The 47,681-nt window shown below is 59.9% G+C and carries 46 protein-coding genes and 1 pseudogene (1 of these 47 running past the window's edge); 33 read left to right on the forward strand and 14 right to left on the reverse strand.

Translation table 11 applies throughout. The features are described 5' to 3' along the window. Positions 1–1,446, forward strand: the 3' portion of a protein-coding gene (locus HNQ83_RS14195; protein WP_175389540.1) for a LuxR C-terminal-related transcriptional regulator. The gene continues 1,107 nt to the left of window position 1, outside the view; the window shows 1,446 of its 2,553 coding nt (coding positions 1,108–2,553); the start codon falls outside the window, past its left edge; it ends in the stop codon at positions 1,444–1,446. Positions 1,447–1,614: 168 nt separating this feature from the next. Here HNQ83_RS14195 and HNQ83_RS14200 read toward each other — a convergent pair whose 3' ends face one another. Beyond that, positions 1,615–2,418, reverse strand: a complete 804-nt coding sequence (locus tag HNQ83_RS14200) for an IclR family transcriptional regulator (RefSeq protein ID WP_175389541.1) — start codon at positions 2,416–2,418, stop codon at positions 1,615–1,617. A 168-nt stretch (positions 2,419–2,586) separates the two neighbouring features. Between HNQ83_RS14200 and hmgA the strand changes: the two genes are divergently transcribed. From hmgA to HNQ83_RS14220, 4 genes are all read left to right on the forward strand, one after another. Further along, positions 2,587–3,891, forward strand: coding sequence for a homogentisate 1,2-dioxygenase (gene hmgA / locus HNQ83_RS14205; RefSeq protein ID WP_175389542.1), 1,305 nt, complete (start codon positions 2,587–2,589; stop codon positions 3,889–3,891). A gap of 3 nt (positions 3,892–3,894) precedes the next feature. Further along, positions 3,895–5,199: a fumarylacetoacetase gene (fahA, locus tag HNQ83_RS14210; RefSeq protein WP_175389543.1), complete on the forward strand. Its 1,305-nt coding sequence runs from the start codon at positions 3,895–3,897 to the stop codon at positions 5,197–5,199. A 12-nt stretch (positions 5,200–5,211) separates the two neighbouring features. After that, complete coding sequence (gene maiA, locus HNQ83_RS14215) at positions 5,212–5,847, forward strand: maleylacetoacetate isomerase (RefSeq protein ID WP_175389544.1); 636 nt, start codon at positions 5,212–5,214, stop codon at positions 5,845–5,847. Positions 5,848–6,019: 172 nt separating this feature from the next. Continuing rightward, positions 6,020–7,399, forward strand: coding sequence for an aromatic acid/H+ symport family MFS transporter (locus HNQ83_RS14220; RefSeq protein WP_256668982.1), 1,380 nt, complete (start codon positions 6,020–6,022; stop codon positions 7,397–7,399). 56 nt (positions 7,400–7,455) lie between these two features. Here HNQ83_RS14220 and HNQ83_RS14225 read toward each other — a convergent pair whose 3' ends face one another. Beyond that, on the reverse strand, positions 7,456–8,259 hold the full coding sequence (locus HNQ83_RS14225) for a SirB1 family protein (RefSeq protein WP_175389545.1): 804 nt from the start codon (positions 8,257–8,259) through the stop codon (positions 7,456–7,458). A gap of 183 nt (positions 8,260–8,442) precedes the next feature. On the opposite strand from HNQ83_RS14225, the gene HNQ83_RS14230 reads away from it, so the two are divergent. Then, positions 8,443–9,462, forward strand: a complete 1,020-nt coding sequence (locus HNQ83_RS14230; RefSeq protein ID WP_175389546.1) for a Glu/Leu/Phe/Val dehydrogenase — start codon at positions 8,443–8,445, stop codon at positions 9,460–9,462. A 191-nt stretch (positions 9,463–9,653) separates the two neighbouring features. Here HNQ83_RS14230 and HNQ83_RS14235 read toward each other — a convergent pair. After that, positions 9,654–9,893, reverse strand: a pseudogene (locus tag HNQ83_RS14235) (YebG family protein); the annotation flags it as partial. 357 nt (positions 9,894–10,250) lie between these two features. On the opposite strand from HNQ83_RS14235, the gene HNQ83_RS14240 reads away from it, so the two are divergent. Then, positions 10,251–10,751, forward strand: a complete 501-nt coding sequence (locus HNQ83_RS14240) for a phosphate-starvation-inducible PsiE family protein (protein WP_175389548.1) — start codon at positions 10,251–10,253, stop codon at positions 10,749–10,751. Here HNQ83_RS14240 and HNQ83_RS14245 read toward each other — a convergent pair. After that, positions 10,748–11,065 carry a DUF3509 domain-containing protein gene (locus HNQ83_RS14245; protein ID WP_175389549.1) on the reverse strand — a complete coding sequence of 106 codons (318 nt, stop codon included), beginning with the start codon at positions 11,063–11,065 and terminating at the stop codon, positions 10,748–10,750. The two genes, HNQ83_RS14240 and HNQ83_RS14245, sit on opposite strands and share 4 nt — an antisense overlap. Before the next feature lie 313 nt (positions 11,066–11,378). After that, positions 11,379–12,755: an L-serine ammonia-lyase gene (locus tag HNQ83_RS14250; protein ID WP_175389550.1), complete on the reverse strand. Its 1,377-nt coding sequence runs from the start codon at positions 12,753–12,755 to the stop codon at positions 11,379–11,381. 135 nt (positions 12,756–12,890) lie between these two features. Here HNQ83_RS14250 and HNQ83_RS14255 point away from each other — a divergent pair, with 135 nt between their 5' ends. The 5 genes from HNQ83_RS14255 to HNQ83_RS14275 all read left to right on the forward strand — a co-directional run bounded on the left by HNQ83_RS14255 (position 12,891) and on the right by HNQ83_RS14275 (position 19,069). Further along, a complete protein-coding gene (locus tag HNQ83_RS14255; RefSeq protein WP_175389551.1) occupies positions 12,891–13,838 on the forward strand; it encodes a LysR substrate-binding domain-containing protein in 948 nt (315 codons plus the stop codon). Between the two features lie 214 nt (positions 13,839–14,052). Then, positions 14,053–14,463 (forward strand): HPF/RaiA family ribosome-associated protein, encoded by a 411-nt coding sequence (locus HNQ83_RS14260; RefSeq protein WP_137806263.1) that lies wholly within the window; start codon positions 14,053–14,055, stop codon positions 14,461–14,463. A gap of 402 nt (positions 14,464–14,865) precedes the next feature. Then, positions 14,866–15,438 (forward strand): RNA polymerase sigma factor, encoded by a 573-nt coding sequence (locus tag HNQ83_RS14265; RefSeq protein WP_175389552.1) that lies wholly within the window; start codon positions 14,866–14,868, stop codon positions 15,436–15,438. Then, positions 15,435–16,424, forward strand: coding sequence for a FecR domain-containing protein (locus HNQ83_RS14270; RefSeq protein WP_175389553.1), 990 nt, complete (start codon positions 15,435–15,437; stop codon positions 16,422–16,424). Before HNQ83_RS14265 ends, HNQ83_RS14270 begins: the two co-directional genes overlap by 4 nt. A 218-nt stretch (positions 16,425–16,642) precedes the next feature. Next, positions 16,643–19,069: a TonB-dependent receptor gene (locus HNQ83_RS14275; protein ID WP_175389554.1), complete on the forward strand. Its 2,427-nt coding sequence runs from the start codon at positions 16,643–16,645 to the stop codon at positions 19,067–19,069. Positions 19,070–19,186: 117 nt separating this feature from the next. Here HNQ83_RS14275 and HNQ83_RS14280 read toward each other — a convergent pair whose 3' ends face one another. Next, positions 19,187–20,062 (reverse strand): helix-turn-helix domain-containing protein, encoded by an 876-nt coding sequence (locus tag HNQ83_RS14280; protein WP_175389555.1) that lies wholly within the window; start codon positions 20,060–20,062, stop codon positions 19,187–19,189. Between the two features lie 138 nt (positions 20,063–20,200). On the opposite strand from HNQ83_RS14280, the gene HNQ83_RS14285 reads away from it, so the two are divergent. Continuing rightward, positions 20,201–21,103, forward strand: a complete 903-nt coding sequence (locus tag HNQ83_RS14285) for a DMT family transporter (protein WP_175389556.1) — start codon at positions 20,201–20,203, stop codon at positions 21,101–21,103. A 12-nt stretch (positions 21,104–21,115) separates the two neighbouring features. On the opposite strand, the gene HNQ83_RS14290 is transcribed toward HNQ83_RS14285, so the two are convergent. Further along, entirely contained in the window at positions 21,116–21,625 is a 510-nt protein-coding gene (locus HNQ83_RS14290) for a DUF2165 domain-containing protein (protein WP_175389557.1), read from the reverse strand. Between the two features lie 202 nt (positions 21,626–21,827). Continuing rightward, positions 21,828–22,802, reverse strand: coding sequence for a D-glycerate dehydrogenase (locus HNQ83_RS14295; RefSeq protein WP_175389558.1), 975 nt, complete (start codon positions 22,800–22,802; stop codon positions 21,828–21,830). A gap of 165 nt (positions 22,803–22,967) precedes the next feature. Here HNQ83_RS14295 and HNQ83_RS14300 point away from each other — a divergent pair, with 165 nt between their 5' ends. Further along, a complete protein-coding gene (locus tag HNQ83_RS14300) occupies positions 22,968–23,225 on the forward strand; it encodes a hypothetical protein (protein ID WP_175389559.1) in 258 nt (85 codons plus the stop codon). Positions 23,226–23,379: 154 nt separating this feature from the next. On the opposite strand, the gene HNQ83_RS14305 is transcribed toward HNQ83_RS14300, so the two are convergent. The 5 genes from HNQ83_RS14305 to norR form a co-directional block, all read right to left on the reverse strand. Continuing rightward, the gene (locus tag HNQ83_RS14305; protein WP_175389560.1) at positions 23,380–24,129 is read right to left on the reverse strand and encodes a YkgJ family cysteine cluster protein; all 750 of its coding nucleotides are present in this window, start codon (positions 24,127–24,129) and stop codon (positions 23,380–23,382) included. A gap of 83 nt (positions 24,130–24,212) precedes the next feature. Beyond that, positions 24,213–24,539 carry a hypothetical protein gene (locus HNQ83_RS14310; protein ID WP_175389561.1) on the reverse strand — a complete coding sequence of 109 codons (327 nt, stop codon included), beginning with the start codon at positions 24,537–24,539 and terminating at the stop codon, positions 24,213–24,215. A gap of 150 nt (positions 24,540–24,689) precedes the next feature. Further along, positions 24,690–25,148, reverse strand: a complete 459-nt coding sequence (locus HNQ83_RS14315) for an N-acetyltransferase (protein WP_175389582.1) — start codon at positions 25,146–25,148, stop codon at positions 24,690–24,692. A gap of 27 nt (positions 25,149–25,175) precedes the next feature. Then, entirely contained in the window at positions 25,176–26,078 is a 903-nt protein-coding gene (locus HNQ83_RS14320; protein ID WP_175389562.1) for a chemotaxis protein CheV, read from the reverse strand. 198 nt (positions 26,079–26,276) lie between these two features. Further along, a complete protein-coding gene (norR, locus tag HNQ83_RS14325; RefSeq protein ID WP_175389563.1) occupies positions 26,277–27,827 on the reverse strand; it encodes a nitric oxide reductase transcriptional regulator NorR in 1,551 nt (516 codons plus the stop codon). 155 nt (positions 27,828–27,982) lie between these two features. On the opposite strand from norR, the gene hmpA reads away from it, so the two are divergent. The 9 genes from hmpA (at position 27,983) to HNQ83_RS14370 (ending at position 36,433) form a co-directional block, all read left to right on the forward strand. Then, on the forward strand, positions 27,983–29,164 hold the full coding sequence (hmpA, locus tag HNQ83_RS14330; protein WP_175389564.1) for an NO-inducible flavohemoprotein: 1,182 nt from the start codon (positions 27,983–27,985) through the stop codon (positions 29,162–29,164). A gap of 290 nt (positions 29,165–29,454) precedes the next feature. Next, positions 29,455–29,964 (forward strand): disulfide bond formation protein B, encoded by a 510-nt coding sequence (locus HNQ83_RS14335; RefSeq protein WP_175389565.1) that lies wholly within the window; start codon positions 29,455–29,457, stop codon positions 29,962–29,964. 828 nt (positions 29,965–30,792) lie between these two features. Continuing rightward, entirely contained in the window at positions 30,793–31,728 is a 936-nt protein-coding gene (gene cyoA / locus HNQ83_RS14340; protein ID WP_150769483.1) for a ubiquinol oxidase subunit II, read from the forward strand. Positions 31,729–31,731: 3 nt separating this feature from the next. Further along, positions 31,732–33,762 carry a cytochrome o ubiquinol oxidase subunit I gene (gene cyoB, locus HNQ83_RS14345; RefSeq protein ID WP_175389566.1) on the forward strand — a complete coding sequence of 677 codons (2,031 nt, stop codon included), beginning with the start codon at positions 31,732–31,734 and terminating at the stop codon, positions 33,760–33,762. A 3-nt stretch (positions 33,763–33,765) separates the two neighbouring features. Then, on the forward strand, positions 33,766–34,386 hold the full coding sequence (locus tag HNQ83_RS14350) for a cytochrome o ubiquinol oxidase subunit III (protein ID WP_175389567.1): 621 nt from the start codon (positions 33,766–33,768) through the stop codon (positions 34,384–34,386). Next, positions 34,387–34,725 (forward strand): cytochrome o ubiquinol oxidase subunit IV, encoded by a 339-nt coding sequence (gene cyoD / locus HNQ83_RS14355; protein ID WP_096513371.1) that lies wholly within the window; start codon positions 34,387–34,389, stop codon positions 34,723–34,725. Positions 34,726–34,736: 11 nt separating this feature from the next. Beyond that, complete coding sequence (gene cyoE, locus HNQ83_RS14360) at positions 34,737–35,624, forward strand: heme o synthase (RefSeq protein WP_175389568.1); 888 nt, start codon at positions 34,737–34,739, stop codon at positions 35,622–35,624. Between the two features lie 153 nt (positions 35,625–35,777). Continuing rightward, on the forward strand, positions 35,778–36,122 hold the full coding sequence (locus tag HNQ83_RS14365; RefSeq protein WP_175389583.1) for a toxin: 345 nt from the start codon (positions 35,778–35,780) through the stop codon (positions 36,120–36,122). After that, complete coding sequence (locus tag HNQ83_RS14370) at positions 36,119–36,433, forward strand: DNA-binding transcriptional regulator (RefSeq protein WP_175389569.1); 315 nt, start codon at positions 36,119–36,121, stop codon at positions 36,431–36,433. Before HNQ83_RS14365 ends, HNQ83_RS14370 begins: the two co-directional genes overlap by 4 nt. A gap of 268 nt (positions 36,434–36,701) precedes the next feature. Here the strand turns inward: HNQ83_RS14370 and HNQ83_RS14375 are convergent, their stop codons facing one another. Beyond that, a complete protein-coding gene (locus HNQ83_RS14375; protein WP_175389570.1) occupies positions 36,702–38,114 on the reverse strand; it encodes a PLP-dependent aminotransferase family protein in 1,413 nt (470 codons plus the stop codon). A gap of 148 nt (positions 38,115–38,262) precedes the next feature. On the opposite strand from HNQ83_RS14375, the gene HNQ83_RS14380 reads away from it, so the two are divergent. The 10 genes from HNQ83_RS14380 to HNQ83_RS14425 all read left to right on the forward strand — a co-directional run bounded on the left by HNQ83_RS14380 (position 38,263) and on the right by HNQ83_RS14425 (position 47,593). Next, complete coding sequence (locus HNQ83_RS14380) at positions 38,263–39,363, forward strand: hypothetical protein (RefSeq protein ID WP_175389571.1); 1,101 nt, start codon at positions 38,263–38,265, stop codon at positions 39,361–39,363. 42 nt (positions 39,364–39,405) lie between these two features. Continuing rightward, entirely contained in the window at positions 39,406–40,698 is a 1,293-nt protein-coding gene (locus HNQ83_RS14385) for an acetyl-CoA carboxylase biotin carboxylase subunit family protein (protein WP_175389572.1), read from the forward strand. A gap of 49 nt (positions 40,699–40,747) precedes the next feature. Further along, positions 40,748–41,242 carry a RidA family protein gene (locus HNQ83_RS14390; protein ID WP_175389573.1) on the forward strand — a complete coding sequence of 165 codons (495 nt, stop codon included), beginning with the start codon at positions 40,748–40,750 and terminating at the stop codon, positions 41,240–41,242. 71 nt (positions 41,243–41,313) lie between these two features. Continuing rightward, entirely contained in the window at positions 41,314–41,781 is a 468-nt protein-coding gene (locus tag HNQ83_RS14395) for a cupin domain-containing protein (RefSeq protein WP_175389574.1), read from the forward strand. 263 nt (positions 41,782–42,044) lie between these two features. Continuing rightward, positions 42,045–42,689 carry a glutathione transferase gene (gene yfcF, locus HNQ83_RS14400; RefSeq protein WP_175389575.1) on the forward strand — a complete coding sequence of 215 codons (645 nt, stop codon included), beginning with the start codon at positions 42,045–42,047 and terminating at the stop codon, positions 42,687–42,689. Positions 42,690–42,719: 30 nt separating this feature from the next. After that, complete coding sequence (locus HNQ83_RS14405; protein ID WP_175389576.1) at positions 42,720–44,072, forward strand: KamA family radical SAM protein; 1,353 nt, start codon at positions 42,720–42,722, stop codon at positions 44,070–44,072. Positions 44,073–44,103: 31 nt separating this feature from the next. Beyond that, positions 44,104–44,976 (forward strand): branched-chain amino acid aminotransferase, encoded by an 873-nt coding sequence (locus tag HNQ83_RS14410; RefSeq protein WP_175389577.1) that lies wholly within the window; start codon positions 44,104–44,106, stop codon positions 44,974–44,976. Positions 44,977–44,997: 21 nt separating this feature from the next. Next, complete coding sequence (locus tag HNQ83_RS14415) at positions 44,998–45,756, forward strand: TauD/TfdA family dioxygenase (protein ID WP_175389578.1); 759 nt, start codon at positions 44,998–45,000, stop codon at positions 45,754–45,756. Positions 45,757–45,819: 63 nt separating this feature from the next. Next, positions 45,820–46,779: a diiron oxygenase gene (locus HNQ83_RS14420; protein WP_175389579.1), complete on the forward strand. Its 960-nt coding sequence runs from the start codon at positions 45,820–45,822 to the stop codon at positions 46,777–46,779. A 13-nt stretch (positions 46,780–46,792) separates the two neighbouring features. Then, positions 46,793–47,593, forward strand: coding sequence for an N-acyl homoserine lactonase family protein (locus HNQ83_RS14425; protein ID WP_175389580.1), 801 nt, complete (start codon positions 46,793–46,795; stop codon positions 47,591–47,593). Positions 47,594–47,681 lie beyond the last annotated feature (88 nt).

Raw genomic sequence — 47,681 nt, forward strand, 5'->3', positions numbered from 1 at the left:
TTGCTGAATCTGCATGAGCACCAGGGGCACGAACTGACCCTCGGTTCGCCGCAATTGGTCGGTCTGATCACCGCGGCACTGTTGTTTGCCGGACGCTTCGATCAGGCGGCACTGTGCATCGAGCAACTGGCGCGCTTCGCACCGCAACCAACGGAAGTTTTGCAACGGCAACTGCTGGCACGCTGGCAGGCGCAGCAGGGCTGGCTGCTGCATTTGCAGGGACGCATGGAGCCGGCTCGCGGGCACTTTGTCGATGCGCTGGCCGAGTTGGGCGCGGACGCCTGGCCGGCCCGCTTGCTGTGCCTGTCCGGGTTGACCCAACAGGCGCTGCTCAATGCCGAGCTCGATGCGGCGCAGGCCCTGAACCGTGAGGCGCTGTGCCTGGCGCGGTCGCAAGGTTCGTTGCTGTTCGAAGGTTTGCTCGAACTCGATCACGCGCAGTTGCTGGAACAGCGCGGCGCTCCCCGCCGCGCCGAGAGCCTGCTGGCCGATGTGCATGAATTGTTGTGTCGACAGGCCGATCGCCCGACGCCGCTGCTGGGACGGATTGCCCTGCGGCGTGGACGCCTGGCGCTCTGCCAGGGACAGGACGACGTGGCCGCCGAGTTTTTCCACAGCGGTCTCCAGGATTGTCTGCACAGTCAGGACAAACGGGCGTTGTATGGCTTTCTCGGGCAGGCCCAGGTGGCGGCCAATCAACGGGATTACGCCCACGCCTTTGATCGCTTGCGCGATGCCGAACGGTTGATGCAGCAACGGCAGATTCCCGACACGGTGTATCGCGGTGTTCTGCTGCAAATCAGCAGTCACTTCTGGCTGCAGCAAGGACGGCCGCAATTGGCCTTCGAAACCTTGACCCGCGTCGTGCGCCACTACCGCGGAACCCATGCTCGGCAGGCACCTCCGGCCACGGTGGAGCTGATTGCGCGGGTCGAGTATTTGCTGGTGCTCGCCGAAACCCATCTGCGCCAGGCCAGGCAACCGCTGGAGCGACTCAAGGCGTTGCTCGAACACGCGCAACAGCATGGAATGCTGACACTGGAAGCGGAATTGCAGCTGGCCATCTGCGAAGTAGCGGACCTGAGTGGCGAGGTTGACCAGGCGAAGTCAGCGTTGCAGGCAGGGCTGGAATTGGTGAGGCGCTGCCATTTGCAGCAGGCTTTGTGCGAACTGCGGCTGCGTCAACCGACCCTGCTCAGTCGTCTGGGCGTGGACGACGCAGAGCCTGCGGCGATCCTGGACGCCAGTCCGTTGAGCGGACGAGAGCTGGAGGTGCTCGGCCTGATTGCCCAGGGCAATTCCAATCAACAGATCGCCGAGCAGCTGTTTATCTCATTGCATACGGTGAAAACCCACGCGCGGCGCATTCACAGCAAGCTAGGCGTTGAACGTCGGACTCAAGCCGTGGCCACGGCGAAGAAGCTGGGTTTGATTGCACTAGGTTAGGGCCAAATGCCATTCAATCAGGCTTACAAGGTATCTGTGGCGAGGGGATTTATCCCCGCTGGACTGCGCAGCAGTCCCATCTTTTGGGGCCGTTTCGCAGCCCAGCGGGGATAAATGCCCTCGCCACAGGTACTCATCGCTAGTTCAATCTCTTCTTATCTGACTGGCTCAGGCAACAGGTTTGCTGTCCGGTTCAAAGCCCATTCGCCAACTGACCGCACGCGTGGCGGCCAGCAGGCGTTGGGCGGCCGGGCCGTTTTCATCGGCATGGAACAGTGACGTCGGGCCAACCACCGTCAGGACGGCCACCACACTCCCCATGGCGTTGAACACCGGTGCCGACAAGGCATCCACGCCAGGCATCAGCAAGCCGTGCACGTGGTGCAGGCCGCGTGCGCGGATCTGCTCGCACATGGCGGCATACACCTGATCGTCCGCCAGCGGGTGGGCCGCGTGAGCCTGCAGTTCCTGCTCGCGCAGTTCTACGGTTTCTCGCTTGGGCAGATAGGCACCGAACACCAGGCCAGTGGAAGAGCTGAGCAATGGCAACACCGAGCCCAATTGAGTCACGACCGTGACCGCACGTACCGCTGGCTCGATGTGCACCACGGTCGCGCCCTGGTTGCCCCACACCGCCAGAAAGCAGGTTTCGTTCAAGTCGTCGCGCAACTCGGCCAACGGCAGGGCAGCGACTTTCAGCACGTCCATACTGTTAAGTGCCGCCAGCCCTACGCGCAAGGCTTCACGGCCCAGCCCGTAATGGTTGGTCGCCGGATTCTGTTCGGCAAAGCCGCTGGCGATCAGCGCCTGCAGATAACGGTGCACCTTGCTGGCCGGCATCTGCACGTGTTCGGCCAGGCGCGAGAGCGACGTCGAGGGCGACAACTCGGCCAATGCCTTGAGGATGTCGGTACCCACCTCGGCGGAGCGGACTTTCTGTTTACCGTTGCTGTCGCTGGTGGGCTTTTCCATGGTGGCGCTGCTGTGATCCCGGAATGAATGGGCGTCTTTATAGCTTGACGGTCGACACCAATCAAATTACGTTATGCGTAATTGGATTACGATAAAAACAACCCCGGCGTGCCAGAACCTCTGCTTCAGAGCGACAGGCCACGGCCAAGTCCTTGTTCAGGAGGCTTCATGACCCTCGATTCAACGACGCCAGCGCTGGCCTATCAGTCAGGCTTCGGCAACGAATTCAGCAGCGAAGCGTTGCCCGGCGCACTGCCGGTCGGCCAGAACTCCCCGCAAAAAGCCCCTTACGGCCTCTACACCGAACTGTTTTCCGGCACTGCCTTCACCATGACCCGCAGTGAAGCGCGGCGCACCTGGATGTACCGTATCCAGCCGTCGGCCAATCATCCGCAGTTCGCCAAACTCGATCGGCAACTGGCTGGCGGGCCATTGGGTGAAGTGACCCCCAATCGCCTGCGTTGGAACGCCCTGGATATCCCTGCCGAGCCGACCGATTTCATCGACGGTCTGGTGAGCATGGCCGCCAACTCCGGCGCCGATAAACCGGCCGGAATCAGCCTCTACATCTACCGCGCCAACCGTTCCATGGAACGGGTGTTCTTCAATGCCGACGGCGAAATGCTGGTGGTGCCACAGCAGGGCCGTTTGCGGATTGCCACCGAACTCGGTGTACTGGAGCTGGAGCCGCTGGAAATCGCCGTCCTGCCACGGGGTTTGAAATTCCGCGTTGAACTGCTCGATCCGCAAGCTCGCGGCTACATTGCCGAGAACCATGGCGCACCCCTCCGCCTGCCGGACCTGGGGCCGATCGGCAGCAACGGCCTGGCCAACCCGCGTGATTTCCTGACGCCGGTTGCCCATTACGAACACATCGCGCAACCGACGACCCTGGTGCAGAAATTCCTCGGCCAATTGTGGGGTTGCGAACTCAAGCATTCGCCTCTGGATGTTGTGGCCTGGCACGGCAACAACGTGCCGTACAAATATGACCTGCGCCGTTTCAACACCATCGGCACGGTCAGCTTCGATCACCCGGACCCGTCGATCTTCACGGTGCTGACGTCGCCGACCAGCGTCCACGGTCTGGCCAACCTCGACTTCGTGATCTTCCCGCCACGCTGGATGGTGGCCGAGAACACCTTCCGTCCACCGTGGTTCCACCGCAACCTGATGAACGAATTCATGGGGCTGATCCAGGGTGAGTACGACGCCAAGGCTGAAGGCTTCGTCCCTGGCGGCGCGTCGCTGCACAGCTGCATGAGCGCCCACGGCCCGGATGGCGAGACCTGCACCAAGGCGATCAATGCCGATCTCAAACCGGGGAAAATCGACAACACCATGGCCTTCATGTTCGAGACCAGCCAAGTGCTGCGTCCGAGCCGTTTCGCCCTCGATTGCCCGCAATTGCAATCCAACTACGACGCATGCTGGGCCACGCTGCCCGCCACTTTCGACCCGACCCGGAGATAACCCATGACGCAGACTTCCATCACTCGCAGCTGGGTTGCTTCCGCCAACGGCCATGCTGATTTCCCGCTGCAAAACCTGCCGCTGGGCGTGTTCAGCGTGAAAGGTTCGGCGCCTCGCAGTGGCGTGGCCATCGGCGAACATATCTTTGATCTGGAGGCCGGACTCGATGCCGGTCTGTTCGACGGTGCCGCAAAAACCGCCGTCGAAGCGACCCGTGACGGTCAGTTGAATGCCTTCTTCGAACTGGGCCGTGAAGCGCGTGTGGCACTGCGCGAGCGTCTGCTGGAGCTGCTGAGCGAGGGCAGCACCCTGCACGGCAAGATCGAAGCCCAGGGCGCAAAACTGCTGCCACTGGCGGCGGATTGCGAGATGCACCTGCCGGCGAAAATCAACGACTACACCGACTTCTACGTGGGCATCGAACACGCGCAAAACGTCGGCAAACTGTTCCGCCCGGACAACCCGTTGCTGCCGAACTACAAGTACGTGCCGATCGGCTACCACGGCCGCGCCTCGACCATTCGTCCGTCCGGCACCGATGTGCGCCGCCCCAAAGGCCAGACCTTGCCGGCCGGGCAGACCGAGCCGACCTTTGGTCCGTGCGCGCGCCTGGACTATGAGCTGGAACTGGGCATCTGGATTGGCCAGGGCAACGACATGGGCGACTCGATTGCCATTGGTGACGCCGCCGATCACATCGCCGGTTTCTGCCTGCTCAACGACTGGTCGGCGCGCGACATCCAGGCGTGGGAATACCAGCCGCTGGGGCCGTTCCTGTCGAAGAGTTTCATCACCAGCATTTCGCCCTGGGTGGTGACTGCCGAAGCGCTTGAGCCGTTCCGTCGTGCCCAGCCGGCGCGCCCGGAAGGCGATCCGCAACCACTGCCGTATCTGTTCGATCAGCGCGATCAGGCCGCCGGTGCCTTCGACATTGAACTGGAAGTGCTGCTGCTGACCGAAGCCATGCGCGAGCAGAACCTGCCCGCCCATCGTCTGACCTTGAGCAACTCGAAACACATGTACTGGACCGTGGCGCAAATGGTCGCGCACCACAGCGTCAACGGTTGCCAATTGCAGGCCGGTGACCTGTTCGGTTCCGGTACCTTGTCGGGCCCTGAAAACGGTCAGTTCGGCAGCCTGCTGGAAATCACCGAAGGCGGTAAAAAACCAATCGAATTGGCGTCGGGCGAAGTGCGCAAGTTCCTGGAGGATGGCGACGAAATCATTCTGCGGGGCCGTTGCAGCCGTGAGGGTTTCGCTTCCATCGGTTTCGGCGAATGCCGTGGCAAAGTGCTTCCGGCGCGCTAAGGGGAACGGGTCATGGAGCTCTATACCTACTACCGGTCGACCTCGTCCTATCGGGTGCGCATCGCGCTGGCGCTGAAGGGGCTGGATTACCAGGCGCTGCCGATCAACCTGATCGCACCACCGGGTGGCGAGCATCGCCAGAGCGCGTATCTGGGCATCAACCCGCAAGGTCGCGTGCCGGCCTTGCGCACCGATGAAGGCGAGCTGCTGATCCAGTCACCGGCGATCATCGAGTACCTGGAAGAACGTTATCCACAGGTGCCGCTGCTGTCCAAGGAGCTCGCTGCCCGTGCCCATGAGCGCGGTGTGGCGGCGGTGATTGGTTGCGATGTGCACCCGCTGCACAACGTCAGCGTACTCAATCGGCTGCGGCAGTTGGGCCACGATGAAACCCAGGTGGTCGAATGGATCGGGCATTGGATCAGCCAGGGGCTGGCGACCGTGGAGCAACTGATCGGTGACGACGGTTACTGCTTCGGGCCGCACCCAGGGTTGGCGGATGTGTACCTGATCCCGCAGCTGTACGCGGCCGAGCGTTTCAACATTTCCCTTGATGCCTGGCCACGGATTCGTCGGGTGGCGGCACTGGCCGCTGCGCATCCGGCGTTCATCAAGGCGCATCCGGCTAACCAACCGGACACCCCTTAAAGCCTCACCCCCGACCCAACACTGTAGGAGCGAGCTTGCTCGCGATGGTCGTCAACGATAACGAGTGGTGTCTGGTGATACGCGTTTTCGTTAAGACCATCGCGAGCAAGCTCGCTCCTACAGGGGAATCGGGTCGTGTCAAAAACATAAAAAAGAAATCAGGAACCTTGCCATGCACAACCAGATTGCCAGTTTTCGCGAGGCACTCGATGCCCGTCCCGTGTCCCGTTATCAATGGCTGATCCTGTTGCTCCTGGCCCTGTTGCTGGTGACGGATGGCTACGATGCACAGGTGCTGGGTTATGTGGTGCCGGCCCTGGCACAGGATTGGGGGCTGGAAAAGGCGGCTTTCGGGCCGGTTTTCAGTGCCAACCTGCTGGGCTTGACGCTCGGCTCGCTGGCGGTGACGCCCCTGGCGGACCGCTTCGGTGTACGACGGATTCTGCTCGGCTGCGTGCTGATCTACGCCAGCCTCACGATTTTGATGATGTTCGCCGATTCCCTGAACACCCTGATGGCCGCACGTTTCATCTGCGGTATCGGCATGGGCGGGGCGATGCCCAGTGCCATGGCGCTGATGTCGGAATACTCGCCACCTCGCCTGCGTACGCTGATGGTCACGCTGGCCGCGTGCGGGTTTTCCTTTGGCGGCGCGGCGGGTGGTTTTGTCGCCGCCGGGTTCATCGACAGCTTCGGCTGGCAGTCCGTTTTCCTCGCCGGTGGCGTGACACCGCTGCTGCTGTTTCCGTTTCTGGTCTGGTTGCTGCCGGAGTCTCTTCCGCGTCTGCTGCGTGACGCACCGCCCTATGCCCGCTTGAACAAAGTCACTGCGCGCATGCTGCCAGATTGGCAGCCACCTGCTGCGTCCATCGAGCAAAACGAGCGGGAGCAGGGCAGCAAACTGACGGTGGTGGAGCTGTTCCGCAACGGTTATGCGCGACCGACGCTACTGATCTGGGCAACGTTTTTCGTCAGCCTGATCCTGCTGTATTTCATGATCAGCTGGCTGCCGTCGCTGTTGCTGGAAAGTGGCCTGAAACTCAGCGAGGCCAATCTTGTGACCTCGATGTTCCTGTTCGCCGGCACCGTCGGTGCGATTGGCATGGCCTGGATCGCCGACCGCCTGAAAAGCAAAGTGCGACTGCTGTCGTGTGTACTGGCGGGGGCGGCGGTTTGCACCATTTTGCTGGGCTTGAATCATGACAATCCGCGCTACCTGGTGGCCTCTGTATTCGCCGCCGGATTCTGCATCATTGGCGGGCAACTGACCCTCAACGCCTTCGCCAGTAACTTCTACCCGGCGCAGGTTCGCGCCACCGGCACCGGTTGGGCATTGGGTGTAGGGCGTTTCGGCTCGATCCTCGGACCGCTGTTTGGCAGCATGTTGTTGGCGATGCAGATTCCGGTGCAGCAGATTTTCTTCTTCTGTGCCGTACCGGCAGTGATCGCCGCGCTGCTGATCATGCAGGTGCGTTCGCCCTCTGACGCAACACCTGTCCCAGCCCTTACCCCTTGTGGGAGCGAGCCTGCTCGCGATGGTGGTCAACGATAACGCGCGCATTCTGAATGAGTGCGGTGTCCCTTGGTTCAACGCGAGCAAGAGCGGGATCAGTGGACGATGGAGTTGGGCGGCAAATGCCCCAGCCGCTCGGTCAGGCGAATTCGCTGGATCGGGTCATCGCTGAGCATCAGGGCATGTTCAAGGTCGAAACGCTCGGCGTTGGGGCAGTCCAGACGCTGGTAGAGGCTGGCGCGGGCCAGATAGTCCGCAGCGGTGCCGCTGCCCAATTCCAGCACGCGTTCGGCATCGATCAGGGCACCGATGTAATCGTCATTGGAAAGGTGCAACTGGCGCAGGTTGCGCGACAGGCGTTGCAGCATTTGCACGGGCTCGGCGGTGACCAGGTGTTCGGCGCTGAGCTTCATGTTCGGGCCGTATTGGCGTTGCAGCAGTTCCCGGCAATCGTTGGGGTAGAGGCGACGGCCGCCGCACGGATCGAGCAGGTGGTCTGCGCCCGGAACGCGCAGTAGAAAATGGCCGGGGAAGTTGACGCCGACCAAGGGGATTTCCAGGCCTCTGGCCAACTCCAGTGCAATCAAGCCCAAGGCGAGCGGTTGTCCACGCCGACGTTCCAATACTTGATTGATCAGTGCCACTTGTGGGCGCAAGGGCGTGAAGTCGTCCTGGGCGAACCCCAGGTCATTCATGCGCCGCAGCAGGGGTTGCGCCAGTTCACTCACCGGCAACATCGGCAAGCTGCCACTGATTCGCTGTTGCAGCGTCTTGAAATTCGCCAACAGCGTCTCGGGGTTCACCTCGCTGTCATGTTCGGCGGCAATCCATAGCGCCGCCTCGAACAGCGCGGGCGGTGAACGTTGCAGACAGGCGAAAAACGATTGGCGCGGGGTCATCAAAATCTCCGGTCAATGCCTCGTTTTAGCCCCGTCTTTGCCATTCGTCCAGTACTGGTCAGGGGGAGCCAAGGGTTATTTCCGAATACCTGAATGGCCGCTACGCTTATTCCGGCGCGCTTCTGCAATTTTTGTGCGCAAGCCTATACTGGCGACTACAAGAAGTGATTCGGGAGCCTTACGATGTTCGCTCTCATGCAAAGCACTCGCCTTGAATCGCTGCATCTGAGCGTCGACCCGGCCACCGGGTTGAAGGCGGTCATTGCCATCCATAACAGTCGCCTGGGGCCCGCCCTGGGCGGTTGTCGTTACCTTGCTTACCCCAGCGACGAATCCGCTGTCGAGGATGCCGTGCGCCTTGCCCAAGGCATGAGCTACAAGGCTGCCCTGGCCGGCCTGGCGCAAGGCGGCGGTGTGGCGGTGATCGTTCGCCCGGTTCACGTGGCTGATCGCGCCGCGCTGTTCGAAGCGTTCGGGCGATGCATCAATCAGCTCGACGGTCGCTATATCACGGCCATCGACAGCGGCACGTCAGTGGCAGACATGGATTGCATTGCCCAACAAACCCAACACGTCACCAGCACCACGTCGGCAGGCGACCCTGCACCCCACGCGGCAATGGGCGTGTTCACTGGCATTCGCGCTACCGCTATGGCGCGATTGGGCAGCGACAACCTCGAAGGTTTGCGCGTGGCCATTCAGGGCCTGGGCAACGTGGGCTTTGCCCTGGCGGAACAACTGCATGCCGCTGGCGCCGAACTGCTGGTCAGCGACATCGACCACGGGAAGGTGCAGCTGGCCATGGAGCAACTCGGCGCACACCCGATTGCCAACGACGCACTGCTCAGCACGCCTTGCGACATTCTGGCGCCGTGCGGTCTGGGTGGCGTGCTCAACAGTCATAGCGTGACGCAATTGCGCTGCTCGGCGGTGGCGGGGTCCGCGAACAACCAGCTGACCCATCTGGACGTCGCCGATCAGTTGGAACGGCGTGGCATCCTGTATGCGCCGGATTACGTGATCAATGCCGGCGGGCTGATCTACGTGTCACTCAAGCACCGGGGTGAAGAGCTGGCGACCATCACTGCGCACCTGTCGAAAATCAGTTCGCGCCTGACCGAAGTGTTTGCCCATGCCCAGGCGGAAAAACGCTCGCCGGCGCGGGTGGCGGATGAGTTGGCGGAAAAAGTCCTGTACCGCTGACGTGGCGGTTTTTCACCTGGCATGAAAAAGGCCCTGAGTCATTCGACTCAGGGCCTGTTCAATTCGGCTGTCACTTACTTTGCCGCTTTGGCGGCCTTGGCTGGCTTGGCCGGGGCAACCGGCTCAACGACCGCCTCTTCGACGGGAGCCGCCACTTCAACGGGTTGCGGAACCTCAACCGGCGCGCTCAGCAACTCGGACAAGGCGTCCGGCTGGCTCTTGAACGCCTTGGCGAACACATCGCGATTCTTCGCCATGTAGATCCCGGCTTCTTCCACTTGCTGTTCGGTCAGGGACGGAACGGCTTTTTGCAACACCTCAGCCAGCAACTCGGCCAGCTCGAGCATTTTGTCATGACGGTCAGCTTCGGCTTTATCCATGAACAAGCGCTCCAGATCTCGGCTGCTGCGGTATACCACTTCGACGGCCATTCACCACCTCACATGCCTTCACATTTGGTTGTCTGATTCGACTACTGTATTTATATACAGCGAAAAGCATAAGCGAATCGCTGGGGTTTGGGTAGTGGCTTTTTAATGTAGACCGGTTTTGGGGTTTGTCATTGGGATCGAGTTGCTCCCATCGCGGGCAAGCCAGCTCCCACAGGTCCTGCGATGGCCAGAAGAGGTGCGACCAAACGCCACGGGGCGCAATCTACAGCGGCTCGCCATGATGGCGTGGCCCTCTTTCTGCATAAACAGTTTCTGCATGGATCAGCCACTGCATGCAGAACAAACGTAAAGTCCAACCCGCATTATCCGGTCGAACCGACCTAAGGAAGCATCATCGTGAAAATCAACTGGGCCGAAAACCTGCGGCAGAACGTGCACCAGCTGGCGGAATCCCTGGGCAACCTGTTCGTCGAGACCTTTCACTACCTGGCGCTGTTCGCCATCGGTGCCGTGACTGCTTGGGCGGCGGTGATGGAATTTCTCGGGATGATCGAGCAAGGGCACATCAAGATCGATGACATCCTGCTGCTGTTCATCTACCTGGAACTGGGGGCGATGGTCGGGATTTACTTCAAGACCAACCACATGCCGGTGCGCTTCCTGATCTATGTGGCGATCACTGCGCTGACACGCCTGCTGATTTCCAACGTATCGCACCACAATCCGCCGGACCTGGGGATCATTTATCTGTGCGGCGGGATTCTGTTGTTGGCGTTCGCGATTCTGGTGGTGCGTTACGCCTCGTCGCAATTTCCATCGGTGAAAATTGAAAACCCGCATCGCAAAACCGGTGCGGGCTCCAGTGAACACCCGGAAGTCGAAAAGGGCGAAATCTAAAGCCCCAGGGTGGGGCGGTGGCGGCCCTTGGCCGTGGGCGGTGGCAGGTTACGCGGGCTGCCGTCGGTCATGGATTCAAGGATGGCCACCGCGCTGTGGCCCTGTTCGATGGCGATGCCGAACTGAATGCTTTGCACCAGGCGTTTGAGGCGCTCGGGGTCATTGCGTTGTTCGGCACTGATCATGCGCTTGGCGACGACTCGACCGCTGTTGGACAGGGTCAGCATGATGCTGCCATCGAGTCCCTGAATGCTCAGGTTGATTTGATAATCCGCTGCGAAAGCATCGGTAATGAGCTGAAAAGGGTTGTCCATGATGCGTCACCGCCTGATTGAACGTGCAGTTGTTGACCGGTCGTGATCGGGATTAGTTCGCAACACCAGACCATCGGCCATTCCATAGCCATTTCGCCATCAATGCTTGCAACAGGGATGTAGCAAGGGGCATGCCGGATAGATTGTCCGACAATCAGGCCCCTTGTAGGAGCGAGCTCTGCTCGCGATGGTCGTGAACAATAACGCTGGAAACCAGATGTCCCGCGTCGCCTGTGGCTTTTTCGCGAGCAGGCTCGCTCCTACAGTAAGTGCCCGTTTCAGGGCAATAAAGCGTGTCGTGCCTCCAAAGCGATCAGCACTCGACCCAGCTCACCGCCAGGCCACCCCGTGACGTCTCTTTGTACTTGTCATGCATATCGGCACCGGTATCGCGCATAGTGCGGATCACCCGGTCCAGGGAAATGAAGTGTTTGCCGTCGCCGCGCAGGGCCATTTGCGTGGCATTGATCGCTTTCACGGCAGCGATCGCGTTGCGCTCGATACACGGCACTTGCACCAGCCCGCCCACCGGGTCGCAAGTCAGGCCGAGGTTGTGTTCCAGGCCGATTTCCGCGGCGTTTTCCAGTTGTTCCGGCGTGGCACCCAGCACCTCCGCCAAACCCGCAGCGGCCATGGCGCAGGCCGAGCCGACTTCGCCCTGGCAGCCGACTTCGGCACCGGAGATCGAGGCGTTTTTCTTGCAGAGGATGCCGACGGCCGCTGCGCCCAGAAAGAACGCCACCACGTCGTCGTCCGAGGCGTCGGGATTGAACTTCATGTAGTAGTGCAGCACCGCCGGAATGATCCCCGCCGCGCCGTTGGTCGGTGCGGTGACCATGCGTCCGCCGGCGGCGTTTTCTTCGTTCACCGCGAGGGCAAACAGGTTGACCCATTCCATGGCCGACAAAGTCGAGGTGATCACATTCGGCTTGCCGATTTCCAACAGGTTGCGATGCAACTTCGCCGCGCGACGGGGAACATTCAGGCCGCCGGGCAGGATGCCTTCGTGGTGCAACCCTTGCTCGACGCACTCGCGCATCACTGACCAGATGTGCAGCAGGCCCTGGCGGATGTCTTCGTCACTGCGCCAGGCCCGTTCGTTGGCCATCATCAATTCGGAAACCCGCAAGCCGTGCTGTTCGCAGAGCTGAAGCAATTCGACAGCGCTGGAAAAGTCGTACGGCAGCACGACGTCGCTGGCGGGGGCCACGCCGGATTCGGCTTCGGCCGCTTCGATGATGAAACCGCCGCCGATCGAGTAGTACGTTTGTTCGAACAGTTCGCCGGTTTCGCCAAAGGCGGTCAGCGACATGGCGTTGGGGTGGTAGGGCAGGCTCTCGTCGAGCAGCAGGAGATCGCGTGACCAGTCAAAGGCAATGGTTGCCTGGCCGGCCAGAGACAGTTCGGCGGTTTCGCGCAGGGTGTGGATGCGGCTGTCGATGGTGGTGGGATCGATACGGTCCGGCCACTCGCCCATCAAACCCATGACACAGGCGCGATCGGTGGCGTGACCGACGCCTGTCGCCGACAGGGACCCATAGAGTCGGATTTCTACTCGCCGCACGTCGGATACAACACCCTGATTGACCAGGGCCTGGGCGAAGGTCGCCGCAGCACGCATCGGACCGACGGTATGGGAACTGGACGGACCGATGCCGACTTTGAAGAGATCGAAAACACTGATAGCCATGCTAAAGCCTATGCCTGCAATGGAGGATGAATCGCTGCCATTTTTGTAGGACAAGCGCACTTTCAGCGATACTGCCAACCTCGGTCCTACGTGACCAACGAAACTTCCTAAGACAGCCTTTAGCAGGACTAAACGATGAGTCGTCAATTGCATGCCCAGACTTATGTGTGGCTGCAGGTGTTTTCCTGTGCCGCCCGGCACTTGTCGTTCACCCGCTGCGCCGAGGAACTGCACATCACGCCGGGCGCGGTCAGCCAACAGATTCGCCAATTGGAAGATCGCCTGGGGTTTCGCCTGTTTCACCGGCGTGCCCGGGGCGTGGAACTGAGTGCCGAGGGCCAGCGCCTGGCCATCACCGTCAACGAGGCCTATGGCAGCATCGATGCGGAGTTGCGCAGGCTGGATGCCGGCATGATCAGCGGAACCCTGCGGGTGCGTTCGATTCCATCGTTCCTGAGCAAATGGCTGACGCCGCGCTTGCCGCGTCTGCAGCAGCGCTTTCCGGACATCCAGTTGCGCCTGGTGGCCGAGGACAGCAGCGTGCCGTTGCATGAGGGCGACTTCGACCTGGCCATCGACCTGAACGACGGCAGCTATCCCGGCCTGTTATCCACAGCCTTGCTCGATGAACAGATTTTTCCGGTCTGCGCGCCGGGCTTGTTGCGTGGTCGTCCGCCGCTGCATGGCCCGGCGGACCTGATGCATTTCCCCTTGCTGCACGACATCACCGCCTGGCGCGGCAGTTACGAGTATGCGGAATGGGAGTTCTACCTCAACGCCATCGGCTTCGAAGGGGCGGATGTGCGGCGTGGGCATACGTTCAATCGCAATCACCTGACCATCGAAGCGGCCATCGCCGGAATGGGCGTGGCCATTGCGCGGCGAACGCTGTTGAACGACGAGTTGGAGCGGGGGGCGCTGATCGTGCCGTTTGGCTTGGCGGTGCCCAATCACAAGCGCTACATGCTGCTCTATGCGCCGGGTGCGTTGAGCCATCCGGGCGTGCGCGCGGTGCATGACTGGCTGGTGGAGGAGGCGGGGATTTTTCGCGCTCTGCACCCGTTGGGAGAGCAGCAGATGTGAGAAATTGTGACAAAGGAACGGGTCGACCCAACTCCCGACCTTAACAGCGCTTTTACCGGTTGTCCGGCTTTTTTTACGATTACAAATTTATCTTTTTTCAGGGGTTGAATTGTTCAGCGTACAGACCGATTGTGTAACCAAGAGGTCACGGTGACGACGCCCAAGGGCTTAGCTGACCGGCCTCTCGCGAGCTAGCTGAAATAAGGGATGAACTATGCAAATCCAAGTCAATAGCGATAACCATATTCAAAGCAGTAAACGACTGGAGGAGTGGGTACGAACCACCATTGAGAGCACGCTCGAACGTTATGAGGAGGACTTGACCCGAGTCGAGGTTCACCTGCGGGACGAGAACGGCGACAAGCCCGGTCCCCACGATTTGCGCTGTCAGCTGGAAGCGCGGCCAAAAGGCCACCAACCGATTTCTGTCACCCATAAAGCCGCCAACCTGGAATTGGCGATCGACGGAGCCGCCGAGAAACTCGAACACGCCCTTGAACATCTGTTCGGCAAACTGCGTGGCAAACCACGCGCTGCCGTGGTGCCCTTCGAGCGCAGGCCTCACGCCGACAAGCTGCTGGAAGAAGAGTTTCTTGAAAACGAACAGGCTGCGCAAAACGCTTGAAGCCTGATTGACCCTCCCTATGAAAACGGGCCTGCAATGCAGGCCCGTTTTGTATCTGGTGTTCACCGTTCACCATGCTGAAGGCTTTTGTGGCGAGGGAGCTTGCTCCCGCTCGACTGCGAAGCAGTCGTAAAACCTGCCACCCGGATCGGACTGATATAGCTCATTGAAGGGTTTTGGGGGGCGCTACGCACCCCAGCGGGAGCAAGCTCCCTCGCCACAATTAATCTCTGGGCCGGCGATTAGAACGCCACCGGAGTCTGCCCGAAAATGGCAAGGCTCGGCTCAGGGGCGTCGGAGTGACAAGCAGGTCTCATCCGACAACTTTGCGTATGAGAATATTTATCATTAGTATTGCGCCTCGCTGGCCAACCCGATTGCCCTTAGCGCAGTACCGAACCGATGATCACGAGTCCTCCCGAACCCCAAGACCTTGCGCAGGATGAACCGCGGAGTGACCGTGCACATTTTCTCCAGGTGTTCCTCTCGCAACGCTCGCAAATGGAAGCGCTGGTGAATCGCCGCGTCGGTTGCCGGGCGACGGCGGCCGATCTGGTGCAGGACTTGTTCCTGCGTTTCTGGCGGCGGCCGCTGGTGCAGGTCGAGGAACTCAGCACCTACTTGTTGCGTTGCGCCGGCAACATCGCCATCGACCATTTGCGTAGCGAAGGTACGCGGGCGCGGGCGAGCGAAGGCTTGATGGCCGAACCGTCGGACAGCGTCGGTGGCGAGCCGCAAGCGGCGCTGGAGGCGGGTAACGATTTGCGGAATGTCGAAGTGGCGTTGCGCGCGTTGCCTGAGCGCACGCGGCAGATCTTCCTGCTCAACCGCATCCATGGCCGCAAATATGCCGAAATCGCCAAGGCTATGGGCTTGTCCCAAAGTGCCGTGGAAAAACATATGATGCGCGCGCTCGAGGCCTGCAAGGCCAGCCTGCGGGAACCGGAACCGCGTACGCCAGGGAAAGCACCGTGAATAACGTCCAAAGCGTCACTCCGACGCCCGCTCAGGAACAGGCCGCGCTGGCCTGGCTGAGCCTGCTGCATGACGAGCCGAGCAGTGGCGATCAGGCCACGTTCAGTCAGTGGCTGCAGGCTGACCCGGCGCACGCCGAGGCCTACGCTCGTGCGCAAGTGCTGTGGGAGTTGAGCGAAGTGCCGGCGCGCACCCTGGCCGATGAAGACGCACTGGCCCTGCAGCGTTACCTCAACGCCATGAATCATTCGCGTCGTAACAGCGTTCGGCGCTGGTCCGGTGCGCTGGCGATGGCCGCTTGCCTGTTGCTGATGATCAGCCTCGGCACCGGTTGGCAGCCGTTGCGCTGGTTGGAGGACCTGGGCGCTGACTATGTCTCGGCACCGGGGGAAATCCGCACCGTCACCCTGGTCGATCAGTCGCAAGTCACCCTTGATGCCGACAGTGCCATCGCGGTGGATTTCAGCCGTGGTGAACGGCATGTGCAGGTGCGTCGCGGTGCCGGTTTCTTCAGCGTGACTCACACCGGTGAGCCGTTCGTGGTCGACGCGGAAAAGGGCCAGGCGCGAGTGCTGGGTACGCAGTTCGAGGTGCGCCTGCAACCCCATGGCGCGCAGGTCACGGTGTTGTCCGGTCGCGTTGCCGTGACGGCGGATAAGGATGGCGCGCAGCAGATTCTCACCGCCGGCCAGCAAGTGGCCTATGGCGAAGGCACGGCGCAACCGTTGCACGCGGTGGACAGTGAGGCGCAACTGGCGTGGCGCCAGGGGTGGCTCAATTACTACAAGGCGACCTTGGCCGAGGTGGTACAGGACCTGACGCGGTATTACCCGGGGCGGATTGTGTTACTCAACGATGAACTGGCCCAGCGACGGGTCAGTGGCAGCTTCCCGAGCAAGGACCCGCAGGCGGTGTTGGGTTCGTTGCAGGGGGTGTTGGGGTTTGAGCAGCATCAGGTGTTGGGGCATCTGATTATTTTGCGTTGAAGCGGCCGGCCTCTTCGCGAGCAGGCTCGCTCCCACATTTTGGAATGCGTTTCCCTTGTGGGAGCGAGCCTGCTCGCGAAAGGGCCAGATCAGACACCCCATTCATCTGAGCAAAAATATTTTCAACTTTCTGCTGAGGTAAAACCGAACGCCATCCGTGTAGTGACTGAAACTGCGAGTCATTCGCATCAGTTGTGGTTCTACACAGGTCATGAGTCATGAAGTCCAGGGCAAAATCGGGTTCGGTCAAACAATGGTTGGGTGCTTCTGCGTTGAGTTTTTCGGCGCTGGCGTTGCTGCCGCTGAGCGTGGCGATGGCTGCGGATACCAGCGCCCAGCAAGGTGCGCAGTTCAGCTTTTCGATGGCCGCCAAACCGCTGCCCCAGGCCTTGAGCGAATTCAGTCGGGTGACGGGCATCAGTGTCGTCTACACCGATGAGGCGCCCTACGGTCTTAACGCGCCGGCCGTAAATGGCCAGATGAGCGCCGAACAGGCGCTGCAACGGTTGCTCAGCGGCTCGGGCTTCACCTTCCGCCGTACCGACGGCCACACCATGGCGCTGGAACCGCTGCCCACCGAAGGCGCCTTGAACCTGGGCGCGACCACCATTACCTCGGTGATGGATCAATCCACCAGCTACCAGCCACCGCCCACCAGTTCGGTCATGCGCACCTCGGCGCCGCTTCAGGAAATCCCGCAGACCGTCAACGTGGTGGCGGCGCAGGTCATTCGTGATCAGGCACCGCGCAATCTGGATGACGCCCTGGCCAACGTCAGCGGCATCACCCAGGGCAACACGCTGGGCAGTACCCAGGATTCGGTGATGACCCGCGGCTTTGGCGACAACCGCAACGGGTCGATCATGCGCGACGGCATGCCGATCGTGCAGGGTCGTGGCATGAACGCCACGGTGGACCGGGTCGAAGTGCTCAAGGGGCCGGCCTCGCTGCTCTACGGGATTCAGGACCCGGGCGGCGTGGTGAACATGGTCAGCAAAAAGCCCGAGCTTGAGCAGTACAACGCCTTGACCCTGCGCGGCTCGACCTATGGCGAAGGCAAGAACGGTAGCGGCGGCACCTTTGACAGCACCGGCGCCCTCGGCACTTCCGGGTTGGCCTATCGCATGGTGCTGGACCACGAAGACGAGGATTACTGGCGCAACTACGGCGTGCATCGCGAAACATTGGTCGCCCCCTCGCTGGCCTGGTTCGGCGAAAGCACCAAGCTGTTGTTCGCCTACGAACATCGTGAGTTCCTGACCCCGTTCGACCGTGGCACGGTGATCGACCCCCGTGACAACCATCCGCTGGACATCTCCCGGGAGCGTCGGCTCGACGAACCTTTCAACAACATGGAAGGGCGCTCGGACCTCTATCACTTCGAAGCCGATCACGAACTCAACGACAACTGGAACGCCCACTTCGGCTACAGCTGGAACCGCGAAACCTACGACGCCAGCCAGGTGCGCGTGACGGCCATCGACACCAACAAGGGCACACTGACCCGCAGCATGGACGGCACGCAGAATGCGATCAGTACCGACCGTTTCACCACGGCGAGCCTGGAAGGCAACGTCAACCTTCTGGGTATGCGTCACGATCTGGTGTTTGGCATCGATGACGAGTACCGCAAGATCTACCGTGAAGACCTGATCCGGCAGAAGAGCCTGACCACCTTCAGCTACCTCAATCCGGTGTATGGCCGTGAAGTCGAAGGCACCACCGTCAGCCCGGCCGACAGTGCGCAAACCGATAAACTGCGCAGCGACTCGATCTTCCTGCAAGACTCCATTCACCTCACCGACCAGTGGATTCTGGTGGCGGGCGGACGATTCCAGGAGTACGACCAGTACGCCGGCAAAGGCGTGCCGTTCCACGCCAACACCGACAGCAACGGGCAGAAATGGGTGCCGCGCGCGGGCCTGGTGTATCGCTACACCGATGCGCTGTCGTTCTACGGCAGCTATACCGAATCGTTCAAACCCAACTCGACCATCGCGCCTTTGAGCGGCAGCAGCGTCGTGCTCGACGGCAGCGTTGCGCCGGAAGAGGCCAAGTCCTGGGAAATCGGCGCCAAGCTCGATCTGCCGGGGCGCGTGACGGGCAACGTGGCCCTGTTCGACATCAAGAAACGCAACGTGCTGATCGCCAACTCCGAAGGCCCGGTAACGATCTACAGCGCCGCCGGTGAAGTGCGTTCCCGTGGTCTGGAGGTGGATGTGAGCGGTCAGCTCAGCGACCGCTGGAGCCTGATCGGCAGCTATGCCTACACCGATGCCGAGGTCACCGAAGACCCGGATTACAAAGGCAAGAAATTGCAGAACGTGGCGAAGAACAGTGGCTCGCTGTCGGCGGTGTATGACTTCGGCAGGATTATCGGCGGCGATCAGCTGCGGGTCGGTGCGGGAGCACGTTACGTCGGGGAGCGGGCGGGTAACGCGGTGAATGATTTCGAGTTGCCGAGCTACACCGTCGCCGATGCGTTCGCCACCTACGACACCCAGCTGGACGGGCAGAAGGTCAAGTTCCAGCTCAACGTGAAGAATCTGTTCGACCGCACGTACTACACCTCGGCGGCGAGTCGGTTCTTTGTGTCGATGGGGGATTCGCGGCAGGTGATCTTGTCGAGCACTTTGGAATTCTGACGGTATACCGCGTCATCGTTCTTCGCGAGCAGGCTCGCTCCCACAGTGGGATCGCGTAAACCTGTGGGAGCGAGCCTGCTCGCGAAGACGGCCTGACAGGCGCCGAAAAACTTGGGACTAGCGCAAAAACGCCTGCCGATACTCCCCCGGCGTCCCACCCAGGCTTTGCCGGAATCGATTGGTAAAATGACTGGCACTGGCAAACCCGCAAGCCAGTGCAATGTCCCCCAATGGCTGGGATGTCGAGCGCAGCAACTCCCGCGCCCGACTCAACCGCCGCGCCAGTACGTACTGATGCGGCGGCAAGCCGAAGCTTTCGCGGAACATCCGCGCGAAGTGGTATTCCGACAGCGCGCACAACGCCGCGAGTTGTCCCAGGCTGATGGCATCGGCCAAGTGACCGTCGATGTACTCCACCAGCAGCCGTCGTTGATGCGCCGCCAAACCACCCTTCAGACGCAGGCCCGGCCGATGGCTGACCTGACTGAGCAGGGCATGGCTGAGCAACTCGTGGGCCAGGCTGCTGGTGAGCAGGCGTTCACCCGGTTCGTCCCAGTTAAGGGCGATCAACTGGCGAAAACGCGACGCCTGCTGCGGGTCTTCCAGAAAGGTTCGCTCGCGCAGCTGCAATTCCCGAGGTTCGCGATCGAGCAACGTGACGCAGCCGAGGGCAAATTGTTCGGGGCTGAAATACAGGTGTGCCAGGCGAATGTCCCCGTTGATGACCCAGCCGGACTGATGATCGGCCGGCAGGATGCACAGCTTGTCCGGGCCGCCCTTGGTGCCGGGCTGGTCGCGACGAAAGGTGCCGGTGCCGCCGGCGATGTAGCACGACAACGTGTGGTGGCTCGGCGCTTCGTAGTCCTGGGCGTCGTGATGGTTGCTCCACAAGGCTGCAGAGAGGCCGTCACCGAGCTCGGCGCTGTGCTCCAGGCGAGCATTGGGCGAGCGGTTGAGGGCTTGAAAGACTTGTAGGGTTTCCAGTGCAGCCATGATCAGTTATCTCCAACGCCTTGCATCCTACTCCGTAGCGGTTCGCCTGCCAGCCAGCCCTGCGACAAAAGCGCAAGTTTATGCAAGTGCGCCAGGGCGCGGCGCAGGACACTGGGCCCCTATCGAGGAGCCTTTGCCATGAACCTTTCTTTGTATCTGTTGACTGTGCTGATCTGGGGCACCACCTGGATTGCCCTCAAGTGGCAACTGGGCGTGGTGGCGATTCCCGTGTCGATCGTCTATCGCTTCGGCCTCGCCGCGTTGGTGCTGTTTGCGATGTTGCTGCTCAGTCGCAAACTGCAAGTGATGAATCGGCGCGGGCATCTGATCTGCCTGGCACAGGGCTTGTGCCTGTTTTGCGTCAACTTCATGTGTTTCCTGACCGCCAGTCAGTGGATCCCCAGCGGCCTGGTTGCCGTGGTGTTTTCCACTGCCACGCTGTGGAACGCCCTCAATGCGCGGGTGTTCTTCGGTCAGAAAATCGCCCGCAATGTGCTGATGGGCGGCGCGCTGGGCCTGCTTGGCTTGGGCCTGCTGTTCTGGCCCGAGCTGGTTGGCCACACCGCCAGCCCGCAAACCTTGCTCGGCCTGGGCCTGGCGCTGTGCGGCACCTTGTGTTTCTCGGCGGGCAACATGCTGTCGAGCCTGCAACAGAAAGCCGGCCTCAAGCCACTGACGACCAATGCGTGGGGCATGGCTTATGGTGCCGCGATGTTAACGGTGTGGTGTCTGGTCAAGGGCATCCCGTTCGACATGGAATGGAATGCGCGCTACATCGGTTCGCTGCTTTACCTGGTGATTCCTGGCTCGGTGATCGGTTTCACCGCCTACCTGACACTGGTTGGTCGCATGGGGCCGGAACGCGCAGCCTATTGCACCGTGCTGTTTCCGGTGGTGGCGCTGAATGTCTCGGCATTTGCCGAAGGCTACCAATGGACCCCTCCGGCGCTGATGGGGTTGGTCATGGTCATGTTGGGTAACGTGCTGGTGTTTCGCAAACCCGGCTCAAGTGTGAAGCCGGTGGCGGGAAAGTTGGCATGAGGAAAGGACTGTTCAATTGTCCTTCGCCACTAAGAGATATATGAGGCCGAGGAACATGTATTCAATGTTGGTTCTTGCCCACTCAAATGCATTGCGTTGGGCGGAATACTCCATATCGAACCATTCGTTAAGGATGATGACATATAAGGTCTGGTATACGAAAAGTGCGGTGCTGAAACCAATAATGGCGAACTTCTTGGCTTCATGGAACTCACGGCGTGGTGCGGTGAGTTTCCGATAGAGCTGATAAGTCCCTACCAGGAAACTGAAGGTGAAAATGATCTCGAGCGTGATGATTGCCCAGTAAAAGCGGTGATGAAAAATCGTGGAAGTGATGGCCCGGTAACGCCGGGAATCGTTGCCGACGGTATCGCTCATGCTGAGTATTCGCCCGATGTAGTCGGAGTACGCCGCGTAGTCGGTGAAGTTGTTGACGAGTGTCATGAGCCCGAACAGTGCCGCCATCAAGACAATCAACACTTTGCTCCGCCTGATGACACCGGCGGTGGTGAAGTTATTCATGCAGATATTCTCCGAATGCACGATCGGTGCTTTTGTTTGTCGGAGTTTATAGGCGTTTGTTGTAAGCCAGCCGAAGACTGAGTTGCAAGTTATGTCTTTGTTAATGTTTAAACGAGGTTATTAGGGACTTGTTACTTGAGGCTGGTGGATATCGTCGAGGGGTATACAAGCGGCACGTCGTACAAGACGTGCCGCGCTTCAATCAACCCTTCCAGACTTGCGGGTTGATCAGGTCCTGCGGTCGCTCGCCCAGCAAGGCACTGCGCAAGTTGCTCAGGGCACGGTTGGCCATCGCGTCGCGGGTTTCCTGGGTGGCCGAGCCGATGTGCGGCAAGGTCACGGCGTTTTGCAGTTGGAACAGCGGCGATTCGGCCAGCGGTTCTTTCTCGTACACATCCAGCCCGGCACCGCGAATCTGCTTGTTTTGCAGCGCTTCGATCAGCGCCGGTTCGTCTACCACAGGGCCGCGCGAGATGTTAATGAGGATGGCGCTCGACTTCATCAGCCCCAGTTCGCGATGGCTGATCAGGTGTTTGGTCTTTTCGCTGAGTGGCACCACCAGGCACACGAAGTCGGCTTCGGCCAGCAGTTGATCCAGGCTGCGGTATTGCGCACCGAGCTCCTGTTCCAGCGCGGTCTTGCGACTGTTGCCGCTATAGATGACCGGCATGTTGAAGCCCAGGCGGCCACGACGGGCAATGGCGGCACCGATGTTGCCCATGCCCACGATGCCCAGGGTCTTGCCATGAACATCGCAACCGAACAGCGGCGCGCCGACAGTGGCTTGCCATTGACCGGCCTTGGTCCAGGCATCGAGTTCGGCCACGCGTCGGGCACTGCTCATCAACAGGGCGAAGGCCAGGTCGGCGGTACTTTCGGTGAGCACGTCCGGTGTGTTGGTCAGCATGATCCCGCGTTCGTTGAAGTACGCGACGTCATAGTTGTCGTAGCCCACCGAGACGCTTGAAACGACTTCCAGTTTGGCGGCGTTCTCCAGTTGTGCGCGACCGAGTTTTCGGCCGACGCCGATCAAGCCGTGGGCATGGGGCAGGGCTTCGTTGAACTGGGCATTGATGTCGCCGTTTTTCGGATTCGGCACGATGACGTCGAAATCCTGTTGCAGGCGTTCAACCATTTCAGGCGTGACACGGCTGAAGGCGAGGACGGTTTTTTTCATGGATGCTGGCTCGTCGGGCGGTGGACAATGCTGAGCACGCTAACATTCTTCCCGGGATTTGTGCGAGTCGCTTAACAGCAGCTTGCGGCGCTTCATCCAGTTATACTGCCGCCTTTCGCGGCTCGCTGACCGGGCCCGCCACATTACGCACCACCCGGAGCTTTCATGACTTCCCCGAAACAACCGCCGGTCGCCGACGTTTTGAGCGACGAGCAGGCAGCGCTGCCAGACAGTGTCGACTCCAGCACCGACGGCGAAACCAACGCCGCGATCCCGGCGTTCAAGTTCCCTTTCAAGCCGGGTGAGCTGGCCGCCGCCAAAGGCTCCAATCAGCCGTGGTACAAGAATGGCGCCAAGAACGGGCATACCAAGACGCCGGGCATGGCACCGCCGGGGACTCGGCGGTCGATGGGTAAGCGTTAAGCCTTTGATTCTGCGGTGATGGTGCTGCCGTCATCGCGGGCAAGCCCGCTCCCACAGTGGATCTGTGTTGCACATGGAATCTGTGTTCACTGAAGACCCCTGTGGGAGCGAGCCTGCTCGCGAAGAGGCCATCACAGGCAACACACCGCTTTGATCAAGCCGCCCGCAACGAAATAAACCCATAGTTCACAGGCGCCTCTGTCACCACCTGCGCGCCGGCCGCCACAACCTGACCGGCGACGTCCTCTCCCGACACATGAAACAGCCATTCGCTGCTCCACTGCGGCAATGTCTGCCCATTCAATTCATCGAAGATCGTGGCGAACTCATTCATGTCCGGCAGGTAGGCAGTAAACCCATCGCCCTTCAACGCCGTGGTCCGAATCCCCAACAGCGCACAAATCGCATCTTTCATCAGAATGTCGTCGCGATCCGCCTGACGGGAACGCTGGATCAATTCCGACAACTCACTATCAACCAGTGCACCGCCGACAATCAGATCAGGCCCTTTTTCCCACGACTCCGGCGGACATTCTTTCAAAGCGATGTTCAGGGGGATGTGCGGATTGATTTCCATCGGGTAGATGCGGCACACCAGCGGCCGGCGTTCGTAGATGCGACAGAGGTTGTTCTCGTCAAGATTCCGGCAAGCACCGGCATTGTAGGCGGCAAAGGTGATGGCGACGTAGGCTTCGGCATCGGCGCTGCGCACCACCGCCGAACGACGCTGGGCATGTTCACGTTGCTGTGCCGGCAGACCCAGGCCGTTGCTCAGGAAGGCCTCCACCAGCACGATCACCTGACCGCCGTCAGCGGCCCACATGCGGGCCTCGGGCAGGGTCAGGGAAACATGGTGATCATTGCAGCATTTGCCACAGCCTACGCAGGAAAACGTCGTATTCATTGTGCGGTCAGTCGCATCCGGGGGCATGAGTCGGCGACAGAATGCCGCCGCAAAGACCACCGTCGAAGCAAGTTATGCGCCACTCACTGCGCCTTGGCATCCGCTCGGATCGAGTCCCATTCGGTGACGAAGGCGGTTTTGCTCTTTTTGTTGTAGAGACACAGCTCGGTGCCTGGCGCGCCTTTCATGTGTTTTTGCGGGTACTGGCCTTGCAGCAGGAGAGCGGTGTAGCCGACACGGTCATCGAACTGCGCGGTATTACCGACCGGTTTGGCATTCTTCAGGCCGCTGGCCTTGGTGCAGCTGGCGAGCACGGTTTTGTCGTAGGCAGCCCAGGCGTCGGGGCTGGAGGCGTTGGCCTGGAAGGTGAGGGCGGTGAGGCAGAGGAGGGTCAGGGTCGCGACTTTCATGGTTCAGGGATCCTTGGGCGGTTGTTGGCCAAGGTGGGAGTATGCCTTATGGTTGGATGGCGTTTGTGTAGGCCTCTTCGCGAGCAGGCTCGCTCCCACAAGGGGGCTCGGTCCAAATGTGGGAGCGAGCCTGCTCGCGAAAGCGGTAGATCAGGCAGGCACCAATTCCCGGCGGACCGCATACATCCCGACACTCTCATACAACCGTCGCGCCCGCAGGTTGTCCTCCAATACCTTCAAATCCACAAAGCCTTCCCGACGTTGCTGAAACACTTTGAAAGCATGCATCAACAACGCACGGCCCAGGCCCTGATGTCGAGCCCGCGGGTGCACCACCAGGTTCTTGATATAGGCACTCGTCCAGCACTGACAAACAGCCACCACGCCTTCGGCATCCTGGAGAACGAAACACAGGTCGGGATCGTATTCAGGATCGGTCTCGAACTGCCGTTGCCACAGCGCCAACGCTGGTACACGTCCACCACCCTCGCGATAACCAAGCTCCATCAAATGATGCACGGACGCCGCGAGTTCCGGGTGGTAATGGGTCAATTGGATACCGGTTGGCCAGCCGATGGCCGGCACCCCCTGCGAGAGATCGCGCCGCATCAACCAGCAATAGTCTTCGGCCAAGACTCAATGACCCTGTTCGGCCACAGCCTTGGCCGCGTCGATCAGGCATTTGGTCAGTTCCGGCGAAGAGAACTTGGTCAGCACCCCGTTTGCACCGGCCAGACGGGCCTTCTCGCTGTTCATCGCGCTGTCCAGCGAGGTGTGCAGCAGCACATAGAGATGCGCGAAATCCGGGGTTTCGCGCAAGGTGCGGGTGAAGGCGTAGCCGTCCATCTCGGACATTTCGATGTCGGAGACGATGAGGTTGATCTGCTGGGCGGTGCCTTGCAGGTCCAGCAGGCAATCGATGGCTTCCTTGGCACTGCGCGCCGTGTGGCATTGCAGGCCGAGGTTGCGCAGGGTGTGCACCGATTGCTGCAAGGCCACCTGGCTGTCATCGACCACCAGAATTCGCGCGTTGCCCAGCACTTCAGCATCTTCCATGCTGAGTTCGGTCGGCGCCGTTTCAATTTGTACCGGGGCGATGCCGTGGATGACCTTTTCGATGTCCAGCACTTGCACCAAGGTGCCATCGACCGAGGTCACACCGGTGATGTACGCGCGCGCGCCGCCAGAGCCGAAGGGCGGCGGACGGATGTCGGTGGTCAGGCAGTGGACGATCTTGCTCACCGCCTGGACGTGCAAGCCCTGCTTGGAGCGACTGACGTCAGTGACGATCAGGCAGCCACCGTTCGGATCTTCCAGGGGGCGCTCGCCGATGGCGCGACTGAGATCGATCACCGACAGCGAGGCACCGCGCAAGGTGGCGATGCCTTTTACGTGGGGGTGCGACTCCGGCAGCCTGGTCAGCGGCGGGCAGGGAATGATTTCGCTGACCTTGAGCAGGTTGATCGCCATCAACTTGCCACTGCGCAAGGTGAACAGCAGAAGCGAAAGTGAATCTGCGCGGGCTTTGGTGGTGGACATAAGAACCTTCTTTGGAAAAAGGTGATGGGCAATCGCGTGGATCGCCAACAGCTATCGATGCCGGGTTATCGACTTGTTGGGGGCAGGCTTTAACTTATCGGTTAAACGGTAGTCCGCCTTCGCGAGCAGGCTCGCTCCCACAGGATTTGTGAACACTTCCAATCCATTGTGGGAGCGAGCCTGCTCGCGAAGGGGCCCTCACTTCATGCCCAGTCTCTTTGCCATTCTGCCCAGATTCGCCCGGTCCAATCCCAACTCCCGGGCCGCACTGGCCCAATTGTTGTGATGCCGTTCCAGGCACGCCCCAATCAACTGGCGCTGATAGTTCTCGGTGGCCTCGCGCAGATCCCCGGTCACCAGCGCCACGGCGGTGGCCGCGGGTTGCTCGGCGACGATGTCGACGCTGCCATTGGGCAGGTCCAGGTCGGCGGCGCTCAGGCTGAGAATTTTCGGCCGTTCCTTGCAATTGCCCAGCGCCTTCAATGCGCTGCGGCCGATCAAGTGTTCCAGCTCCCGCACGTTGCCGGGCCAGTCGTAGGCCAGCAACGCCACCTGGGCGTCGCTGCTCAGGCGCAGGCTGTTGAGGCCCATGCGCGAGCGATTCTGCTCCAGGAAGTAGCCGCTGAGCAGCAGTACATCGCGGCCACGGTCACGCAGCGCCGGGACTAATAAAGGATAAACACTGAGGCGGTGATAGAAGTCGGCGCGGTAACGGCCACTGCGGACCTCTTCCGCCAGATCGCGGTTGGTCGCCGCGATCAGCCGCACGTCAACCTGATGCTCCTTGTCCGAGCCCAGGCGTTGCAACTGACCGCTTTGCAGCACCCGCAGCAATTTGGCCTGCACCGTCAGTGACAGTTCGCCGACTTCATCGAGAAACAGCGTGCCGCCATTGGCCAGTTCAAACTTGCCGCGTCGATCATTGAGCGCTCCGGTGAAGGCGCCGCGCACATGGCCGAACAACTCGCTCTCCACCAGCGTGTCGGGCAACGCGGCGCAGTTGAGGCTGATGATCGGCTTGTCCGCCCGGGGCGAGGCGGCGTGGATGGCCTGGGCTACCAGCTCCTTGCCGACCCCGGTTTCCCCGGTGATCAGTACGGTCAGGTCGCTGCCGCCCACCAGATTGATTTCTTCCACCAGCCGTTTGTGCGCCTTGCTCTGGCCAATCATTTCGCGGCTTTGCTGGCCGCTGGCCTGGCGGTAGACCTCGGCGCGCTGGTGTTCGTCTTCGACGCGATTGTTCAGGCGTTCGATGCGCTCGGCGGCATTGACCGTCGCGGCGGCGAGGCTGGCGAAGGCTTCCAGGGCATCCAGTTCAATCGGCTCGAATCGCTGCGGATCGAGGGCGTCCAGGGTCAGCAAGCCCCATGGGCGCTCGTCGATGAACAGCGGGCAACCCATGCAATCGTGGACTTCCAGGTGGTCATCGAGGCCATCGACCAGACCGTCATAAGGGTCGGGCATGTCGCTGTCGGCGGCGAAACGGGTCGGGCCGTGGCTGCTGAGCAACGCTTCGAAACGGGGGTGTTCGCCGACCTTGAAACGTCGACCAAGGGTGTCGGTACTCAGGCCATCGACGGCCAGCGGCACCAGCCATTCGCCATCGAGGCGCAGCAGGGCGGCGGCATCGCAGGGCAGCAGGGCGCGCATGGCTTCAAGCAAGCGCCGATAACGCTCCCCTTCGGGGAGTTCGCGGGACAGGTCCGAGACCAGGGGCAGCAGGGCGGTAAGCAGGGATTTTGCAGTCATAGTGACTCCATGTAGTCGGTGTGACTATAAAGCAACCTGTGTCGATATGACTATCGTATTGTTAACTTGTTGATTTTAAACGAAATTAAACTTGGCACGGAACCTGATAAGTATAGGGCAATAGTTAAGAAACCCCGTTGCTCAGGAGTCACTTTATGCTTAGCGTCCAAGACCGTGCCATCGTCAAATCCACCGTGCCGCTGCTGGAAAGCGGTGGCGAAGCCCTGATCACTCATTTCTACCGGATGATGCTGTCCGAGTACCCGGAAGTCCGCCCGCTGTTCAACCAGGCCCACCAGGCCACCGGTGACCAGCCGCGTGCATTGGCCAACGGCGTGCTGATGTATGCGCGTCACATCGACCAGCTCGACCAGTTGGGCGACCTGGTGGCCAAGATCATCAACAAGCACGTGGCCCTGCAGATTCTGCCGGAACACTACCCGATTGTCGGCACCTGCCTGCTGCGTGCCATCGCCGAAGTATTGGGCGAAGAAATCGCCACCCCGGAAGTGATTGCGGCATGGGGCGCGGCTTACGGTCAACTGGCGGACATCCTGATCGGTGCCGAAACCAGCATCTACGACCAGAAGGAGCAGGCTCCCGGCGGCTGGCGCGGGGCGCGGGAATTCATCGTGGCGGCCAAAGTCGAGGAAAGCGCGGAAATCACCTCGTTCTACTTCGAACCGGTCGACAAAGGCCTGATTCTGGCGGCAGAGCCCGGTCAGTACATCGGCATGAAACTGATCCTCGATGGTGAGGAAATCCGTCGCAACTATTCGCTGTCGGCCCTGGCCAACAAAGGTCAGTACCGCATCAGCGTCAAGCGTGAAGAAGGCGGTCGTGCCTCCAACCACCTGCATGATCAACTGCACGTGGGTTCGAGCATCCAGCTGTTCCCGCCATCGGGCGAGTTCACCCTGACCGCCAGCGACAAACCGCTGGTGCTGATCAGCGGCGGCGTCGGCATCACCCCGACCCTGGCGATGCTCGAAGCGGCGCTGGAAACCAAGCGGCCAGTGCACTTCATCCACTGCGCGCGCAACGGCAGCGTCCATGCGTTCCGCGACTGGATCGACGGCTTGGCTGAGCGTCATCCGCAACTCAAGCGTTTCTACTGCTATGCCGAAGACGACGGTGTGAGCCCGGCGGCCCACAAGGTCGGCCTGTTGAGCCAGGAGCAATTGGGCGAATGGCTGCCTGCCGAGCGCGACGTGGATGCTTACTTCCTGGGGCCAAAAGGCTTCATGGCAGCGATCAAGCGTCACCTCAAGGCGCTGGGTGTGCCTGAAAAGCAAAGCCGTTACGAGTTCTTTGGGCCGGCTTCGGCGCTGGAGTAAACATCAGCGGCGACTCGGGAGACCGAGTCGCCCTCTTCGCGAGCAGGCTCGCTCCCACAAGGGATCTTCAGCGAACACAGGCGTTGTGCCTGGCGCAGATCCACTGTGGGAGCGAGCCTGCTCGCGAATGCCACACCACGGTTTAAATTCCTGAAAACCGCTCGAAAGTTAATCCCTTCTTAACCCGCCTATCGTCTATTCCCCACGACATCCCGCCAACACGGCCAGGCTCTCCAAGAGCAGACTCAGCGTGTAGACTGGCGGGCAATCGAATCTTGAAGGGAAACGCGATGAGCGAGGAAACAATGCGATTGGGGCGTGAGCGGCGCTATCTGGTGTTGCTGGGCATTATCTGCCTGGCACTGATCGGCGGCGCGCTGTACATGCAAATCGTCCTGGGCGAGGCGCCATGCCCGCTGTGTATCCTGCAACGTTATGCCCTGCTGTTGATCGCGATCTTCGCCTTTATCGGCGCGGCCACGCGCAGCCGTCGCAGCCTCACGGTGTTTGAGACCCTGGTGGTGATCTGCGCGCTGGCAGGCGTCGGGGTGGCGGGGCATCACGTCTATACGCAGTTCTATCCCGCCGTCAGTTGCGGCATCGATGTGTTGCAACCGATCGTCGATGGCTTGCCGCTGGCGAAGATCTTCCCGCTGGGCTTCCGGGTCGATGGTTTCTGCTCCACGCCATACCCGCCCATCCTCGGTTTGTCCCTGGCGCAGTGGGCGCTGCTTGCCTTTGTGCTGGTGGTGATACTGGTGCCGCTGCTCACAATACGTAACCGCAAAGCGCTGCGCTGAGATCCTCGGCAAACGCGCACAGGCAGCAAAAAACGCCCCGGTCCTCCAGCAGAGGACCGGGGCGTTTTGCATTTTCAGAGGCCAGGTAAAAAGTCCGTGATGTGCGGCAAAGAAGGGTGCGACAGGTGTGCGACATGTTGTCACATCTTGAGTGTCGCACCTTCTTTCACCGCCGCGGATTGGTACGTGATCGCGCAAGGAAATTGGCCTGATTTTCAGGCGGGCGATTTGACTGATGCCAGGCTGGAGCAGGCAGTTTTAACAGCGCCTGGCGATTTGCCAGAGCCCTTGTCACATGGGGGCTATAGCCAGGTTTGAGGCAGGTTGTCGGCTTGCGATGCTGTCTGAAATACGGATGAAAGACCTACTATTTTTGGTGTTTTTGTTGAGAATAAATCTCGATAAGATGCGCCACTTTTACAGGTTCCGCGAAGCATTGTTGCGGCTTGGGATATAAATTATTTCGGGATGAGACATGGTTTATAAAACGTTACATATCTACAATCGCCCGCACTGAAAATCCCGACGCTGCTCACCCTCGCTGAGGAGCATGAGCAGATGCAGGGTGTCGAGAAGCCAAGGTGGTTTCATGCGACTCCAGGTGTCGGTGCCTCCAACTATCCGCACCAAATGGAATTGGTCTGTAACAAGGCCTTTGACCACGAATTCGAATAAGAACTCAACGCTAGCTCAGGATTTGTCGAAACGCGTCTGACGCTCGACGGGCCAGCCCTTATTCAATCCAAGAAAAATGCCAACCCTTGGCAGGGTGAAGTGTTGGCGATCAAAACCCAACTGCATGGCGCAAGCTGCTTTAGAGGTCGTGAGATGATTAAAAACAGGTACCCCAGACTACTAGGCTTATTGCCGCTGATCGGCACGCTGTTGCTGTCAGGCTGCAACATGACCTTGCTCAATCCCAAGGGCCAGGTCGGCCTGGATGAGCGAAACCTGATCATCACCGCAACGCTGCTGATGCTGTTGGTCGTGATTCCGGTCATCGTGATGACCTTCCTGTTCGCCTGGAAATACCGCGCGTCCAACACCAGCGCTACCTACACGCCGAAGTGGAACCACTCCACCAAGATCGAGATCGCGGTGTGGGCTGTGCCAATCATGATCATCATTGCCCTGGGTTACGTGACCTACAAGTCGACCCACGCCCTGGACCCGTACAAGCCGCTGGAATCCGACGTCAAGCCGGTGACCATCGAAGTGGTCGCGCTGGACTGGAAGTGGCTGTTCATCTATCCGGAACAAGGCATTGCCACGGTCAACAAGATCGTGTTCCCGGCGCACACGCCGATCAACTTCCGCATTACCTCTGACGCGGTGATGAACTCGTTCTTCATCCCGGCGCTGGGTGGCCAGATCTACGCGATGGCGGGCATGCAGACCAAGCTGCACCTGATCGCCAACGAGAACGCTGAAATGGACGGTATCTCCGCCAACTACAGCGGTGCCGGCTTCACCGGTATGAAATTCAAAGCGACCGCAACGACCCAGGAAGAATTCGACGCCTGGGTAAGTGAAGTCAAAAAGGCACCTAAAAAGCTTGAACAGGCTGAATACGCAGCTCTTGCCAAGCAGAGCCAGAACAACCCAGTCGAGCTCTACTCCTCGGTTACACCGAACCTGTTCCAGACCATCGTCGACAAGTACGAAGGCATGAAACCAGGTCCGAAAGTGCACCACGAGAAGAAAGAGAAAGAAGTGGCCGCTACGGACATGAACTCGCATTCAGCTGCCGGGGCAGAGGAGTAAACGATGTTTGGTAAATTAAGTTGGGAAGCGGTCCCGTTCCACGAGCCGATCGTGATGGTGACCATCGCCATGATCGCGCTTGGTGGCGTGGCACTGTTCGCTGCAATCACCTACTTCAAGAAGTGGACGTACCTGTGGACCGAGTGGCTGACGTCGGTCGACCACAAGAAAATCGGCGTGATGTACATCATCGTCGCCATGGTCATGCTGCTGCGCGGTTTTGCCGACGCCATCATGATGCGTACCCAGCTGGCCATGGCCACCGAGGGTTCGCCTGGCTACCTGCCACCTGAACACTATGACCAGATCTTCACCGCTCACGGTGTGATCATGATCATCTTCATGGCGATGCCATTCTTCACCGGCCTGATGAACCTTGCAGTGCCGCTGCAGATCGGTGCGCGTGACGTTGCCTACCCGTTCCTGAACTCCCTGAGCTTCTGGCTGCTGGTTTCCGGCGTGGTGCTGATCAACCTGTCCCTGGGCGTCGGCGAATTCGCCAAGACCGGTTGGGTTGCCTATCCGCCGCTGTCGGGCCTGCAATACAGCCCGGGCGTGGGGATGGATTACTACATCTGGGCGCTACAGCTATCGGGTCTGGGGACAACGCTGACGGGGGTCAACTTCCTGGCCACCGTGCTGAAAATGCGTACCCCTGGCATGAAGCTGATGGACATGCCGATCTTCACCTGGACCTGCACCTGGGCCAACGTCCTGATCGTGGCTTCGTTCCCGATCCTGACCGCTACCCTGGCGCTGCTGACGCTTGACCGTTACATGGATTTCCACATTTTCACCAATGAACTTGGTGGCAATCCGATGATGTACGTCAACCTGTTCTGGGCTTGGGGCCACCCTGAGGTTTACATCCTGATCCTGCCGGCGTTCGGTATCTTCTCCGAAGTCATCTCGACTTTCTCGGGCAAGAAACTGTTCGGCCACCACTCGATGATCTACGCATCGGGCGCGATCTCGATCCTGGGCTTCATGGTTTGGCTGCACCACTTCTTCACCATGGGTTCGGGTGCCAGCGTCAACGCCTTCTTCGGTCTGGCGACAATGCTGATTTCCATCCCGACGGGTGTGAAGCTATTCAACTGGCTGTTCACCATCTACCAGGGCCGTCTGCGCTTCACCAGCCAGGTGATGTGGACCCTGGGCTTCATGGTGACCTTCGCCATCGGCGGCATGACCGGCGTACTGCTGGCCATCCCGGGTGCTGACTTCGTTCTGCACAACAGCCTGTTCGTGATCGCGCACTTCCACAACGTGATCATCGGCGGCGCGGTATTCGGCTACATCGCAGGCTTCGGCTTCTACTTCCCTAAAGCGTTCGGCTTCAAGCTGCACGAAGGTTGGGGCAAGGCAGCGTTCTGGTTCTGGATCACCGGCTTCTTCGTTGCGTTCATGCCGCTCTATGTACTGGGCTTCATGGGCATGACCCGTCGTCTGAACGCCACCACCAACCCTGAGTGGGTACCGTACCTGTACGTTGCCATGTTCGGTGCGGTGATGATCGCCGTGGGTATCGCTTGCCAGCTGATCCAGCTCTACGTGAGTGTGCGTGACCGCAACAAGCCAGAGAACATGTGCGAACACGGCGACCCGTGGAATGCCCATACCCTGGAATGGTCGACTTCGTCGCCACCACCGTTCTACAACTTCGCCGTGTTGCCAAAAGCCGACGTGGTCGATCCGTTCACCGAAGCCAAGGAAAACGGTACGGCGTACAAGGCCCCGGCCAAGTACCAACCGATCCACATGCCAAACAACACCGCCACTGGTGTGGTCATGGGCGCACTGTTGACCGTGTTCGGTTTCGCGATGATCTGGCACATCTGGTGGCTGGCAATCGCTAGCCTGGCCGGCACCGTGATCTACTTCGTGATCCACGCGGCCCGTGATGATCAAGGCTACTACGTGCCGGTCGACGTGATCGAACGCATCGAAGCCGAGCAGCACAAGCGTCTGGTAGCGGCCGGGAAAGTCCCAGCCACCGCCACCCGTGTTGAAACCTCGTTGGAACAGGCTTAAACCATGTCGAACTTAGTGACCAATGTTGGACACGCCCATGACCATGGGCACGATGACCACCACCACGACACGGGCGAGATGACCGTATTCGGTTTCTGGCTCTACCTGATGACCGACTGCATTCTGTTTGCGTCGATCTTCGCAGCGTACGCGGTACTGGTTAACAACGTAGCGGGTGGCCCGTCGGGCCACGACATCTTCGAACTGCCCTACGTGCTGGGCGAAACCGCTCTGCTGCTGTTCAGTTCGATCACCTACGGCTTCGCCATGCTGGCGTTCTTCCGTGGCAACAAGAAGCAGGTCCTGGGCTGGCTGGCCCTGACCTTCCTGTTCGGTGCCGGCTTCATCGGCATGGAAATCAACGAGTTCCACGTGTTGATCTCCGAGGGCTACGGCCCTAGCCGTTCGGGCTTCCTGTCCGCGTTCTTCACCCTGGTGGGTACCCACGGTCTGCACGTGACCAGCGGCCTGATCTGGATGGCGATCATGATGTATCAGGTGCAGAAAAACGGCCTGACGGCGACCAACAAGACCCGTCTGAGCTGCCTGAGCCTGTTCTGGCACTTCCTGGACGTCGTGTGGATCTGCGTATTCACCGTTGTTTATCTGATGGGGACTATGTAAATGGCTAACGCTCATTCCCACAATGGCCACGACGACGGCAGCCACGGCAGCGTCAAGTCCTACGGCATTGGCTTCATCCTGTCGGTCATCCTGACCCTGATTCCGTTCGGTCTGGTGATGTACCCGACGCTGCCGAAGTCGATCACTCTGTTGATCGTCGTGGCTTTCGCCGTGATCCAGGTGCTGGTGCACCTGGTGTACTTCCTGCACCTGGATCGTTCGCAGGCGCAGCGTAACAACGTGATTGCGTTTGTCTTTGCCGCGATCGTGATTGCCCTGCTGGTTGGTCTGTCGATCTGGATCATGTTCAGCATCCACACGTTCATGATGGCGAAGTGAGGTAAATCCGCATGTCCTTCAAGCACTTTATCCAAATCACCAAACCGGGGATCATTTTCGGTAACGTGCTTTCTGTGGCAGGCGGATTTTTCCTGGCCTCCAAAGGGCATGTCGATCTGGCCATCTTTCTGGCCGCCATGATCGGCACGTCCCTGGTGGTTGCCTCCGGTTGCGTGTTCAACAACTGCATCGACCGCGACATCGACCTGAAGATGGAGCGCACCAAGAACCGGGTGCTGGTCCAGGGCCTCATCTCCCTGAAACTGGCCCTGGCCTATGCGACCGTCCTGGGTGTTGCCGGCGTTGCCCTGTTGTACACGGTGGCCAACCCGTTGGCCGCGTTGTTCGCGGTGATCGGTTTCGTCATCTACGTCGGCTTCTACAGCCTGTACCTCAAGCGCAAGTCGGTTCACGGCACGCTGGTGGGCAGCCTGTCGGGCGCCATGCCGCCGGTGATCGGCTACGTCGCGGTGAGCAACACCTTCGACATGGCCGCGCTGACCCTGCTGGTGATGTTCAGCCTGTGGCAGATGCCGCATTCCTACGCCATCGCGATCTTCCGCTTCAACGATTACCTGGCCGCATCGATTCCGGTGCTGCCAGTGAAGCGCGGGATTCAAGTGGCCAAGAAGCACATCCTGATCTACATCCTGGCCTTCCTCGTGGCGACCTTGATGCTGACCTTCAGCGGCTATGCCGGCATGAGCTACCTCGCCGTCGCCGCGGCCATGGGCATGTACTGGCTGTACATGGCCTGGACCGGCTACAAGGCAGTGGATGACACGGTCTGGGCACGCAAGCTGTTCGTGTTCTCGATCTTCACCATTACCGCGTTGAGCGTGATGATGTCCCTGGACTTCAAAGTGCCGACCGAGTTGCTGCTGACGTACGCGCCTTAAGCGTCGGATGCTGTAAAGAAAAACCCCGCCCTTGAGAGAAGGTGCGGGGTTTTTTGTTGGGGGATTTTCTGGTGCGCCGAGTTGCCAGGACAGTTCGTCAGGTAGATGACTCGTTGGTTGCCTGACTATAGGCAAATTGCCTATAGTTTTACGATGAGAACTGTATTCTTTGAGACCTCTTCCTTCACTGCCACCGTTGGCAATTATCTGACGGACGATGAGTATCGTGCACTGCAAACTCATATGCAGCTGAATCCGCAGGCGGGGGATGTCATGCCTCGAACAGGTGGCTTCCGAAAACTGCGCTGGGCGGATGGGCGTCGAGGTAAAGGCAGGCGAGGTGGCTTGCGGGTTATCTATTATTGGCTTATGAATGATGGCCAGTTCTGGATGTTTGCAATTTATGACAAAGATGAGCTTGAGAATTTGACCGCTGACCAAGAGAAGGCGCTCAAGAAAGCCATAGAGACAGAATTGAAAGTACGAGGTACCCCATGAAAAAACGCGACCTGTTTGCAGAATTGATGCAGGGCGTTGATGAGATGGCGGCTCAGCGCGAAGGCAAGATTACATTGCGCAACACGTCCATTGAGGACATCCCGGCTCCTGAGGTGGGGGCGCAAGAGATCGTTGCGCTACGGGAAAAGCTACACATGTCCCAAGCTGTTTTCGCCAAGCGGATTCGAACGAGTCCCAGCACCTTGAGAAATTGGGAGCAGGAAAAATCCAAGCCTAATGCTCAGGCGGCCTTGTTGATCAGGTTGGTGGAAAAATTTCCGGATATGGTTGATCGATTGGCAGCCGTTTAGTCGAGTCATCGAAAGCCCGAGACCCCGCCCTTCGAGAGAAGAGTGGGGTTTTTTGTTGAGGATTTTCTAGTGGATCGAGTTGCTTCATTCGCGAGCAGGCTCGCTCCCACAATGATTCAACGTTGCCGGCAATTTTCGAGCATGACGCTGATCCCCTGTGGGAGCGAGCCTGCTCGCGAAGGCGGTGTGTCTGGCGACATTGATGCTGGATGTGACGGCCTCTTCGCGAGCAGGCTCGCTCCCACAGGGTTTTGTGGTGGTCAGTTATTTACTTGGATTCAAGCAATCGCAGGAACCGATCACGCACCTGAGTGTTGTCGCTGTGGCCGACGTTGAAGCGTAGGAACTGGCTGGCGTTCGGCGCTTTGCTGAGCAGGGTGCCGGGCGCCAGTACCAGGTCGATGTCCAGGCCTTTCCTCGCCAATGTTTCAGCATGAAAGCCTTCGGGCAATTGCGTCCAGATGAACAGCCCTTCGTGGGGCAGCGATGACACCGAGCAACCGGCTTCCATCAACCAACGGCTCACCCGGCTGCTCGACTCATAGAGCCTGTCCACCGTGCGCCGGGTATGTTTGGCGTAGCTGCCGTCGCTGAGCATCGCGCAGATGATCTGTTCCGCCAGCTCCGACGTCATGCCACCGCAGGCCATTTTCAGGGTGACCATCCGTGCCGCCAGGGGTGGCGAAAGCACTGCAAAGCTGACGCGACTGTTAGCCGTCAGGGTCTTGGAGAAACCTGAAATGTAGCTGACATTGTCCAGCCCGCCGGCTGCCAGACGTGGCGTCTGCCGTCGCTGCAAGTCGCCATACAAATCGTCTTCGACGATGTGGAAACCATAGCGGTGGCTCATTTCCAGCAAGCGATAAACCTGTGCCTGCGAGAAGGAATGGCCGGTCGGGTTGTGCAGGGTGTTGTTGGTCATGTAGAGCACGGGGCGATGGGCACTCACCAATTGCTCGAAGGCCTCCATGTCCATGCCGTCGGCACCACGGGCAATGGTGATGACCTTGGCACCATGCAACGCCAGATTGGTGTGCATGGTGAAGTAGCACGGATCGTCGAGCAGTACCGTGTCGCCGGGTTTGACCAGCAGGCGCATCAACAGGTCGATGGCCTGTACGGTGTTGGCGGTGGTGACAATCTGCTCCACGGGCACTTCGATGCCCAGGGCCGACAGCTTGACCCGCAAGGCCTCGCGCAGTGGCAGGTAACCGGCGGCGACGCCGTATTCGCCCATTTGCAGAGAGGTGGCGCGCAGGGTGCCGCGCACGGCCTTGAGCAGTTCTTCGGCCGGCAGCCACGAGGAGGGCAGGAAACCGGCGCCAGGGCGCAGTGCGCCAGTGTCCTGCAGCACCGCACGGCGGACCACGCTGAGCGTGTCTTGGGGTTGCAGGTCCGGGCCGGTATCGGTCTTGAACGTGGTGCTGGATCGGTGCACGTAATGCCCCGATCCCTGGCGTGAAACCACCAGGCCCTTGGCTCGCAAGCGGTCCAGGGCATCCACCACGGTGGACTTGCCCACGTTCATCAACTCGGAGAGTTCGCGGATCGGTGGCAGCCGCGAACCGTGGGGCAGGCCGCCCTGAGTGATCGCCACCGACAACTGATCGACAATCTGCTGGACCAGCGGCATTCCCGGCTGGAACTCGATGGCGGCGATCACTGCGCGCTGAACCTGCATTTTACTGGTCTCTCCGGCAGTAAAGTTCGTTTGATTCTATACGAACTTGCTCTGATGAAATCAAGCGTCCCTCTCTACCATCACCTTACAGACTTTCCTGATTGTCCGCGCTCAATGCCCGGACAATCGCAGGTTCCAGAGGTGCTGCATGAGTGTTCAAACAACGGCTGCCGTTGCCAAACCGGTGATCAACATCCGCCTGTTCACGATCCGGATCATCACCGCCGTGTCGCTGTTCGCGGTATTGGGCAAGGCCAACGTCTGGCTCGACACCGCGACCAACAGCATCCTGGCCCTCGGTTATCGGGCCTTGCTGTTGTTGCTGCCGCTGACCTTGCTGGTACTGGGGCGCCGCTCCCTGGGCGTGACGTTGCTGTGCGCCGCCCTCGGCCTGGTGCTGCTGGCTGTCACCAGCAACCAGGGGGTGGTGATGTTCGCCGCTGCGTTGTTTGCCTACGGCATCGCGATTGCCGGTTACCTGATCAAGAGCGAAGCGGCGCAGACCAAGGAAGGCGCGGCTTACAACCGCGTCGCCATGAACATGGGCAGCCTGCTGGCCGGCCTGATTCTGCTCTCGCCGCTGCTGACCCCAACCATGTTTTTCCTCGGCGCGGCGGCATTCGTCCTGCTGTGCCTGCCGATCGCCGCAGGCGCGACCTTCACCACACAGCCAGTGGTGGCAAGCCCGGTCACCCACGACGGCAGCGGCTGGCGCAACAAACTGCCGTGGGTGATCGCCGGGATCATCATGGGCATCAAGTTGTTCGGGGTGTTCTCGATCCTGCCGCAAGCGATCCTGCTCAAGACCGGTGAACTGCCAGCGTGGTACGGCCTGATGCTGATCCTCAACAGTGCCGTTGTGGTGTTCGCCCAAGTGCCGATGATGAAACTCATCGAACGTACCGGGCGCTTCAAGGTGTTGGCGGTGATCGGGATCATCGCCGGCGGCTTTGCCGTGTTGTCGTCGCCGGCGGCGTTCCATGTCGAAACGCTGGTGGGCGCGCTGATCTGGGTGGCGCTGCTGTCCCTCGCCGAATGCGCCTTCAGCTACCTCGATTACTTCTCGGTCAAGCAGAACAACATGTTCGTCAAGGAAGTGTCCCTGGGCGTCGGTGCCGGGCTGACCGTCCTGCTCATGCGGGTCGTGCCGCCGCCCTACAACGCCCTGGTGCTGGCCGCCATCGGTGCCGGCGGGATCCTGGCCTGGTACTGGCTCAACCGTCAATCCAATGCGTCGTTGCACGACTGAGTCATCTCAGCTTCGGTTTTCACTTTGCAGGTCGGGGGCATCATGAATACGACTTCTTGTGTAGTAGTGGTCGGTTACAACGGCAGTCGTGTTCACGACATCCAGAAATTGCGCGACCTGTGCAAGTCGCTCTACAACGCCCGGCTGATTCTGCTGGTCGAGCAAATTCAACCCCATGACGATCAGGTGGCCGATCACGTTTGCAGCACTTCGTTCAACGAGAAGGATGTGGCGACCTCCCTTGAACTGGTGGTCGGTTGCCTGAACGTCGACCGCTGGAAGCTGATCGGCGTGCTGCCGTTTTCCGATCGCGGCGTTTTGCTGGGTGCGGCTTTGGCCAGTCATTTCGGTTTACCGGGCATCACCCGGGCCGAGGCGCGGGCTGGCCTGGACAAACAGATTTTCCGCCATCTCGAAGCGACAGCTGAAACATCACCAGAGGATTACCGTCGGGTGTATTCCGAGCGGGTCGAGAGTCTGCCGCAATTGCGCAAACGGGTGGTCGAACTGGGCGGCAAGGCCTTCATCAAACCGGCGTGCGAAGGCGCGAGCCGTGGCTGTCGCGTGATCCATCAGCCGTCCGAGTGCGATGAAGCCTGGCAGGCGCTCAAGCCTTACCGCGAGGGTGGCATCGTCCTCGAAGAGTTGATTCAGGATGCTCGGGAATACAGTTGGGATTGTGTGGCCGGGAGCACCTGGGTCACCGAAAAAACCACCACCGAAGGCGCCTATCGTGCCGAGATCCAGCAAGTGGTGCCTGCGCCATTGCCGGCGGATGTGCATAGCCGCCTGATGGCTGCCGGCCGGCACATGGCCGATCTGGTGTCCGGGAGCAACGGCGCGTGGCACAACGAAGTTTTCCACAGGGCCGACCAACTGACATCGGCCGTGGAAACCAACATGCGTCCCGGCGGCATGCACATCTGGGACCTGGCCAAGCGCGCCTTCGTCGATTTCAACCCGTGGGAGCGCTGGGTGCGCTGGGCCGTGGAAGGCCAGATCGAGCATCACGAACCGGTGCCACGCGGCTATTGCGGCATTCGCCTGCTCCGGGCGCGGACGGGGGGAATCCTGCGCTCGACCCCTGACATCGAAGCAGTGGCCCAGGCGCTGAACATCGAGGTGGTGGAAGCCACCTTTGGCAAGCGCGTCGGTGATTCGGTCAGCGCCCTGGTGAAAGACAACTTTTCGTTTATCGGCCACATCGTGTTGTTCAACGAGCACTACGGGCAGCTCAGCAATGACTTGTTGCGTCTGGCCGAGGCCGTCGAGTCAAGGGTCGGGATCAGCAGTCTGGCCCCGCCCGTGAGGGTTACAGGCCAGGTCATGGGTTGAGCAGTAGCGATCGATGGATTTTGCAGTATTGATCAAGAGGATTCGGACAATGATTGAACACATGACCTGCGATGAACGTTTCATCGCCCTGGCCAAGGAATTCGGCTATGACATCTATGGCGAGAACACCGCCGGCGGGCATTACGCGCCGCTGATTCGCCACCACGACGAGCTCTACATCAGCGGCCTGGTGCCACGCATGGACGGCAAAATCCACTACCCCGGACGGGTCGGGTTGGACCTCAGCCTGGCGGATGCGCAAGCGGCCGCCAGCATCAGTGCGATGCGCGGGTTGGCATTGATCGTCGATGCCATCGGTTCACTGGATAAAATCAAATCGCTGATTCGGGTCACGGTGTATGTGAAATCCACGGCGGACTTTGTTGACCTCAGTGAAGTGGCCAACGGTGCTTCGGATGTGTTCAGCCACGTATTGGGCGACGCCGGTAAACATACGCGAACTACGGTAGGCGTCTATCAGTTGCCGAAAAATGCCGCCGTGGAAGTTGATATGATTGCGGCATTGCGACCCTCGGTACTGTAAGTGGCTTTACAGGGGGTAATTGTTTATCTAGTGTCTGCTTACTTAAATTGCCAGTAAGTCGGGATTCGCGGATGAATAATACTAAAGGTGAGTTTTTCTCCTATAAGGATTTTCGTCAGAGTTTGCAGCGCCCATCCGCCAGTGCGCGAGTGTGGAAGGAAGAAGAACTCAGCGACATGCGCCAGAGTCTTGCGAGCAGCGATGTCGATATAGTTGCCCTCGCCCATGAAAACAGCCTCGAAGGTTGCAGGTTGACGCCAGGGATGGCGGTCTCCATGCAATGGTTGATACCTGGCTCGGTGCTCAATGGTCATGCCCATTCCTGGTGGCACCTGTTCATCATTCAGTCTGGCAAAGGCACCTTGACCCTGGGCGATGCCGATGCAGTGAACGTCGGCCCTGGCGACGTATTGCTGGTGCCGGCCTGGACCGAGCACGGGTTCGTCAACACCAGCGCCACCGAGCCGCTGGCCATGCTGAACATGAGCAACATGCCGCAAATGGCAATGCTCTCCAACCTGGCGACCGCCACGGTCTGACCCTCCCCAAATTCCCCCACCCCTGTAGGAGCGAGCCCTGCTCGCGATGGTCGTTAACGATAACGCCGGGAGCCTGATACCCCGCGGCATTCTCTGGTCCATCGCGAGCGAGCTCGCTCCTACAGGGGGGAAGGTTTTTCTGCGTCATCAACTTTCTGTATCCGTATAAACAGATAATTTCTGTATCTGTTCAGCGTTTAAACACCTAACTACGATCGTTTCCAATGCAACGGATTAGTGTGATTAATGCAAGGGAGCGTTCTATGGAAAGTACGAAACTGCAATTGTATGTTGGCGCTGATTTCGTCAGTGCTTTTGCCATGTCGGCATTTGTGGCGTTGAAAGAAAAGCAACTTTCATTCAAGTTGTATGCGGTGGATTTGAAGGCAAGGGAAAACTATCAAGCACCCTATCGTGATCTTTCCCTGACCAATAAAATTCCAACCTTGGTTCATGAAGGATTTGCGCTGTCGGAGTCCTCCGCCATCGCCGAATACCTGGAAGAACTCTCGCCAGGGCATAAAAAACTGTTCCCTCAAGACATCAAGCAACGGGCCCGTGCCCGTCAACTGCAGGCCTGGTTGCGCAGCGATCTGCTGATGGTGCGCAAGGAGCGCCCGTTTGACCTGGTGTACTTCGGCAAGAAAGACAACCCGCTGTCCGACGAAGCCCAGGCGGCAGTCGACCGCTTGTTCTTCGTGGCAGACCGCTTGCTGGAAGAGGGCGCCGAGCATCTGTTCGGTGACTGGAGCATCGCCGACACCGACCTGGCAATCATGCTCAACCGACTGGTCGCCAATGGCGATCCGGTGCCTGCGCGACTCGCGGCCTATGTGCGCCGTCAGTGGGATCGCGACAGCGTCCGGGCATGGATGGACATAGAGCGCGTAGCGCCAGCCATCCAGTGACAACTGCCAGCCATCATCGGGAGCGCTGCCATGCAGGGAATGTCGGAGCAGGAAAGATACAAACCCTATAACTCACGCACCATTCGCGACACGCCGTACTGGCACAGGCTGACGCCGGCCTTGCAGGAGGCCATGACCGTCGTGGCCCGGGTCATGCCGTTTCGCACCAACGAATATGTACTGGGGACGCTGATCGACTGGAACAACATCCCGGACGATCCGATTTTCCGCATGACCTTTCCCCACAAGGACATGCTGCTGCCGGATGAATATGCCTCGCTCAAGCAACTGATCGAACAGGATGACGCCGCGGCCATCAAGCGCCGGATCGAAGCGATCTGGCTGCGCATGAACCCGCATCCGGCGGGGCAACTGACACACAACAACGCGACCCTCGGCGGAAAAGTCCTGCCGGGCATTCAGCACAAGTACCGCGAGACCGTGCTGTTTTTCCCCGGTGCCGGCCAGACCTGTCATGCGTACTGCACCTTCTGTTTCCGTTGGGCGCAGTTCATCGGTGAAGAAGAACTCAAGTTCAATGCGCGGGAATCCCAAGAGCTGGTGAGTTATCTGCGGGTGCACACGGAAGTGTCCGATGTGCTGATCACCGGGGGCGATCCGTTGATCATGAACAGCCGTTCGCTGGCCGGCTACATCGAACCGCTGCTGGAACTGCCCCACCTGAAAAGCATCCGCATCGGCACCAAATCCGTGGCGTACTGGCCACAGCGGTTTGTCAGCGACAAGGACGCGCCGGAGTTGCTCGAGCTGTTTCGGCGGATCGTCGCGGCGGGGAAAAACCTGTCGATCATGGGGCATTACAACCACCCGGTGGAGATCCGCCAGGACATCGCCCGGCAAGCCGTTGAGCGCATTCGCTCGACCGGCGCGACCTTGCGCATGCAGGCACCGGTGATCCGCCACATCAACGAAAACCCCGCCGATTGGGCCGATCTGTGGACCGAAGGCGTAAGGCTGGGGGCGGTGCCGTATTACATGTTCGTGGAGCGCGATACCGGCCCCAGCCATTACTTCGCGATGCCATTGGCGCGGGCGTTCGAGATCTTCCAGGCGGCCTACCGCACGGTGTCCGGGCTGGCGCGCACGGTACGCGGCCCGTCCATGAGCACCTTCTACGGCAAGGTGTTGATCAATGGCATCGAGACCGTCGCCGGGGAAAAAGTCTTCGTGCTGCAGTTTCTCCAGGCCCGGGATCCGCAATGGGTATTGCGCACCTTCTATGCCCGTTTCGACCCGCAGGCGACCTGGTTCGACGAACTGCGCCCGGCCTTTGGCGAGCGAGCATTTTTCTTTCAGAACGAGCCTGAGTTGTTGCTGACGCCAGCGCCGGAATTGATACCGGTGCTGCTGCAAACGGCGTAGGTCGATTCTTGAATATTGGGGAGACAAGGACATGAGCGGCATTCCATTTGATCAACGCGAAGGCGTGATCTGGCTCGACGGCGAGTTCGTCGAATGGTCCCAGGCACGCCTGCATGTGCTGACCCACGGCTTGCATTACGCGAGCACGGTGTATGAAGGGGAGCGCGTGTACAACGGCAAGGTTTTCAAGCTGCGCGAGCACACTGAGCGGTTGTATCGCTCGGCGCAGCTGATGGACTTTGCCATCCCGTTCGAGCCCGCCGAACTGGAGGCGGCCAGCCATGAACTGTTGGCCCGCAACCAGGTGGTCGAGGGCTATCTGCGACCGGTGGCCTGGCGCGGCAGCGAGATGATTTCCACCTCGGCACGTTTCAACAAGGTGCATGTGGCGATCGCCTGCTGGCAATGGCCGAGCTATTTCGACCCGGCCGCGCGCATGGCCGGCATTCGCTTGAAAACCGCGACGTGGCGCCGCCCGCCACCGAGCAGCAGCCCCTTCGAAGCCAAGGCGTCGGGGCATTACCAGATCGCCACGCTGAGCAAGCACGACGCGGAAAACAACGGCTACCACGACGCCTTGATGCTCGACTGGCGCGGTCACGTCGCCGAAGCCACCAGCGCCAACGTGTTCTTCGTCAAAGGTCGGACTTTGTACACGCCGACGCCGGATTGTTTCCTCGACGGCATTACCCGCCAGACCGTCATCGAACTGGCGAAAGCCCTGGATTACCAGGTGATCGAAACCACGATTTTGCCTACGCAGCTGGGCGACTTCGACGAGTGTTTTCTGACGGGTACCGCCGCCGAAATTACGCCCGTGCAGAGCATCGATGAACAGCACTACCGACCGGGCATCGCTTGCCGCGAACTGATTGCCGCTTACACCTCAACCGTAAACGCCTGATAAATAGCCAGGAACCTCACCATGTCAGATCAAGGGATTGTTGCGTCCAAACCTTACGTTTCGCTGGGCCATCGCCATGAGGAGTTGTCGAGCCGTGGCTGGACAGTGCTGACGCCGGGGGAATTTGCCCATGACGTCGTCGGCACACTGCATGAGTTCGGCCCGGTCATTCCGCAATTCAACGGGCAGACCGCGTTCGCCATCACCCGCAAGCCGGGTTATGAAGACCTGCCGTACTCCCAGAGCATGAACGGCATCGGTCCGCACACCGAGGCACCGGTGTATGGCCCGCCGCCGCGTTATCTGGCGCTGCATTGCCATCGACAAGCCACGTGCGGTGGCGGCCACACCGGGTTGGTGGATGGTTACGCGTTCCTGAAATCGCTGGAACACACCGAGCCGGAACTGCGCGAATGGCTCGACGATACGCCGGTGGAGTTCGTCGCCACCGCCAAGCCCGGCGAGCCCGCGCAAACCCGGGTCAAGGAATACATCCTGACACCTACAGAGGACGGCGATATTTTCCGCTTCAGCTACAACCAGTTTCACTACGGCGATGTGAATCCGTCGAAAGAAGCCTTGCAGCAATCACAGGTCAACAACAACGACTCGCCGTTGGCCAGGTTTGCCGTGCTCGGTGAGGCGTACTTCGTCGAGCACAACATTCCGGTGCTGATTCCCGAGGGTTGCATGCTGATTTGGGACAACTGGCGCATGATCCATGCCCGCAGCCGATACACTGACCCGGCGCGCCACCTGACCCGCTATTGGCTGGCCTGATTTTTCCGTCTCCATTCCATTGGCGTACCCGGCAGCGGGTACGCGTCCTACAGGTATCGCGTCATGCAAACAGCAATCGAGATCGCCCAGGTCGATCATCAACTGATCGTGCGGCTCAATCAGGCCTGGACCCGTCGCGCCACGGTCTGCTCGCCGGACAAGACAGCGGTCGATGAAGCATTCGACCCGTCGCGCCCGGACTACCCGGAGCGCATGGTGCCGTTTTACCACCACCCGAAATTCCAGGCCTTGAGCGAGGAGCTCAAGAGCAGCGTCGTGACCTGGGGCTGGATCGGCTACAACCTGCGCACCGTGACCGCCGAAGAACACGTGGTGAATCCGGCGCTCAGCGTCATCGCCAATCAGTACCTGGGCAAGGACGACTGGCATTTCCGCGAGGCCATGCAACAGACCCTGATCGACGAGCACTACCACACGCTCATGCACCTGCGGGCCATCGAGCGGACCAAACTGGAACGTGCCCTCGATCAGGATCTGGACTTGCCGCCGTCGGTCACCTACCTGCGACTGCTGGCGTTGCGGGAAACGCTGACCGAGCAGTGGCAGAAAGACCTGGCGGCGATCACCTTTGCGGTGGTGGCCGAGATCAGCGTCAACGCTTACCTGGATCTGTTGGCGGATGACCAGAGCATCCAACCGCAGAACCGCCGCGTCGCCGAGCTGCATAACCGTGACGAATACGCGCACAGCAAAGTGTTGGTCGAAGTGGCCAAGGTGATGTACGCCAACATGCAGCCGGCGCAGCGGGAATTTTTCGCACGCAACTTGTCGGTGGCGCTGAGTGCCTTTATCGCTCAGGACTACTCGATGTGGGAGGCGATCCTGACGCAGCTTGGGGTGGCGGACGCCGCACTGATCATTGCCGACACCCGCGAGAGCAACAAGAACGCGACGATCATGCGCGACTACAGCGGCCTGCATAAATTGGCGCAGGATCTGGGGATCAGCGATCAGATCGATTTCGATTTTCGTCCGACCTTGAAAGCCACTGCTGCGGCGTGAATCGGAGGTGTCCATGTCTGTTCCCGTGTACGAAGTGTTCGCCATCCGTGTCGGCGCCAACGCCCAGCGCACCGCCCGGGAGAATTTTCTCTACGACGCCTGCTGCGGCGATCCGAATGCGCCGATGCCGCTGGATTACTACTTCTGGGTGATCCGTAACGAGCAATCGGTGATCGTGGTCGACACCTGCTTTCAACCGGCCACGGCGGATCGGCGCAACCGTCAGATGTATCGCCTGCCGGAAGAATCCCTGCGCCAACTGGACATCGATCCGGCGCAGGTCGAGCAACTGATCCTGACCCATTTGCACTGGGATCATGCCGGCAATCTCGGGCTGTTTCCCAAGGCGACGGTGCATCTGCAAGAAGCGGAGTTGCGCTTTTGCACCGGACCGAAAATGGCTCATCGCGCGGTGAATAAAACCTACGAAGTCGAGGACGTGATGTCGGCGCTGCCGCCGCTGTTCGAAGGGCGCATGCGTTTGCACCGTGGTACGGCTGAAGTGATGCCCGGGGTCACGCTGCACGCGGTGGGCGGGCATACGCCCGGTAGCCAGGTGGTGCGGGTCAATACCGAACGGGGCTGGATCGTGCTGGCGTCCGACGCGGCGCACCTGTGGCTCAACATCCGTGAGCGCAGTCCGTTCCCGATCCTCGACGACATGGCGCAAACCCTTGAAGCCTTCAGCGAAATCGACCGCCTGGCCGACAGCGAAGACCACGTCATCCCCGGCCACGACCCGCTGATCGCCGAGCGTTTTCCGCATTGGAATGATGATCCGCATATCATCTGCCTGCACCAGAACCCAACCTGACCACTTCCCCCTGTGGGAGCGAGCCTGCTCGCAAAGACGGCAGCACATTCAACATTGATGTGTCTGATACACCGCCTTCGCGAGCAGG

The sequence above is a fragment of the Pseudomonas sp. C2B4 genome (assembly GCF_013359695.1).
GTDB lineage: Bacteria > Pseudomonadota > Gammaproteobacteria > Pseudomonadales > Pseudomonadaceae > Aquipseudomonas.

Excerpts from the sequence above, each read along its gene's own strand:
- HNQ83_RS14200 (WP_175389541.1), bottom strand. The coding sequence starts at position 2,418 with ATGGAAAAGCCCACCAGCGACAGCAACGGTAAACAGAAAGTCCGCTCC.
- hmgA (WP_175389542.1), top strand. The coding sequence starts at position 2,587 with ATGACCCTCGATTCAACGACGCCAGCGCTGGCCTATCAGTCAGGCTTC.
- fahA (WP_175389543.1), top strand. The coding sequence starts at position 3,895 with ATGACGCAGACTTCCATCACTCGCAGCTGGGTTGCTTCCGCCAACGGC.
- maiA (WP_175389544.1), top strand. The coding sequence starts at position 5,212 with ATGGAGCTCTATACCTACTACCGGTCGACCTCGTCCTATCGGGTGCGC.
- HNQ83_RS14220 (WP_256668982.1), top strand. The coding sequence starts at position 6,020 with ATGCACAACCAGATTGCCAGTTTTCGCGAGGCACTCGATGCCCGTCCC.
- HNQ83_RS14225 (WP_175389545.1), bottom strand. The coding sequence starts at position 8,259 with ATGACCCCGCGCCAATCGTTTTTCGCCTGTCTGCAACGTTCACCGCCC.
- HNQ83_RS14230 (WP_175389546.1), top strand. The coding sequence starts at position 8,443 with ATGTTCGCTCTCATGCAAAGCACTCGCCTTGAATCGCTGCATCTGAGC.
- HNQ83_RS14245 (WP_175389549.1), bottom strand. The coding sequence starts at position 11,065 with ATGGACAACCCTTTTCAGCTCATTACCGATGCTTTCGCAGCGGATTAT.
- HNQ83_RS14250 (WP_175389550.1), bottom strand. The coding sequence starts at position 12,755 with ATGGCTATCAGTGTTTTCGATCTCTTCAAAGTCGGCATCGGTCCGTCC.
- HNQ83_RS14255 (WP_175389551.1), top strand. The coding sequence starts at position 12,891 with ATGAGTCGTCAATTGCATGCCCAGACTTATGTGTGGCTGCAGGTGTTT.
- HNQ83_RS14260 (WP_137806263.1), top strand. The coding sequence starts at position 14,053 with ATGCAAATCCAAGTCAATAGCGATAACCATATTCAAAGCAGTAAACGA.
- HNQ83_RS14265 (WP_175389552.1), top strand. The coding sequence starts at position 14,866 with ATGATCACGAGTCCTCCCGAACCCCAAGACCTTGCGCAGGATGAACCG.
- HNQ83_RS14275 (WP_175389554.1), top strand. The coding sequence starts at position 16,643 with ATGAAGTCCAGGGCAAAATCGGGTTCGGTCAAACAATGGTTGGGTGCT.
- HNQ83_RS14280 (WP_175389555.1), bottom strand. The coding sequence starts at position 20,062 with ATGGCTGCACTGGAAACCCTACAAGTCTTTCAAGCCCTCAACCGCTCG.
- HNQ83_RS14285 (WP_175389556.1), top strand. The coding sequence starts at position 20,201 with ATGAACCTTTCTTTGTATCTGTTGACTGTGCTGATCTGGGGCACCACC.
- HNQ83_RS14290 (WP_175389557.1), bottom strand. The coding sequence starts at position 21,625 with ATGAATAACTTCACCACCGCCGGTGTCATCAGGCGGAGCAAAGTGTTG.
- HNQ83_RS14295 (WP_175389558.1), bottom strand. The coding sequence starts at position 22,802 with ATGAAAAAAACCGTCCTCGCCTTCAGCCGTGTCACGCCTGAAATGGTT.
- HNQ83_RS14300 (WP_175389559.1), top strand. The coding sequence starts at position 22,968 with ATGACTTCCCCGAAACAACCGCCGGTCGCCGACGTTTTGAGCGACGAG.
- HNQ83_RS14305 (WP_175389560.1), bottom strand. The coding sequence starts at position 24,129 with ATGAATACGACGTTTTCCTGCGTAGGCTGTGGCAAATGCTGCAATGAT.
- HNQ83_RS14310 (WP_175389561.1), bottom strand. The coding sequence starts at position 24,539 with ATGAAAGTCGCGACCCTGACCCTCCTCTGCCTCACCGCCCTCACCTTC.
- HNQ83_RS14315 (WP_175389582.1), bottom strand. The coding sequence starts at position 25,148 with ATGCGGCGCGATCTCTCGCAGGGGGTGCCGGCCATCGGCTGGCCAACC.
- HNQ83_RS14320 (WP_175389562.1), bottom strand. The coding sequence starts at position 26,078 with ATGTCCACCACCAAAGCCCGCGCAGATTCACTTTCGCTTCTGCTGTTC.
- norR (WP_175389563.1), bottom strand. The coding sequence starts at position 27,827 with ATGACTGCAAAATCCCTGCTTACCGCCCTGCTGCCCCTGGTCTCGGAC.
- hmpA (WP_175389564.1), top strand. The coding sequence starts at position 27,983 with ATGCTTAGCGTCCAAGACCGTGCCATCGTCAAATCCACCGTGCCGCTG.
- HNQ83_RS14335 (WP_175389565.1), top strand. The coding sequence starts at position 29,455 with ATGAGCGAGGAAACAATGCGATTGGGGCGTGAGCGGCGCTATCTGGTG.
- cyoA (WP_150769483.1), top strand. The coding sequence starts at position 30,793 with ATGATTAAAAACAGGTACCCCAGACTACTAGGCTTATTGCCGCTGATC.
- cyoB (WP_175389566.1), top strand. The coding sequence starts at position 31,732 with ATGTTTGGTAAATTAAGTTGGGAAGCGGTCCCGTTCCACGAGCCGATC.
- HNQ83_RS14350 (WP_175389567.1), top strand. The coding sequence starts at position 33,766 with ATGTCGAACTTAGTGACCAATGTTGGACACGCCCATGACCATGGGCAC.
- cyoD (WP_096513371.1), top strand. The coding sequence starts at position 34,387 with ATGGCTAACGCTCATTCCCACAATGGCCACGACGACGGCAGCCACGGC.
- cyoE (WP_175389568.1), top strand. The coding sequence starts at position 34,737 with ATGTCCTTCAAGCACTTTATCCAAATCACCAAACCGGGGATCATTTTC.
- HNQ83_RS14365 (WP_175389583.1), top strand. The coding sequence starts at position 35,778 with ATGAGAACTGTATTCTTTGAGACCTCTTCCTTCACTGCCACCGTTGGC.
- HNQ83_RS14370 (WP_175389569.1), top strand. The coding sequence starts at position 36,119 with ATGAAAAAACGCGACCTGTTTGCAGAATTGATGCAGGGCGTTGATGAG.
- HNQ83_RS14375 (WP_175389570.1), bottom strand. The coding sequence starts at position 38,114 with ATGCAGGTTCAGCGCGCAGTGATCGCCGCCATCGAGTTCCAGCCGGGA.
- HNQ83_RS14380 (WP_175389571.1), top strand. The coding sequence starts at position 38,263 with ATGAGTGTTCAAACAACGGCTGCCGTTGCCAAACCGGTGATCAACATC.
- HNQ83_RS14385 (WP_175389572.1), top strand. The coding sequence starts at position 39,406 with ATGAATACGACTTCTTGTGTAGTAGTGGTCGGTTACAACGGCAGTCGT.
- HNQ83_RS14390 (WP_175389573.1), top strand. The coding sequence starts at position 40,748 with ATGATTGAACACATGACCTGCGATGAACGTTTCATCGCCCTGGCCAAG.
- HNQ83_RS14395 (WP_175389574.1), top strand. The coding sequence starts at position 41,314 with ATGAATAATACTAAAGGTGAGTTTTTCTCCTATAAGGATTTTCGTCAG.
- yfcF (WP_175389575.1), top strand. The coding sequence starts at position 42,045 with ATGGAAAGTACGAAACTGCAATTGTATGTTGGCGCTGATTTCGTCAGT.
- HNQ83_RS14405 (WP_175389576.1), top strand. The coding sequence starts at position 42,720 with ATGCAGGGAATGTCGGAGCAGGAAAGATACAAACCCTATAACTCACGC.
- HNQ83_RS14410 (WP_175389577.1), top strand. The coding sequence starts at position 44,104 with ATGAGCGGCATTCCATTTGATCAACGCGAAGGCGTGATCTGGCTCGAC.
- HNQ83_RS14415 (WP_175389578.1), top strand. The coding sequence starts at position 44,998 with ATGTCAGATCAAGGGATTGTTGCGTCCAAACCTTACGTTTCGCTGGGC.
- HNQ83_RS14420 (WP_175389579.1), top strand. The coding sequence starts at position 45,820 with ATGCAAACAGCAATCGAGATCGCCCAGGTCGATCATCAACTGATCGTG.
- HNQ83_RS14425 (WP_175389580.1), top strand. The coding sequence starts at position 46,793 with ATGTCTGTTCCCGTGTACGAAGTGTTCGCCATCCGTGTCGGCGCCAAC.